The organism is Curtobacterium sp. AB7, from assembly GCF_044909335.1.
GTDB lineage: Bacteria > Actinomycetota > Actinomycetes > Actinomycetales > Microbacteriaceae > Curtobacterium.
Window position 1 is genome coordinate 230,687 of record NZ_JBIYED010000004.1, and the last position, 57,671, is coordinate 288,357.

The window sequence follows — 57,671 nt, forward strand, 5'->3', positions numbered from 1 at the left end:
GAGCAGGCGCCGCCGCCGCCCCTGCAGCAGCCCGATTCCCACGGCCGTCGCTCCGATCCCGCGGCCGATGCATGGTTGCCCGAGTCGACCCTCGACCCAGCCACCCGTGCGTGGCTGACCGGTGCCGACCGCCGCAGCACCGAGCCACCGGCCGCGGTGCCCGTCCAACGCCCCGACGACCTCGCCCCGCGCGAGGCTCCGTCGCACGTGCACGGTGCGGGCTCCGGCCTCGGGGACTGGCCGAACGCGGCCGCGCAGCCCGGCGCAGCACCAGCCCAGGATGAACCGCCACTGGACCCGGACGCCTACCGCTCCGAGCCCGCAGACGTCCTCGCCGACGACCCCGAGCGGACCCGGTTGGCCCCCGTCGACGACCGTTCCGCGACCCCGCCGCCTGTTGACGAGGCGCCGGCACCCGTGTGGGCGCCACCGGTCGCTCCGGCCCCGCCCGCAGCGCCGGCCGGCCCGTCCTGGTGGGTCGGCCGCGGTGCCACCACCGAGGCTGCGCAGCCCGCGTCCGGAGCCGAGTCCGCTCCCGTCGTCCCGCCGGTCCCGAGTGCACCGGCCGCCGCTGAAGACACGCCCCACGACACGCTCGACGACTCCGAGGCGTCCCTGCGCGCGACGGACGACGCGCCCGTGCACGTCGAGACCGACGGCGCCCACGACACGTCGTCCACCCGCTCCGGCGAGCCCGTCCAGGAGGGTGCGCTCGACCAACCGACCGCCGCCGCGCTCGTCGTGTCGCCGCCGCAGCCGGGGGACACCGCCGTCGTCGAGCCCCTGATCGACCGCCGACCGCCTCGGCCCGCGCCGCTCGTCACGCCGGGCATGCACGCCACGACCATCTGCCACGTCTGCGGCAACCGCCTCGAGCCCGACGACATCTTCTGCGGCGAGTGCGGAGCAGTCCGTCCCGCCGTGACCGCCGCGTTCACCGGACCGGTCGTGCCGCTGCCGATGGCGCGTCCGGACTGGGCGACCGAGCACTCCGACGTGGAGTCGGCCGGAGCCGGCGGGTCGTCGTCGACCGACGTGCCGGACGACGAGATCCCGGTCGAGGCGACCGCGGACGACCAGATCACGAGCGACGAGACCGGTTCCGACCAGACTGGTTCCGACCAGACCGGGTCCGATGAGAGCGGGTCCGTCGAGGCCGTGGCCGACGAGACCGCCGCCGACGACGAGTCGGCCCTGCCGGACAGCGAGGCCTCGCGCCCGGGTGGGCGTCCTCGCGGCGCCCACGCAGCGCCGGTGACCGAGCCGTTCGAGTCGTCCGGGCCCGAGTACGCGGCACCGCACGGAGCACCGCAGGATCCCGAACCGTCCTGGGCTCCGCCGGCGCAAGCCCCACAGGCCCCGCTCGCCGCGCCGCTGCCACCGGTCCCCGGCGCGACGGCACCTGAGCTCCCGCTCCCGCCGTCGGACCGTGCTCGGGCCAGTGCGGACGCCGACGAGCTCGACGAGGACGTCGACGAGACCCGCATCGTCTCGAAGACCCCGACGCGCGCGCCGTTCCTGCTGCACTTCAGCACCGGCGAGCGGTTCGGCGTCCACGGCACCGGACTGCTCGGTCGTCTGCCCCGTCCGCAGCCGGGGGAGCGCTACGACGACCTGCTGACCGTCCACGACCCGGGCAAGTCGGTGTCGAAGACCCACCTCGAGCTCGGCCGCGACGGTGACGACCTGTGGGTGTCCGACCGGTTCTCCGGCAACGGCACCGTCGTCCGGCACATCGACGGTTCGATCCGTCGCTGCGAGCCTGGCCGTCGGTACCGCGTGGAGCGCGGTGCCCGGGTGGACATCGGCGAGCAGTTCTTCCTCGTGCAGTAGCGCTGCCGGACTTCTCCACAGATCGGTCGTCGGCGCCCCGGCGGCGCCGCCGTCCTGTTGCGATGGAGGCATGACCCTGTTCGCAGCTCGGTGCGTCCTGGTCGGGACGGCCGTCGTGCTCGTCCTCGCCGGGGTGTTCGCGCCCCTCGACGGCGCCTCCCGTGCGGTGGTGTTCGCAGCCGCCGGGTGCTGCGCGGTGCTCGACGTCCTGCTGCACCGGTCCGGCGCAGGCGGGCCCCGCGAACCGGAGTCGCTGTCCGGTGACGACGCCGCAGCGCCGATCGAGCCCCTCGGTCCGAGCGCACCCGGACGGCTCCTGCTCGGCCACGGCCCGGACGGTGTCCCGTGGGAGACCGACGTGGCCGGTCACGTCGTGGTCGTCGGCACCGGGGCACTCGCCGCCGCGGTGTTCCGGGCGATCGCCGAACAGCTCCGCGCCACCGCCGACCCGTGGGACGACCTCCGCCCAGCCGGCAGGATCGGAACCCTCGCTGGCGACGGTCCAGCGCTGCCCGACGGCACGGCGGTGCTCGCTCGCCTCGACCGCTCCGGACGTCCGAAGGGCACGGTCGTGCTCGTCCCGGGTCTCGGCACGATGCCACGGCTGTGGGACGCAGCGGTCGAGGTCACCCGCTACGGCTGCACCGTGCGTCGCCCACCCGACCGACGCGGTGTCACGGTCAGACCGGTGCTCCCGGTGCTCCCTGAACTCGTCGGGTGACGGACTCAGCGCAAGCCGGAGCCGACCCGGACCACGCCGACCGGCACGCCACCGCCGAGCACCTGCTCACCCGTCGCCGTCAGGACATCGGCCACGCCGTCGGCACCCACCAGCCCGTTCCGCTGCAGCAGGGTGAGCGCTGCGAGGGTGCCTGCACGCTGCGACCCGTCCAGCACCTTCACCGCGACCGCGGCCCCACCGGGCAGCCCCATCACCATGACGCCCTCGGCACCGAGCTTCGCCAGGACCTGCAGCCGCTCGATCGTGACGGTGTTGGCCCGCCCGACTCCGTCGATCGCCCACGGGTGCGCCAGGACTGCGTCGGTCAGCGCCGCGGCGTCGTCGTCCGCCCGAGCGACGACGCCGGCGAACCCGCGTGCCAGTCCGGACAGCGTGAGCGGGAACACGGGGGCACCGCAGCCGTCGGTGCCGACCAGGTCGACCGTCTCGTTCGTGTACTCCTCGACCACCGAGCGGACGCGCTGCTGCATCGGGTGCTCGATGTCCAGGTACGTCGCTTCGTCCCACCCGTTGACGCGGCAGGCGGCGAGCATGCCGGCGTGCTTGCCCGAGCAGTTCATCGCCAGGCGCCGGGGGCCGTCCATCGTCCGTCCGGTCGCGCGGTCGAAGGGCATGTCCGGCGGGCACCCGAGGTCGGCTTCGACGTGGTCGAACGACTCGAGCATGTGCAGCGCGAGTGCCTGGTGCGCGGCGGTACCGGCGTGGCTCGCGGTGGTGAGGACGAGTTCCTCGTCGGAGAACAGTGCACCGGCTCGGCGGACGGCCAGGGCCTGGAACGGCTTCATCGTCGAGCGCGGGTAGATGCTGGCGGCGACGTCGCCGACCGAGTCGACCACGGCACCCGCGGAGTCGACCACGACCCCGGCGCCGACGTGCCGGCTCTCGTCGAACCCCGACCGGTCGAGGACCGCGAGTTCGACCGACCCGTCGGCGGTGAGAGGATGGCGATCAGTGCGGACTTCGTGGCTCACCGTCATGCCGCCATGCTAGCCAGGGCGGACGACCGCCAGTGACGCCGACGAAGGGGCAGCACCCGTGCAGGACCACACCTACGAGGTCTCCGTCAGCTGGACGGGAGACCGCGGCACCGGTACCTCCGGCTACCGCGACTACGGGCGCGAGCACGTGGTCTCGGCGGTCGGCAAGCCCGACGTGGCCGGCTCGGCCGACCCCACGTTCCGCGGTGACCGCGACCGCTGGAACCCGGAGGAACTCGTCGTCGCCGCGCTGGCCCAGTGCCACATGCTCAGCTACCTGCACGTCGCGGTGACCCAGGGCTTCACCGTCGTCGACTACCGCGACACGGCCACGGCGTCGCTGAACCTGAACCGCGACGGCTCGGGCGAGCTCACCGGGGCGACGCTGCACCCGGTCGTGACGATCCTCGAGGCGGACCGGGTCGCCGACGCCGAGGCCGCCCACGCCACGGCCAACCAGCTCTGCTTCATCGCCCGGTCGGTGTCGTTCCCGGTGCGCCACGAGGCCGAGACCGTCGTCCGTGCTGCGACATTGGCAGGGGACTCTTCAGCGGGTGGGGCAGACTAGGTTCCCGTGAAGCGTCTGCGCCTGCTCCCGATCGCCCTCGTCCCCGCCGTCGTGCTGGGACTCGCCGCATGCTCCGGTTCCGGCTCGGACGGGTCCACGGCCTCGCCGACCCCGACCGCCAGCGCGACCGCCTCGGCGATCACGTCCTGCCCGGACCCCGGCAAGTCCTCCGACACGATCCGCGCGACCGGCTCGTTCGGCGGCACGAAGGCCCCGACGGTCAAGTTCGAGGCCGGTCTGTCGGCGAAGACGCCGCAGGCCACGAAGCTCGTCTCGGGCAAGGGCGCGTCGCTCGACGAGGGCGACTACGCCCAGGTGTCCTACACGGTCTACGAGGCCAAGGACGCCAAGAAGCTCGGCACCGTCGGCTTCGACGAGGGCAACCCGCAGGTGCTGTCCGTCGGCGGCTCGGGCTTCGGAGCCCTGCTCGCCTGCTCGAAGGTCGGCGACCGTGTGGCCGCCGTGGGCCAGTCGTCGGCTCTCGGTTTCAACACCGGCGGCGAGATCGTCGTCGTCGCCGACGTCGTCGCACAGACCCCCACCAAGGCCAACGGCACCCCGAAGGACCAGGACCCGGCGCTCCCGACGGTCACGGACAAGTCGAGCGGCGAGCCGGAGATCACGATCCCCGACGGCGTGAAGGCCCCGACGAAGACGACGGTCGAGGTCCTCAAGCAGGGCAACGGCGCCGCGATCGCCGACGGCGACACCGCCCTCGTGCAGTACAAGGGCGTCGTCTACAGCACCGGCAAGGAGTTCGACTCCTCGTGGTCGAAGGGCGCCCCGACGACCTTCACGGTCTCCGAGAGCGCACTCATCAAGGGCTTCGTCACCGGGCTCGTCGGCCAGAAGGTCGGCTCGCAGGTGCTGATCGTCGCCACGCCGGAGGACGCCTACGGCGCGAACCCGCAGGAGGGCTCGGGCATCCCGAAGAACGCCACGCTCGTCTTCGTGGTCGACATCCTCGCGAAGGGCTGACCGTGGCCCGGCGTCGCATCGTCGTCCTCGGCAGCACCGGCTCGATCGGCACGCAGGCGCTCGACGTCGTCGCCCGCAACCCGGACCGGTTCGAGGTCGTCGGTCTGACCGCCGGCAGCAACCGTGACCTCGTCGCCGAACAGGCCGCCCGGTTCGGCGTGCGCGACACGGCGTTCGGGGCGCAAGACTCCGAGCGGCTCGTCCGCAGCGTCGAGGCCGACGTCGTCCTGAACGGCATCACGGGGTCGGTCGGCCTCGGGCCGACGCTCGCGGTGCTCGAGACCGGCGCCACCCTCGCGCTCGCCAACAAGGAGAGCCTCATCGTGGGCGGCTCCCTGGTGCAGCAGGCTGCGGCGCCGGGCCAGATCGTCCCGGTGGACAGCGAGCACTCGGCGATCGCGCAGGCGCTCCGCTCCGGTGCCGACACCGAGGTGCAGCGGCTCGTCCTGACGGCGAGCGGCGGTCCGTTCCGCGGCCGCACCCGCGAGCAGCTCCGCGACGTCACCCCGGCGCAGGCGCTGGCGCACCCCACGTGGGACATGGGACTCGTCGTCACGACGAACTCCGCCACGCTCGTCAACAAGGGGCTCGAGGTCATCGAGGCGCACCTGCTCTTCGGAGTGCCGTACGACCGCATCGACGTCACGGTGCACGCGCAGTCGATCGTGCACTCGATGGTCGAGTTCGTCGACGGCTCCACCATCGCGCAGGCCTCGCCGCCGGACATGCGCCTGCCGATCGCGCTCGGCCTGGCCTGGCCGGACCGGGTGCCCGGCGTCGGCGTGCCGCTCGACTGGACCACGGCGAGCACCTGGACCTTCGAGCCGCTCGACGCCGACGCGTTCGGTGCCGTCGCGCTCGCGAAGCGCGTCGGCGAACTCGGCGGGACCTACCCGGCCGTCTTCAACGCGGCGAACGAGCAGGCCGTTGCCGCGTTCCACGCGGGCGCCATCGGGTTCCTGGACATCGTCGACACGGTCGAGCGCGTCGTCGACGAGCACGTGGCGGGGGAGCGGTCACTCGACGGCGTGCTGGCGGCGGAGCACTGGGCCCGCGCCGCGGCGGACCGCGCGCTGACCCGCTGACGCGATCCGCGCCTCCCGTCGGTCGCGTGGTCACCACGTGACGGACTGGGCCCACACCGCCGGTTCCGGCGCGACGCGCCAGCGGCGGGACGGCCGTGCCGGTGGGGAGAGGCCCGTCCCACCTCTCAGACGGCGCTCGGCTCCGTCATGGCGAGCGTCCCGTACCCTTTCCCGGTGACCGTCGAATCCGTCCTGCTCTTCGTCCTCGGCGTGGTCGTCTTCATCATCGGCCTGCTGGTCTCGATCGGACTCCACGAGCTGGGGCACCTGTCCTTCGCGAAGCTGTTCAACGTCAAGGTGACGCAGTACTCGCTCGGGTTCGGCAAGGCCATGTGGTCGTTCAAGCGGGGTGAGACCGAGTACGGCATCCGACCGATCCTGCTCGGCGGCTACATCTCGATGGTCGGCATGCTCAAGCCGCGCGTTTCCGGCCGCCCGAGTGCGATCACGAACACCGGCATGTACGGCGCGTTCGTGCAGGACGCCCGCCAGGCCAGCGCCGAGCAGATCGCGGACTCCGGCGGCGACGACTCCCGCGCCTTCTACCGACTGACCCCGTGGAAGCGCATCATCGTGATGGTCGCTGGCCCCGCGATGAACCTGGTGATCGGGATCGTGCTGTTCGGCGTGCTGCTGTGCGGCTTCGGGTCGCCCACCACGACGTTCACGTCGAGCGTCGACTGCGTCCTGCCGACCAGCCAGACGACCGAGTGCACCTCGGGCGATGCGGAGTCGCCGGCGAAGCAGGCCGGCATCGCGTCCGGCGACGTCGTGCTCTCGGTCAACGGTGAGCAGGACCCGACCATCGCCCGTGTCTCCGAGGTCTTCCAGGAGTCGGCCGGCGAGCAGGTGACCGTCGTCGTCGAGCGTGACGGTGCCCGGAAGACGCTCGAGATCACCCCGACGACCGCCACCCGCGACGTCTACGACGCCGAGGGCAAGGTCGTCACGAACGACGACGGCACGACGAAGACCCAGCGGGTCGGTGTGGTCGGCGTCAGCATCGGGCAGTCGCTCGTGCGGCAGTCGCCGGCCGAGGTGCTGCCCGCGACGGGTGCGCAGATCGCCGCGTCGGCGCACCTCATCATCGACCTGCCGCAGCGACTGGTCGCCGTCTGGAACGCGGCGTTCGGCGCGCAGGAGCGGTCGCAGGACAGCCCCGTGTCGGTCGTCGGTGTCGGCCGAGCGATCGGTGAGGTCTCGTCGATGAGCGGCGTGCCGGTGGTCGACAAGGCGTACACGATCCTCGGGCTGCTGGCCTCGTTGAACATCGGCCTGTTCGTGCTGAACATGGTGCCGCTGCTGCCGCTCGACGGCGGGCACATCGCCGGCGCCCTCTGGGAGGCGATCAAGCGACGGTCCTTCACGCTCGTCGGCAAGGCGGACCCGGGCCCCATCGACCTGGCGAAGACGATGCCGCTCACGATGGTCGTCGTGGTGCTGCTGGCGGGGATGAGCGCGCTGCTGATCTACGCCGACATCGTGCGGCCCGTGAACCTGTTCGGGTAGTCGCTGCGGCGCTACGCTCAGCGGATGAGCACAGCGCCCACGAACTCCGGGCCCACCACCGCCGCGCCCGAGGTCCGCACCGTCGAACGGCAGGGCCTCGACGTCATCGCCGAGTCCGACCGCAAGGGCACCCCGCGGGGACTGTTCTGGCCGTGGTTCGCGGCGAACGTCTCCGTCCTCGGCATCGCCTACGGATCGTTCGTCGTCGGGTTCGGGATCTCCTTCTGGCAGGCGACCGTCGTCTCGGTCGTCGGGGTGGTGTTCTCGTTCCTGCTGTGCGGCATCGTCGCGATCGCCGGCAAGCGGGGGTCGGCGCCGACGATGGTGCTGAGCCGCGCGGCCTTCGGGGTCCGCGGCAACCGGGTGCCCTCGTTCCTCAGCTGGATCCTCACCGTCGGGTGGGAGACCGCCCTCGCCGCGCTGGCGGTCCTCGCGACCTCGACGGTCTTCACCGAGCTCGGCTGGGACGGCGGGGTTCTGACGAAGGTCGTCGCCCTCGTCGTGGTCGCCGCGCTCGTGGTCGGTGCCGGCGTCGCGGGCTTCGACGTGATCATGCGCCTGCAGACCTGGATCACGGTGATCACCGCGGTCCTGACGGTCGTCTACGTGGTGCTCGCGGTGCCGTCCATCGACTTCGGCGCGATCGCCGCGCTGCCGACGGGCAGCAGCCAGCAGTTCATCGGTGCACTCGTCCTGGTGATGACCGGGTTCGGCCTCGGCTGGGTGAACGCCGCTGCCGACTACTCGCGCTACCTGCCGCGGTCGTCGTCCACCGGGGGAGTCGTCGGGTGGACGACCTTCGGCGGGGCGCTCGCACCGGCTGTCCTCGTGGTCTTCGGTGTCCTGCTCGCCGGTTCGTCGCCGGACCTGAACGCCGCGATCGGTGCCGACCCGATCGGGGCCCTCACGTCGATCCTGCCGGTGTGGTTCCTCATCCCGTTCGCCCTCGTGGCGATCCTCGGGCTGGTGGGCGGTGCTGTCCTCGACATCTACTCGTCGGGCCTGGCGCTGCTGAGCGTCGGCGTGAAGATCCCGCGGCCGGTCGCCGCCGGGGTCGACGGCGTGTTCATGGTGGCGGGTGCGATCTACATCGCCTTCTTCGCAACGGACTTCGTCGGCCCGTTCCAGGCCTTCCTGATCACCCTCGGCGTGCCGATCGCCGCGTGGGCCGGCATCTTCGTCGCCGACGTCCTGCTCCGGCGCACTGCCTACGCCGAAGGCGAGCTCGACGACCGTCGCGGCCGCTACGGCGACGTCCGGTGGGGCGCGATCGCCCTGGTCGCGGTCGGCACGGCGCTCGGGTGGGGGCTCGTCACGCTGGCGTCGCCGGCGTGGCTGTCGTGGCAGGGCTACCTGCTCGGGCCGTTCGGCCTCGGCGGACGCGACGGCGCCTGGGCCTACGCGAACCTCGGCGTGCTGGTCGCGCTCGTCGTCGGGTTCCTCGGCACCCTGTTGTTCGCCCGGGGCTCCGTCCGGCTCCAGGAAGCACAGCGGTGAGCGGAGCGGTGAGCACGTCGGGGAGCACGAGCGTCCCCGACGACGCCTGGCTCGTCGTCATCGACATGCAGCAGGTCTTCACGGGGGAGTCCCCCTGGGCCGCGCCGCGGTACGACCACGCCGGGGTCGGCATCGAGCGCCTGCTGCCCCGGTTCACCGGACGCACGGTGTTCACCCGGTTCGTCGCGCCCGAGCGCCCGCAGGGCGCCTGGGTGCCGTACTACCGCGAGTGGCCCTTCGCCCTCGTGCCGGACGCCGACCCGCTGTACGCGTTGACCGAGCCCTTCGCGAGTGCGGCAGGGGACCGGAACGACCCCGTCGTGACCGAGCCGACGTTCGGCAAGTGGGGGACGGGCCTCCAGACCGTCGTCGGCGACCACCCGCACCTGGTGCTCACGGGCGTGTCGACCGACTGCTGCGTCTTGTCGACCGCCCTGGCGGCGGCGGACGCCGGAGCGACCGTGACGGTCGTCGCGGACGCCTGCGCCGGGGCGAGCGACGCGGACCACGAGCGCGCGCTCGACGCGATGCGGCTGTACGCGCCGCTCATCACCGTGGTGGACAGCGCCGCGCGGCTCTGAACGTCCGGTGTGACCGGGCCGGACGGTCGGGGCGAGCGCGTAGAGTGCTCACGTGCCCGCTGTGAACCTCGGTATGCCCAAGTCGCCCGAAACCCTCGCCCCCCGACGCAAGTCGCGCCAGATCCGGGTCGGCAAGGTGCTCGTGGGTGGCGACGCTCCGGTGTCCGTCCAGTCGATGACCACGACGCCGACGACGAACATCAACGCGACGCTGCAGCAGATCGCCGAGCTCACGGCCTCGGGCTGCGACATCGTCCGGGTCGCCGTGCCGACGCAGGAAGACGCCGACGCGCTGCCGATCATCGCGAAGAAGTCGCAGATCCCGGTCATCGCCGACATCCACTTCCAGCCCAAGTACGTGTTCCAGGCGATCGACGCCGGCTGTGCCGCGGTCCGCGTGAACCCGGGCAACATCCGCAAGTTCGACGACCAGGTCGGTGCGATCGCCGCCGCGGCGAAGGCTGCAGGCGTGTCGCTCCGCATCGGCGTCAACGCCGGGTCACTCGAACCGAGCCTGCTGCAGAAGTACGGCAAGGCCACGCCCGAGGCGCTCGTCGAGTCCGCCGTGTGGGAAGCCAGCCTGTTCGAGGAGCACGACTTCCACGACTTCAAGATCTCGGTCAAGCACAACGACCCGATCGTCATGGTCAAGGCCTACCGCCAGCTCGCCGCCGCCGGCGACTGGCCGTTGCACCTCGGTGTGACCGAGGCCGGCCCCGAGTTCCAGGGCACCATCAAGAGCGCCACCGCGTTCGGCATCCTGCTGGCCGAGGGCATCGGTGACACCATCCGCGTGTCCCTGTCCGCGCCGCCCGCGCAAGAGGTGAAGGTCGGCTTGCAGATCCTGCAGTCGCTCAACCTGCGCGAGCGCAAGCTCGAGATCGTCTCGTGCCCGAGCTGCGGCCGGGCCCAGGTCGACGTCTACCAGCTGGCGAACGACGTCACCAAGGGGCTCGAGGGCATGTCCGTCCCCCTGCGCGTCGCCGTCATGGGCTGCGTCGTGAACGGCCCGGGCGAGGCACGCGAGGCCGACCTCGGCGTGGCGTCGGGCAACGGCAAGGGCCAGATCTTCGTCAAGGGCAAGGTCGTCAAGACGGTTCCGGAGCACGAGATCGTGCAGACCCTCATCGCCGAGGCGAACCGCATCGCCGACGAGATGGGGCCGGAGGCCGCGCTCGGCAGCCCCGAGGTCATCACCACCCCGTAGCTCGCGCTCCGGCACGGTGCGGATTCCGCCACCATGTGCCGGGTTGACGGCTCGGTGCGGGGTCAGCGGGCCGCACCGATCGGTGAAGCTCGCACGGTGCGCGTCCGGCCGCGACGAGCGTCGCGAGCGGCCCGGACGGGAGGCCCGTGGCGGCCTGGCACCGGGCGTCCCGTTCGCACCGTGCGGACTTCGCGAACCCGTGACGGGACAGCAGTCCGGTGCGCGCTTGTGACACCGCACGATGCGGCTTGCGCCGCACCGTGCGGCGATTCTCGCACGGTGCGCCCTCTCCCGTGCCGCGCCGTCGGCGCACGCCGCTAGGCTGGCCCCGTGGTCACACGGCTTTCGCATCTGTTCCTCCGTACGCTCCGCGACGACCCCTCCGACGCCGAGGTGACGAGCCACAAGCTGCTCGTCCGCGCCGGGTACGTCCGTCGCCAGTCCCCGGGGATCTTCGCCTGGTTGCCGCTCGGTCTCCGGGTGCGCGCCAAGATCGAGGGGATCATCCGCGACGAGATGGTCGCTGCCGGTGCGCAGGAAGTGCTCCTGCCGGCGCTGCTGCCGCGCGAGCCGTACGAAGCGACGAACCGCTGGACCGAGTACGGCGACGGCATGTTCCGCCTGCAGGACCGCAAGGGGTCCGACTACCTGCTCGCCCCCACGCACGAAGAGATGTTCGCGCTGCTGGTGAAGGACCTGTACTCGTCGTACAAGGACCTCCCCGTCACGCTGTTCCAGATCCAGGACAAGTACCGCGACGAAGCACGCCCGCGCGCGGGTCTGCTGCGCGGTCGCGAGTTCACCATGAAGGACGCGTACTCGTTCGACCTCACCGACGAGGGCCTCGAGCGCAGCTACCAGGTCATGCGCGACGCGTACGAGAAGATCTTCGCGCGCCTCGGCCTCGAGTACGTCATCGTCAAGGCGGACGCCGGTGCGATGGGCGGCTCCAAGTCGGAGGAGTTCCTGCACCCGATCGCCGTGGGCGAGGACACCTTCGTCCGCAGCGCCGACGGCTACGCGGCGAACGTCGAGGCCTACGTCACGCCCGTGCCCGCGTCCCTGCCGATCGAGGGCCAGCCCGACGCGGTGCTCCTGCCGTCGTCCGACACCCCGACGATCGACACGCTCGTCGCCCACGCCAACGAGGTCGCGCCGCGGGACGGCGCGCCGTGGACCGCGGCGGACACGCTCAAGAACGTCGTGCTCGCGCTCACCCACCTCGACGGCACCCGCGAGGTCGTGGTCGTCGGGCTCCCCGGTGACCGCGACGTCGACCTGAAGCGCGCCGAGGTGGCGTTCGCGCCGGCCGAGGTCGAAGCCGCAGGCGACGACGACTTCAAGAAGCACAAGGGCCTGGTCAAGGGCTACATCGGCCCGCAGGTCCTCGGCGCCGACAGCGCCACGGGCATCCGGTACTTCGTCGACCCGCGTGTGGTCGACGGCACCGCCTGGGTCACCGGCGCCAACGAGCGCGGCGTGCACGTCTCGGGCCTGGTCGCCGGCCGTGACTTCGTGGCCGACGGTGTCGCCGAGGTGTCCGACGTCCGCGCGGGGGACCCGTCGCCGGACGGCTCCGGTCCGCTCGAGACCGCCCGCGGCATGGAGATCGGGCACGTCTTCCAGCTCGGCCGCAAGTACGCCGAGGCCCTGGGCCTCAAGGTGCAGGACGAGAACGGCAAGCTCGCGACCGTCACGATGGGCTCGTACGGCATCGGCGTGACGCGCATCCTGGCGATCCTGGCCGAGGCACACAACGACGACAAGGGCCTGGCCTGGCCGAAGAACGTCGCGCCGTTCGACGTGCACATCGTCGCCACCGGCCGTGACCAGGTCGCCTACGACCTGGCGACGTCGATCGTGACCGAGCTCGAGGGCGAGCGGTTCGACGTGCTCTACGACGACCGTCCCAAGGTGTCGCCCGGCGTCAAGCTCCGCGACGCCGAGCTGCTCGGCATGCCGATCGTGGTCGTCGCCGGCCGCGGCGCCGCCGACGGCGTCGTCGAGCTGTGGAACCGGGCCAGCGGCGAACGCCGCGACGTGCCGGTCGCCGAGCTGCTCGACGCGGTCCGCGCGATCTAGCGGGTCGCGCCCCCGGACGCGACCACCTGCCGGACGGGAGGCCCGTGGCGACGCCGCCACGGGCCTCCCGTCCGTCTCGGCTCGGGTCCGCGAGCCGCAGTGCGGTACGCTTGTGGCCGACTTCTGCGACGGTTCCATCCGCAGGAGCGACTCATCTGAATACGGAGGCACCTCGGTGAAGATCGATCTCGCAGTCCTGCGACTCATGGAGCGCGAGCGGGAGATCCCGTTCGACGAACTGGTCCAGATCATCGAATCTGCCATCCTGACCGCCTACCAGAAGCACGCCGAAGAGAACGGCGAGCCCGCCCACGCGCAGTCGCGTGTCGAGCTCGACCGCAAGTCCGGCGAGGTCAGTGTCTACGTCCCCGAGCTCGACGACGAGGGCACCGTCATCGGTGAAGCCGTCGACCAGCCGAGCGACTTCGGTCGCATCGCGGCCTTCGCGGCGAAGCAGGTCATCAACCAGCGCCTGCGCGACATCGGTGACGACAAGATCCTCGGCGAGTTCCGCGGCAAGGAGGGCGACATCGTCGCCGGTGTGGTCCAGCAGGGCCCGAACCCGCGCATGGTGATGGTCGACCTCGGCACGGTCGAGGCGATCCTGCCGCCCGAAGAGCAGGTGCCGGGCGAGTCCTACGCCCACGGTTCACGCATCCGTGTGTACGTGACGAGCGTCGCCCGCGGCAACAAGGGCCCGCAGATCACCGTGTCGCGCACGCACCCGGGCCTGGTCCGGAAGCTCTTCGCCCTCGAGGTGCCGGAGATCGCCTCGGGCGTCGTGGAGATCACGTCGCTCGCGCGCGAAGCCGGCCACCGCACGAAGATCGCGGTCAAGGCGAACGAGCCCGGCGTCAACGCGAAGGGTGCCTGCATCGGCGAGCTCGGTGCGCGCGTGCGTGCCGTCACCAACGAGCTGGGCGCCGAGAAGGTCGACATCGTGGACTGGTCCCCGGACCTGTCGGCGTTCGTCGCGAGCGCCCTGTCGCCGGCCAAGGTGACCAGCGCCTTCGTGCTCGACGCGTCGACCAAGGCCGTCCGCGCACTCGTGCCGGACTACCAGCTGTCGCTCGCGATCGGCAAGGAGGGGCAGAACGCCCGCCTGGCCGCCAAGCTCACCGGGGCCCGGATCGACATCCAGCCGGACTCCATCCTGGACGGCGACGACTAGGCGATTTCGCCGCCGGCGTGCCCAGAAGGGCGCGCCGGATCGCGGACGTCCGAGGCAAGGAGTAGAGTGGTTCCCGTCAGAACGTGCATCGGCAGTCGTCGTCGCGCTTCCCGATCCTCACTCCTCCGAGTCGTCGCCCTGGGCGATGGCCGCGTCGTGGCGGATCCGAAGGCAGTCATGCCGGGCCGGGGAGCATGGCTCACACCGACCGTCGATGCCTACGATCTGGCCGTCAAGCGCAGGGCTTTCCGCCGTGCGCTCCGGTTGGATCGCGATCCCGACACGTCCGCGGTGCTCGACCACATCGTCGGCCTCTCACGAGCGTCGACCGAGCGCCCGGACATGACAGAACAGGCTGAACGGCTTATGGACAACTGATGAGCGGCTCGAAATGAGACCCGTCATCCATTGAGTCCTGCCCTTTACGGGGTGGGACCCGTGAAGGAGAACAGTGGCTAAACCACGCGTACACGAGATCGCAAGCGAACTCGGCGTCGACAGCAAGACCGCACTCGAGAAGCTCAAGGAGCTCGGAGAGTTCGTCCGGGGTGCCAGCTCGAGCATCGAGCCCCCCGTTGCCCGGAAGCTCCGTGCCGCCCTGCAGGCGGACGGTGTCCCGGCATCCAAGCCCGCAGCCTCGGCCCCCGCGCCGAGCACGCCGGCGAAGAGCAGCACGCCCGCTTCTGGCGCGCCGAAGCCCGGCGGCCCGCGCCCCGGCCCGGTTCGTCCGGCACCCGCACCGGAGCCCGAGGTCCAGGCAGCTCCTGCTGCCGAGGACGTCCCGACCCCGGCAGCACCGAAGTCCGTCGCCCAGCGACAGGCCGAGGCCGAGGCCGCACAGAAGGCCCGTGCCGAGAAGGCCGCCGCCGAGCAGCAGGCTGCCACGCAGCCGGCCGACTCCGCCGGTGACGAGCCGAAGACCGACGCGGTGAAGCCCGGCTCCAGCGCCAAGCCCGCCGCTGCCGGCCCGAAGCCCGGTGGCCCGAAGCCCGGCGCACGTCCGGGCAACAACCCCTACGCGTCGAACCAGGGCATGGGCTCGCGCCCGCCGCGCCCCGGCAACAACCCCTTCGCGTCGAACCAGGGCATGGGCCAGCGCCCCGCCGCTGGTGCCGGTGGAGCGGGCATCCCGCGTCCGCAGCCCCCGCGTCCCGGTGTCCCGCGTCCGGGTGCACCGCGTCCGGGTGGACCCGGTCAGGCGAACCGTCCCAACGGCTTCGGGCAGCGCCCCGGCCAGGGTGGCGGTCGTGGCGGCCCCGGTGGCGCCCGTCCGGGCGCTGGCGGCGGTGCCGGTGGCGGCTTCCCGCGTCCGGCCTTCAGCGGCCCGCGTCCCGCCGGTGGCGGTGGCCGTGGTCGTGGCCCCGGTGGTGGTACCGCCGGTGCGTTCGGTCGCGGTGGCGGCAAGAGCCGTGCCCGCAAGTCGAAGCGGACGAAGCGCGCCGAGTACGAGATGCGTCAGGCCCCGTCGCTCGGCGGTGTGCAGGTCCCTCGTGGCGACGGCAACACGGTCGTCCGACTCCGTCGCGGTGCGAGCATCTCGGACTTCGCGGACAAGATCGACGCCATGCCCGGCAACCTGGTCACGGTGCTGTTCCACCTCGGTGAGATGGCGACCGCGACCGAGTCGCTGGACGAGGCCACGTTCGAGGTCCTCGGTGACGAGCTGGGCTACAAGATCCAGATCGTCTCGCCCGAGGACGAGGACAAGGAGCTCCTCGAGGGCTTCGACATCGACATCGATGCCGAGTACGCCGACGAGGACGACTCCGTCCTGCAGGTCCGTCCCCCCGTCGTGACCGTCATGGGTCACGTCGACCACGGTAAGACGCGACTGCTCGACGCGATCCGGAACTCGAAGGTCGTCGAGGGTGAAGCCGGTGGCATCACCCAGCACATCGGTGCGTACCAGATCGTCACCGAGCACGAGGGCATCGAGCGTCCGATCACGTTCATCGACACCCCGGGTCACGAGGCCTTCACGGCCATGCGTGCTCGTGGTGCGCAGGTCACCGACATCGCGATCCTCGTGGTCGCGGCGGACGACGGCATCATGCCCCAGACGATCGAGGCGCTGAACCACGCGCAGTCGGCCAACGTGCCGATCGTGGTCGCGGTGAACAAGATCGACAAGGAAGGCGCCAACCCGGCCAAGGTCCGCCAGCAGCTCACCGAGTACAACCTGGTGGCGGAGGAGTACGGCGGAGACGTCATGTTCGTCGACGTCTCGGCTCGGCAGAACATCGGCATCCAGGAGCTCCTGGACGCCGTGCTGCTGACCGCTGACGCCGGGCTCGACCTGCGTGCGAACCCCGACAAGGACGCCCGCGGCGTCGCGATCGAAGCACGGCTCGACAAGGGCCGCGGTGCGGTGGCGACCGTCCTCATCCAGTCCGGAACGCTGCACGTCGGCGACGCCATCGTGGCGGGCACGGCCTACGGCCGCGTCCGTGCGATGACCGACGAGAACGGTGTCGCGGTCAAGGCCGCCACGCCGAGCCGCCCGGTCCAGGTGCAGGGCCTGTCCTCGGTGCCCCGCGCCGGTGACACGTTCCTCGTCACCGAAGAGGACCGCACGGCACGTCAGATCGCCGAGAAGCGTGAAGCCGCCGAGCGCAACGCCCAGCTGGCCAAGGCCCGCAAGCGCATCTCGCTCGAGGACTTCACCCGTGCACTCGAAGAGGGCAAGGTCGACTCGCTCAACCTCATCATCAAGGGTGACGTCTCCGGTGCCGTCGAGGCACTCGAGCAGTCGCTCCTGGACATCGAGGTCGACGACAGCGTCCAGCTCCGCATCCTCCACCGCGGTGTCGGTGCGATCACGGAGTCGGACATCGACCTCGCCACGATCGACAACGCCATCGTGGTCGGCTTCAACGTCCGTCCGGACGTCAAGGCCCGTGAGCGTGCGGCGCGCGAAGGCATCGACGTGCGCTTCTACTCGGTCATCTACAACGCACTCGACGACATCGAGCAGTCCCTCAAGGGCATGCTCAAGCCCGAGTACGAAGAGGTCCAGTCCGGTGTCGCCGAGATCCGCGAGGTCTTCAGCTCCTCGAAGTTCGGCAACATCGCGGGTGTCATCGTCCGCTCCGGCACGATCACGCGCAACGCCAAGGCGCGCGTCATCCGTGACGGTGTGGTCCTGGCCGACGGACTGGCGATCGAGTCGCTCCGCCGCTTCAAGGACGACGTCACCGAGGTCCGCACGGACTTCGAGGCCGGTATCGGCCTGGGCAAGTTCAACGATCTCCAGATCGGTGACGAGATCGAGACGACCGAGCTCGTCGAGAAGCCGCGCGACTGATCGTGTGACTACCCTGGGCCCCGGCCTCCCTTCGCGGGAGGTCGGGGCCCGACCCCTTTCCACGCAGAACCACCGGTGGGAAACGTCCCGCCACTGCCTCAGGAGGCACCCATGGCCGATCCGCAGCGCGCACGCAAGATGGCGGACCGCATCAAGGAAGTCGTCGCACGCCGTCTCGACAAGGGTCTGCGCGACCCGCGTCTCGGGTTCGTGACGATCACCGACGTCCGCGTGACCGGAGACCTGCAGCACGCATCGGTCTTCTACACCGTGTACGGCACCGACGAGGAGCGCGCCGACTCCGCCGCGGCACTCAAGGCCGCGACCGGCATGCTCCGCTCCGAGGTCGGCAAGAACATCACGGCGCGGCTCACCCCGTCGCTCGAGTTCATCGCCGACGCACTGCCGGAGACCTCGGCGCACATGGAGGACCTGCTCGTGCAGGCCCAGGTGCGCGACCAGCAGGTCCGAGCCGCGTCGGTCGGTGCGACGTTCGCCGGCGACGCCGACCCGTACAAGCACGACGAGGACGAGGACGACGAGTCCGACGACGAGCAGGACACCGCGCGGGCGTAGTCACCGCCCGTCCGAACGCCCCGCTGCGCCCCGTGCGCAGCGGGGCGTTCGTGCGTCGTGCCCAGCGGAGCGTCAGGCGTCCGGCAGGCGGTACCCGGTGGTGTCGTCGCCGACCGCCAGCCCGTCGCGCAGCAGCGACGCGAGCGCTCGGTCCCGCTGCTCGGCGTCCGGCCAGACCGGTTCGATCTCCGACCGGGCGACCGGCACGTCGCTCGCGCGCAGCTCGGCCATGATGAGCCCGCGCACCTGCCGGTCGCTGCCGGCGAACTTCGCCTGCTTCGGGGCGCGTGGCCCGTCGTGTTCGGGGTACCCGGCCGCACGCCAGGCGCAGCGGTCCGCGATCGGGCACGCGTCGCACGCGGGGGAGCGGGCGACGCAGACGAGCGCGCCGAGCTCCATCACCGCCGCGTTCGTCGCAGCGGCGGCGTCGCGGTCGGCCGGCAGCACGGACTCCATCAGCGGCAGGTCGTCCTTGGCCTTCGCCGGCCCGGGCTCGCCCTGGCCCAGGAGCGCACGCTTCAGGACCCGCCGCACGTTGACGTCGACGACGGGGTGGCGGTCGCCGTACGCGAACACCGCGACGGCCCGTGCGGTGTAGTCGCCGATCCCCGGCAGTGCGAGCAGTGCCTCGACGTCCCGTGGGACGACGTTGCCGTGCTCGGTCGCGATCACCGTGGCCGCCGCGTGCAGCGCGAGCGCGCGTCTCGGGTAGCCGAGCCGGTCCCAGGCACGCACCGCGTCCGCCGGGGGCGACGCCGCGAGGTCCGCAGGTGTCGGCCACCGGGTGAGCCACGCCTCCAGTCGGGGGATCACGCGCGCGACCTGCGTCTGCTGCAGCATGATCTCGCTGACCAAGGTGCCCCACGCGGGGAAGCCGGGACGACGCCACGGCAGGTCGCGGGCCTCCTGTCGGAACCAGGTGGTCAACGGGGTCGCGATGTCGGGGACGCCCGCGTTCTCCACATCCGGCTGGGAGGCACTGCTCGCGTTCACCACGACAGCCTACGGTGGACGCATGGCACGCTGGGCACCCGAGGAGACCGACACGATGGCCGCGATCGCTGCTGAGGTGATCGCGCAGGTCGGCACGAACCGAACCGTGATCGGCATCGACGGGCAGGACGGCACCGATCTCGAACACGTCGCCGCCGCGCTGGTGGCCGGCTTCGAGCAGCACGGGGTGTCCGCGATGGCCGCGACGGCGCCGTCGACCGACCCCGACACACTGCGCACCGAAGTGGTCACCCCGTTCCGCACCACTGGCGCCGGTGACGGCGTGCTGGTCGTGCACGGGCACGGGCTGCTGGCCCCGGGGGTCCGCGGGCTCTGGCGCTGGTCGCTGTGGGTCGAGCAGGAATCCGGCCGGCTCGAGCGTCGGGCGGACGTCAAGATCGCCGCCTCCGCCGTCCTCGACGTCACCGATCCCGAGCACCCTCGTCGCGAGTGGAACGACGCCTGCTGACCGGCGCTGGTAATCTCCTCTGGTGCTCGAAACCGTGCCGGACGGCATCCTCCTCGTCGACAAACCGCAGGGGATCTCCAGCCACCGCGTCGTGTCGATCGCCCGCCGCCGCCTCGGTCTGAAGAAGGTCGGGCACGCGGGCACCCTCGACCCGATGGCGACCGGGCTGCTGCTCCTGGGGATCGGGCACTCCACCCGGTTGCTCACCCACCTGGTGGGCCTCGGCAAGACCTACACCGCCACGATCCGGCTCGGCGTGTCCACGGACTCCGACGACGCCGACGGCACCCCGACCGCCGCGACCGGCATCGCCGAAGCCGACGTCTCGGACGAGTCCGTCGAACGTGCCGTCGCCCTGCAGCGCGGTCGGATCGACCAGGTCCCGTCCACCGTCAGCGCGATCAAGGTCGACGGGCGCCGCGCGTACGACTTGGCGCGCAAGGGCGAGACCGTCGAGCTGAAGTCCCGCACGGTCACCGTCTCGCGGTTCGACGTCACCGGCCGGAACGACCGCACCGTCACGGTCGACGGTGCCGAGGTGGCGGTCGTCGACCTCGACGTCGTCGTGACCTGCTCGTCGGGCACGTACGTCCGGGCCCTCGCTCGCGACGTCGGCGCCACCCTCGGCACCGGCGCGCACCTCACCGCGCTCCGCCGCACCCAGGTCGGTCCCTTCGACGTGGCCGACGCGATCGACCTCGAGGACGACGCCGTCGACGTCCGCGCGACGCTCGCCCGTCCGGCCGACGTGGCACGCAGGTTGTTCTCGTCGGTGTCGCTCGACGCGGCCGCGGCGAAGGACCTGACCGACGGCAAGCGCGTCGCAGCCGACCACCCGGACTCGGACGACCCGGTGGCCGCGGTCGCCGTCGACGACGACCGTCTCGTCGGCCTGGTCTCGGTCCGGCGCGGACTGCTCCGGGTCATCACGAACTTTCCGGCGCCGGCTGCTCCGGCGTCGCAGAACGGGGCGCACGCGTGATCGAGTGGTTCATGTGGGTCCAGCTCGTCGTCGCGGTCCTGGCCGGGCTGTTCGCCGTCGTGGTCGGGTTCATCGGCTGGAAGCCCAACGACTACACCGTGGGGTCGCTCGCGCTCATCGAGGTCCTGCTCCTGGTGCAGGGCGTCATCTCGATCGTGCTGCCCGCGACGGGCAGCCCGCCGGACGGCAACGCCCTCGAGTTCGGGGTCTACGCCGTGTCGGTGCTCCTGGTGCCGCCGGCGGCCATCGTCTGGGCGCTCGTGGACCGCACGAAGTGGAGCACGGTCGTCCTCGGTGCCGGCGCGTTCACCGTCGCGGTCATGATCTACCGGATGTACCAGATCTGGTTCGCCCTGAACTGACGCCGAGCGTCATGGTGGTCCGCGCACGTCGGTAGAATCGGTGCAATGGCGACCAGATCCTCACTCGCGACCGGCATCGGCCGCGTCCTCATCGCCGTGTACGGCATCCTCGCCCTGGCGGCGACGGGCCGGAGCGTCGTCCAGATCATCGAGAAGTTCTCGTTCGCACCGTTCGCGTACACGGTGAGCGCCATCGCCGCCGTCGTGTACATCGTGGCGATGATCGCCCTGATCGTGCCCGGACGCTTCTGGTACCGCGTCGCGTGCGTCACGATCGTGTTCGAGATGACCGGTGTGCTCGTCATCGGCACGCTCTCGCTGTTCGACCGGCAGCTCTTCCCCGACGACACGATCTGGTCGTACTACGGCATGGGCTACGCCTTCGCGCCGCTGGTGCTGCCGATCGCCGGACTCTGGTGGCTCCGCAAGCACCACCGCACCGCGACGGTCGAACCGGTGCCCGCATCGACCACCGCCCCCGTGGGCGAGTAGGAGCAGCCGTGCAGTTCTACGACGACATCGCCGACGTGGCCGAGGGCTTCGGTCCGAGCGCCGTCACGATCGGCAAGTTCGACGGCGTGCACGTCGGACACCGCGCGGTGATCGCGCACCTGGAGCGCGCCGCCCACGAACAGGGCCTGGTCGCCACCGTGGTGACGTTCGACCGGCACCCCCTCAACGTCATCGACCCGCAGCACGTCCCGCCGGCGCTCACGAGCACGGCGCAGCGGCGCGAGCTCCTCGACGACGCCGGGGTCGACGCCACCCTGCTGCTCCGCTTCGACGAGGAACTACAGTCGAAGTCGCCCGAGGCGTTCGTGTCCGAGATCCTCGTCGACACCCTGCACGCCCGGCTCGTCTTCGTCGGCAGCGACTTCCGCTTCGGGGCGAAGGGTGCCGGTGACGTCGCCCTGCTCCGCACCCTGGGGGAGCAGCACGGCTTCACGGTCGAGCTCATCGACGACGTCGACCTGGTGGACGACGTCCGCCCCGACGGCGAGCGACGCGTCTCGTCGACCTGGATCCGTGAACTCCTCGGCGACGGGCGGGTGGCCGAGGCTGCTCGGTTGCTCGGGCGTGAGCACGCGGTCCGCAGCACGGTCGTGCACGGCAACCAGCGCGGGCGCGCCATGGGGTACCCGACGGCGAACCTCGACCCGGCGTTCGAGGGGTTCGCGCCGGCCGACGGCGTCTACGCCGCTCGGGTGCTGCACGACGGCACGGTGTACCCGGCAGCAGTCTCGGTCGGCAACAACCCGACGTTCGAGGGTGTGCCCGCCAAGCAGATCGAGGCGCACCTGCTCGACGTCGACCTCGACCTGTACGGCGATCGCATCTCGGTGCTGTTCGTGTCCTACGTGCGCGGCATGGTGAAGTTCGACTCGATGGACGAGCTCGCCGCGCAGATGCGGCAGGACGACCTCGACATCCGGTTGCTGCTGGGCCTGCCCACGCCGGTTTGAACGGCGGCGCCACACGACGACGCCCCCGCGACCGATCGGTCGCGGGGGCGTCGTCGTGTGCGGTGACTAGCTGCCGAGGGCGTCGAGCCAGATCTTGCGGGCGTCGAGCGCTTCCTGGGCGTCCTTGATCTTCCGGGCGTCGCCGGAGGCCTGCGCGTCGGCGAGCTCGGACTCGAGCTTGCCGATGGCGTCCTCGAGCTGGCTCGCGAGTCCGGTCTGCCGGGCCTTGCGCTCCGGGTTGGACTCCTTCCAGTGCGCGTCCTCGAGCCCACGCACGTGGTCCTCGATCGCACGCAGGCGGTCCTCGATGCGGCGGACGTCCCCGCGGGGGACCTTGCCGACCTCGTCCCAGCGGCGCTGGATGCCGGTCAGGGTCTTGCGCGCCGCCACCCGGTCGGTCGCCTTGAGCAGCGGCTCGGCCTCGGTGAGCAGGGCCTGCTTCGCCTCGAGGTTGCCGGAGAACTCTTCGTCCTCGGCCGCGCTCTCGGCGTGGCGCTGCTCGAAGAGCACGTCGCCGGCGGCCTTGAACCGCGCCCAGAGGGCGTCGTCGTGGCGCTTGCCGGCACGCCCGGCGTTCTTCCAGTCGTCGAGGAGCTGGCGGTAGTCCGGGATCGCGTCGGACCCGCGTGACGCGAGTGCCTCGGCCTGCGACACGAGTTCCTGCTTGCGGGTGCGGGCGTCGCGGTGCTGCGCGTCCAGCTCGGAGTAGAACGCGCGACGGTGCTGGTCGACGGTGGAGCGCGCTGCGCGGAACCGCTTCCAGAGCTCGTTCGCCTCGTTCTTGGGGATGCGCGGGCCGTCGTGCTGGTGCTGCTGCCACCGGGCGAACACGTCGTCGAGCTGCGCCGTGATCTGCTTCCACTGCGCGCGTGCCGGGTCGACCGCCGCGAGTGCCTCTGCCTCTTCGACCAGGGCCGCACGGTGCGCGAGGGCGTCGTTCAGCGCCTGCTGTGCCTGTTCCGCCTGCTCCTTGGTGAGCGAGCCGAGCTGCTCGGTGAGCGCGCCCACCCGGGTCTCGAGTGACTTGATGTCACCGACCACGCGGGCTTCGGCCACCAGGGTCGTCAGGTGCTCGACCGTCCGGGCGACGTCGTTCGCCGACGCACCACGCTGGACGCGCTGCTCGGCGATCTTCACCTGTCCCTCGAGGTCGGCGTACTTCCGCGCGAAGTAGGCGAGGGCTTCTTCGGGGGTGGCGTCCGGGTACTCACCGACAGCACGTTCGGTCTCTTCGTACCGGACGTACACGGTCCCGTTCTCGTCGACCCGCCCCCAGGTCGTTGCTTCGTCAGATCCCACAGGTCTCGCCTCGATCGTGGTCGTGCATCGCCGACGTCACCGTCGGCACGGTCAGGTCGTCAGCCTATTGCACGGACGGGCTCCGCGGCCCGCCGCGCGCAACGGCTTGTGGACTACTTCTCCTGGGCGATGGTCGCGGAGGTGATCGTCGTCGCCACCTTCGGCTCACCGGTGCCGTCCTGGCCGGGCGACGAGATGCCCTTCGCGGCGATCTTCGACTCGAGTTCGGACAGGCCGCTCGTGACCTTCCCGACGACCGTGTAGCCGCCCGTGGAGCTGTCGAGCGTGGTGTCGCCGTAGACGATGAAGAACTGGGTCGACTGCGAGTACGGCGACGTCGATCGCGCGATCGCGATGGTGCCCTCGTCGTAGACGCCGTCGCTCGGGACGTTCTCGAGCGGGCCGTACTCGAACCCGGCGTCGCCCGTGCCGTCGCCGTTCGCCGAACCGCACTGCAGGAACTTCAGCCCGTCGCTGTCGGCCAGCCGGTGGCAGGTGGTGCCGTTGTAGAACTGCTCCCTGATCAACGAGATCTCGACGCTCGCGGCCTGCGGGGCCTTCGCGCCGTCCAGCTCGATGCCGAGGTCGATCGACTTGTTGAGCGTCAGCGAGCCCGTCCAGGTCGCGCCCTTGGCGATCTCCTTGCTCGGCACGTCGCCCGTGTTCGCCGCCGTGGCGCTGGCCGAGGGCGTCGGTGTGGCGGTGGCGCTCGCGCTGGCGTCTGCCGACCCGTTCCCCTGCGAGCCCGCGAAGGCGAGCTGCGACCCGGTGGCCAGGGCGGCGACCAGCACGAGGGCACCGGCGCCGACCAGGTTGTCGCGCACCCGCCGACGACGCTGCCGGTCGTGGAGTCCCTGGCGGGCCTGGTAGAGACGGAGGCGCTCGCGCGCCTCGCGGTTGTCGCGCGCTGGGTTCTTCGGTGCCACGGTGCTGTTCTGCCCTCTCGTCGCAGTGTGGAACGAGCGTATCCGAGTCGTCACCATCAACGGCCTGGGAGGCGCGGGGCTGTCAGTGGGTCGGCCTACGATTGGTGCATGGCAGCGGACCGTTCGAGCATGCGTGCGCCCACGACGGGCGGTCGCGCCGGTCTCGCGCAGGGCTCCGTCCCGCTCGCGGTGCGGATGCGCCCGACCAGCCTCGACGAGGTCGCCGGCCAACAGCACCTGCTCGGCCGCGGGTCACCGCTCGTGCAGCTCGCCACCGGCACCCGCGACAACCCGGGCGGTGTGTCGGTCATCCTCTGGGGTCCTCCCGGCACCGGCAAGACCACGTTGGCGCAGGCCATCGCGCGGCAGTCCGGGCGCGAGTTCGTCGAGCTCTCCGCGGTGACCGCCGGCGTCAAGGACGTGCGCGAGGTCATGGAGAAGGCCCTCACCCACCGCGACCTGTACGGGTCCACGACGGTGCTGTTCCTCGACGAGATCCACCGGTTCAGCAAGGCGCAGCAGGACGCCCTGCTGCCCGGTGTCGAGAACGGGTGGGTGATCCTCATCGCGGCCACGACCGAGAACCCGTCGTTCTCGGTCATCTCCCCGCTGCTGTCCCGGTCCCTGCTCCTGACGCTCAAGCCGCTCACCGACGCCGACCTCGGCATGCTCGTCGACCGTGCGGTGGAGGACCCCCGCGGCCTCGGCGGCGCGGTCGTCCTCGGTGACGAGGCACGTGGGGCCATCGTCCGGTTGGCCTCGGGTGACGCCCGACGCGCCCTCACGGCGCTCGAGGCTGCTGCTGCCTCGGCTGCCGCGGCCCAGGACGACGACGACGACACCGTGCCGGTGGTCGACGCGGACACCGTCGCCGCGGCCGTCGACCGTGCGCTGCTGCGGTACGACCGGCAGGGCGACGAGCACTACGACGTCATCAGCGCCTTCATCAAGTCGGTGCGGGGGAGCGACGTCGACGCCGCGCTGCACTACCTCGCGCGGATGATCGAGGCGGGCGAGGACTCCCGGTTCATCGCGCGCCGGATCATCATCTCGGCGTCCGAGGACATCGGCATGGCGGACCCGCAGGCACTGCCCATCGCCGTCGCGGCGGCCCAGGCCGTGCAGCTCATCGGCATGCCCGAGGGCCGCATCCCCCTGGCCGAGGCCGTCGTGTACCTGGCGACCGCACCGAAGTCGAACGCCGCCTACAACGGTGTGAACGCGGCGATGGCGGACGTCAAGGCCGGCCGGATGGGCACCGTGCCGATGCACCTGCGCGACGCGCACTACGCCGGGGCGAAGCGACTCGGCCACGGCAAGGGCTACGTCTACTCGCACGACGCCGAGCACGGGGTCGCCGAGCAGCAGTACCTGCCCGATGCGCTCGAGGGCACCGAGTACTACACCCCGACGGCGAACGGCTACGAGCGCGAGGTCGGTCCGCGGCTCGAACGACTCCGGAAGATCACCCGCGGGCAGTAGGACGGCACGTCGAGTTCCTGCTAGCATTGCCGGGCCTACGTCCTGGTCCTCGAGCACGGCTGCGTTGAGGACAGAGTGCCACTCCGGTGGTACGGGGGCAGAGGTTCGGACTGTAGCCGTCCGATCCCACAGGCTCATCCCTCTGGATCCCGTCGTCGGGGCCACGGGCACTCGTGTGCCCGGCCTCCGGTGAGTATTCAGTTCGAACAGAGAAAAGGACCCTGTGTCTACCAAGTCACGTACCCGCAGCAAGACCCGCCTGTCGCGCGCACTCGGCATCCCGCTGACGCCGAAGGCGGCCCGTTACCTCGAGAAGCGCCCCTACGGCCCCGGTGAGCACGGCCGTACGCGCCGTCGTGCGGACAGCGACTACGCCGTCCGCCTCCGTGAGAAGCAGCGTCTGCGCGCCCAGTACGGCATCCGCGAGAAGCAGCTCCGCATCGTCTTCGAAGAGGCCCGCAAGACGAAGGGCCTGACCGGTGAGAACCTGGTCGAGCTCCTCGAGCAGCGCCTCGACGCCCTCGTGGTCCGTGCCGGCTTCGCCCGCACCACCGCGCAGGCCCGTCAGCTGATCGTGCACCGTCACCTGCTGGTCGACGGCAAGCTCGTGGACCGCCCCTCCTTCCGCGTCAAGGAGGGCCAGCTGATCCACGTCAAGCCGAAGTCCGAGTCGATGGAGCCCTTCCAGGTCGCCGCGGCCGGTGGCCACCAGGAAGTCCTGCCGAAGGTCCCGGGTTACCTCGAGGTCGAGATCGACAAGCTCCAGGCCCGCCTCGTGCGTCGCCCGAAGCGCGCCGAGGTCCCCGTGACCTGTGAAGTGCAGCTCGTCGTCGAGTACTACGCAGCTCGCTGATCCACTGATCACACCCGAACGGTGGGTCGTCCTCTCGAGGACGGCCCGCCGTTCGGCGTTCCGGGAAGTGCCCGGCGGCTAAGCTTGTCCGGGCATGCACCGCCAGGGTGCACAGAGGGAGAGGCACCGTGAAGCAGTTGTTCTTCGTCGCGGTCGGCGTCGTCATCGGGTTCGCCGTGGCGCACCAGGTCGCCAGGACCCCCGGAGGCGCACGGCTCTTCGCCGTCGTCGACGCGAGCACGAAGGCCTTCACCGGCGCGGTCGCCGACGGGTACCGGTCCCGAGGGGCCGAGCTCCGCACCGACGTCTGAGTCGTCGAGCTCCACCGCGGCCCGGCCGCACCGTCGTCCCGCCTCCACCTCCCACCCCCGACCTGAACCCAGGAAGCACCATGCAGACCGCAGAGATCCGCCGCCGTTGGCTCCAGTACTTCGGTGACCGCGGCCACACCGTCGTCCCGTCCGCATCCCTCGTCTCCGACGACCCGTCGCTCCTCTTCACGGTCGCCGGCATGGTGCCGTTCATCCCGTACCTGACGGGGCTCGTCCCCGCGCCGTACCCCCGTGCCACGAGCGTGCAGAAGTGCATCCGCACGAACGACATCGAAGAGGTCGGCAAGACCCCTCGCCACGGCACGTTCTTCCAGATGAACGGCAACTTCTCGTTCGGCGACTACTTCAAGGAGCAGGCGATCCAGTTCGCCTGGGAGTTCCTGACGAACCCGGAGTCGGACGGCGGGCTCGGCTTCTCGCCCGACGACCTCTGGGTGACGGTCTACGAGGACGACGACGAGGCGATCGCGTTCTGGAAGCAGCACTCCTCACTGCCCGAGGAGCGCATCCAGCGCCTCGGCAAGGACACGAACTACTGGTCCACCGGCCAGCCCGGACCCGCGGGGCCCTGCTCCGAGATCTTCTTCGACCGCGGGCCCGAGTACGGCATCGACGGCGGCCCGGCCACCGACGACGACCGGTACGTCGAGATCTGGAACCTCGTGTTCATGCAGTACCAGATCGCCGACGTCCGCTCGAAGTACGACTTCGAGATCACCGGCGAGCTGCCGAACAAGAACATCGACACCGGCATGGGGCTCGAGCGCGTCGCCTTCATCAAGCAGGGCGTCGACAACATGTACGAGATCGACCAGGTCCGCCCGGTCCTCGACCGCGCGTCCGAGATCTCCGGCCGCCGCTACGGCGCCGTGCACGAGGACGACGTCCGCATGCGGGTCATCGCGGACCACGTGCGCTCCGCGCTCATGCTCATCGCCGACGGCGTGAGCCCGTCGAACGAGGGCCGCGGGTACATCCTGCGTCGTCTGCTGCGCCGCACGGTCCGTGCGATGCGCCTGCTCGGGGTCGAGACCGCGACGTTCCCGGAGCTGTTCCCGGCGTCCCGCGACGCGATGCGCGACGCCTACCCCGAGGTCGCTTCCGACTACGACCGCATCGCGCGGATCGCCTACGCGGAAGAAGAGACGTTCCTCCGCACGCTCGCGCAGGGCACGACGATCCTCGACGTCGCCGTCGAGCGCGCGAAGCAGGACGGTGCGCCGTCCATCGGCGGGGACACCGCGTTCCTGCTGCACGACACCTTCGGGTTCCCGATCGACCTGACGATGGAGATGGCCGAAGAGGCCGGGGTCCACGTCGACCGGACCGCGTTCGAGACCCTGATGTCCGAGCAGCGCGCCCGGGCGAAGGCCGACGCGAAGAGCAAGAAGACCGCGATCGCCGACCTGAGCGTGTACAGCGCGTTCCGGGCGAAGGGCGAGACGGTCTTCCTCGGCTACGACGCGCTCGAGGCCGAGACGAACGTGCTCGGCATCATCGTCGGCGGCGTCAGCGTCGACCGGGCAGTGGCGGGCGACATCGCCGAGGTCATCCTCGGTGAGACGTCGCTGTACGCCGAGTCGGGTGGCCAGGACGCCGACCAGGGATCGATCGTCGGCAACGGCTTCGACCTCGAGGTCCTCGACGTCCAGCGTCCCGTCGCCGGCCTCTGGAGCCACACCGTCCAGGTCCGCTCCGGCGAGGTCGGCGTGGGCGACGCGGCGAACACCGTGGTCGATGCCGAGTACCGTCGCGGCGCCACGCAGGCGCATTCCGCGACGCACCTGGTGAACGCCGCGCTCCGCGACATCCTCGGCCCCGAGGCGCTGCAGGCGGGTTCGTACAACAAGTCCGGCTACATGCGCCTCGACTTCTCGTGGTCGCAGCCGATCTCGCTCGCGACCCGCTCCGAGATCGAGGAGGTCGTCAACACCGCGATCCGCACCGACCTCGAGGTCTCGACCCGCATCATGCCGATCGACGAGGCCAAGGCGCTCGGTGCGCAGGCGCTCTTCGGTGAGAAGTACGGTGCCGAGGTCCGCATGGTCGACATCGGCGGTCCGTGGTCGCGCGAGCTCTGCGGTGGCACGCACGTCGCGTCCAGTGCCCAGATCGGACTCGTCAACCTGGTGGGGGAGTCGAGCGTCGGGTCGACCAACCGTCGTGTCGAAGCGCTCGTCGGGCTCGAGGGCTTCCGTGACCTCGCGGTCGAGCGGACCATCGTCTCGCAGCTCTCCAGCGCGCTGAAGGCCCCTCGAGCCGACCTGCCCACGCGCGTGCAGTCGCTCATGGAGGACCTCCGCACCGCGCAGAAGCGGATCGCCGAGTACGAGTCGGCGAACCTCCAGCAGCGGGTCCCGTCGATCGCACGGACCGCGACGACCGTCGGGACGACCACCGTCGTGGCCGAGACCGTCGACGGCCTGCAGTCCGGCGACGACCTGCGCTCGCTGGCGACCGGGGTCCGCGCACAGCTCGGTGACGGCGCTGCCGTCGTCGTGCTCGGTGCCGTGGTGAGCGGGAAGCCGATCGTGATCGTCGCCACCAACGACGCGGCGCGCTCCGCGGGCGTCCAGGCGGGTCCGCTCGCCAAGGAGGCCGCCGGTGTGCTCGGTGGTGGCGGCGGCGGCAAGCCGGACCTGGCCCAGGGCGGCGGCACCGACCCGGCGGCGCTCCCGGCTGCGCTCCGTGCCGTGACCGCCCGGATCGCGGGCTGACCGTGGCGATCCGGTCCGGGCGGCGGCTCGGCGTGGACGTCGGCCGCGCCCGGATCGGGATCGCCGTGTGCGACCGCGACGGGTTGCTGGCGACGCCGGTCGAGACCGTGCGTCGAGACGACTCGTCCGACCTGCGTCGGATCCTCGAGATCGCGGACGAGTACGACGTGCTCGAGCTCGTCGTCGGACTGCCCCTGTCGATGTCCGGCGGCGACACCCCGTCGACGGACGACGCCCGGGCGTTCGCGGCCCGGATCGCCGAGCACCGCCCGGTCCGACTGGTCGACGAACGGCTGTCCACGGTGACCGCGCAACGGGGACTGCACCAGGCCGGCAAGAACACGAAGAAGTCGCGCTCCGTGATCGACCAAGCGGCCGCTGTTATCATTCTGCAACACGCGCTCGACCACGAACGCAGTGCCGGTGCCCCTCCGGGCACCACGCTTCCCTGACAGGGCAACCCACCGCGACCCGGCTGCCCTTCCGTCACCCGAGGACGACGGTGCCCAGGCGGAGTTCCCGACCGAGAGACCGAGAACCGTTGGCAGACGATCTGGACTGGAACGCGATCATCGCGCCCGGCAACGAAGCCGAGCGGCGGAAGACGACTTCCGACCGCGCAGCAGGTACCGATGACCGTGACGACTCCGCGCGAGTGACCCCGCAGCCGGACCGTCCGATGTCCCGTCGCGAGGCTCGGGCGCTCGAAGCGGAACGCGCTCGTCGCGACGCCGACGCCGCGACCGACCCCGCCCCAGACCCCGATTCGACCGCTCCGCGTGAGCAGCCGGTACCGGAGCCCGCGCAGCCGCAGGCGGCCCCCGAACTCCACCCCGAGGTCGCCGCGCTGCTGACCGGCGAGGTGCCCTCGGCGCGCGCCGCCGGCGGAGCCGGGTCCGACCGGCCCGACGGTACCGACGACGCCGGGCGCACCGGCGGCGGTGGAGCCGCGGGAGGCGGTGGTCGTGGTGGCCGTGGCGGACGCGGGGGAGCCTCCCGGCCGCCGCGCGAACCGCGCCCGCAGCGCCGTCGCGGGCCGCTCATCGCCGGCATCGTGATCGTCGCCGTGGTCCTCGCCGGCGGGGTGAGCGCGTACGCGTTCGCCGCCCCGAAGATCCAGCAGATCGTCGCCGCGGTCAGCGGCTCGCAGGAGCCGGACGACTACACGGGCAGCGGCAAGGCCAAGGTCACCATCACCATCAAGCAGGGCGACATCGGCGAGAACGTCGCCGCGACGCTGCAGCGCAGCGGCGTCGTGAAGGACTCGAAGGTCTTCTACAAGCTGCTGCTGGCGTCGCCCGACGTGCAGTTCCAGCCGGGTTCGTACTCGCTGAAGAAGCAGATGAGCTCGAAGTCGGCGCTGGCCGCGCTGCAGGACGAGAAGAACCGCGTGCAGGCCTCGATCGTGATCCCCGAGGGCACCGCGCTGGCGGACATCGAGGCCGGGATGGTCTCGAAGGCCGGGCTCACCAAGACCGAGGTCGCCAAGGCCGCGAAGGACCTGTCCGCGTACGGCCTGCCGTCCGGCGTCACCACGCTCGAGGGCTGGCTGTTCCCCGCGACGTACCCGATCAACCCGGGGTGGACGGCGGAGCAGTACTTCAAGTCGATGGTCGACACGATGAAGGAGCACCTGGCCGCCGCTGGCGTCAAGGAGGCCGACCAGGAGCACGTCATCGTCTTCGCGTCGCTCGTGCAGAAGGAAGCCGGCCTCGCCGCCGACTACCCGAAGGTCGCACGGGTGTTCCAGAACCGGCTCGACCAGGGCATGCGCCTGCAGTCCGACGCCACTGTCGCCTACGGAACGGGCAACACCCACACCGTGACGACGACCGACGCCGAACGGGCCGACGAGTCGAACGCGTACAACACCTACGTGCACGAGGGGCTGCCGCCGGCACCGATCTCGAACCCCGGGGACATCGCGATCAAGGCCGTGACGAACGAGGCCCCGGGCAAGTGGCTGTACTTCGTGACGGTGAACCTGGAGACCGGCGAGACGGTGTTCTCGAACACCTACGACGAGCACCTCGTCGCGGTGAAGCAGTTCCAGGCGTGGCTCCGGGCACACCCCGACTACCAGTAGGGCGGCGACGTCGCACGGCGGTGCGCTGTGGGAGGATTGCTCCATGCTTCGTTGGTTGACTGCTGGTGAGTCCCACGGACCCGAACTGATCGCGATGCTCGAGGGCCTGCCCGCGGGTGTCCCGGTGTCGTTCGAGTCCATCCGTACCGATCTCGCGCGCCGCAAGCTCGGCTACGGTCGTGGCTCGCGCATGAAGTTCGAACAGGACGAGCTGCACGTGTCCGGCGGTGTCCGGCACGGGTTCTCGCTCGGCAGCCCGATCGCGATCCGGATCGGCAACACCGAGTGGCCGAAGTGGGTCGAGGTCATGAACCCCGAGCCGGTCGAGTCCACCGAGATGTCGCGTGGCCGCAGCGCCCCGCTGACCCGCCCCCGTCCGGGCCACGCCGACCTGGTCGGCATGCAGAAGTACGGCTTCGACGAGGCCCGCCCGATCCTCGAGCGCGCGAGCGCCCGTGAGACCGCGGCCCGCGTCGCGCTCGGCGCCGTCGCGAAGTCCTTCCTCGCCGAACTCGGCATGCGGTCGGTCGCGCACACCCTGCAGGTCGGCACGGTCCGTGTGCCGGACGGCACCGACCTGCCCCTGCCCGACGACGTCGACCGTCTCGACGGCGACCAGTTGCGCTGCTTCGACGCCGACACCTCGGCGCGCATGGTGACCGAGGTCGAGGCCGCGAAGAAGGACGGCGACACCCTCGGCGGCGTCGTCGAGGTGCTGTTCTACGGCGTCCCGCCGGGGCTCGGTTCGCACGTGCAGTGGGACCGTCGACTCGACGCCCGGCTGGCTGCGGCGATCATGGGCATCCAGGCGATCAAGGGCGTCGAGGTCGGCGACGGCTTCGCGACCGCCGGTCGGCGCGGCTCCGCGGCCCACGACGAGCTCTACCGCGAGGACGGCGAGATCTACCGCACCAGCGACCGCGCCGGCGGCACCGAGGGCGGCATGTCCACGGGCACCGTCCTGCGCGTCCGTGCCGGCATGAAGCCGATCGCGACCGTGCCGCACGCGCTGCACACCGTCGACGTCGTCTCGGGCGAGGACGCCTCGGCGCACCACCAGCGCTCCGACGTCTGCGCGGTCCCGGCCGCCGGCGTCGTGGCCGAGGCGATGGTGGCACTCGTGCTCGCCGACGCCGTGCTCGAGAAGTTCGGCGGCGACAACGTCGTCGAGACCAAGCGCAACCTCGACGCCTACCTCGCGTCGATCCCGGAGACGCTCCGCACCCGTCGGACGGAGCCGGCGGCACCGGCCGACGCGTCGTGAGCACGAACGGCGGCGGCGCCGCGTCCGGGGACGTCCCGTCCGGTGACGTCCCATCCGGCGCCGCGTCCGGGGACGTCCCGTCCGGTGACGTCCCGTCCGGCGCCGCGTCCGGTGACGTCCCGTCCGGCGGCGCTGCGCGGGGTCCGGCTGCGCCCGTCGTCGTGATCGGCCCGATGGGCGCCGGCAAGTCCAGCGTCGGTAAGCGCGTCGCGAAGGCGCTGGGCGTGCCGTTCACCGACACCGACCGGGTCATCGTCCGCGAGCACGGCCCGATCCCCGGCATCTTCTCCGACCGCGGTGAGCCGGCCTTCCGTGCCCTCGAGGCCGACGCCGTCCGGACCGCCCTCGGTACCGGGGGCGTCATCGCCGTCGGCGGCGGAGCGGTGACGCACGCCGCCACCCGCGAGGCACTGTCCGGCGCCCGCATCGTCCTGCTCACCGTCTCGCCCGAGGCCGTCGCCGAGCGGATCGCCGGCTCGGACCGGCCCCTGCTCGCGAACGGCGGCATCGACGCCTGGCAGACGATCATGGACGAGCGTGCGGCGACCTACGCCGAGCTCGCGCACGTCGTCGTCGACACCTCGCGCCGTCCGATGTCCCGGGTGGTCGACGAGGTCGTGACGTGGCTGCGGAACGACGGCAGCGACGGCAGCGCCAACCGCCGCGACGACACCAGCACCACCACCGAAGGAGCACCGTGACCGACCCGATCCTGCCCGCAGGCACCACCGAGATCCGCGTCGGCGGTGACGACGGCTACGTGGTGGCGGTCGGCTCGGGCCTGCTCGGCTCGCTGCCCGCGATCCTCGGCCCCCGTGTTGCCAAGGTCCTCATCGTGCACGCCCCGACCCTCGGTGCGCGGGCGAACGACCTGCGCGACCTGCTCGTCGACGCCGGCCTCGAAGCCCTCATCGCCGAGGTGCCGGATGCCGAGGCCGCCAAGCGCATCGAGGTCGCGTCGTTCTGCTGGCAGATCATGGGCCAGTCCGACTTCACCCGCACCGACGCCGTCATCGGCCTCGGCGGCGGTGCCGTCACCGACCTGGCGGGCTTCGTCGCGGCGACGTGGCTGCGCGGGGTGCCGTACGTGTCGGTGCCGACGAGCGTGCTCGGCATGGTGGACGCCAGCGTGGGCGGGAAGACGGGCATCAACACGAACGAGGGCAAGAACCTCGTCGGTTCCTTCTCCGCCCCCCGCGCGGTGGTCGCCGACCTCGACCTCGTCCGCACCCTGCCGCGCAACGAGATCCTCACCGGCTTCGCCGAGATCGTGAAGGCCGGGTTCATCGCCGTGCCGGAGATCCTGGACATCATCGAGGCCGACGTCGCCCGCGTCACCGACCCGACGTCGCCGGAGTTCCGCCGCGTGGTCGAACTCGCCATCGCCCTGAAGGCCGAGGTCGTGTCCGACGACTTCACCGAGCAGGGACGACGCGAGATCCTGAACTACGGTCACACGCTCGGGCACGCCATCGAGCACGCGGAGCGGTACCAGTGGCGTCACGGTGCTGCGGTGTCGGTCGGCATGGTGTTCGCCGCCGAGCTCGCACGCCTGACGGGGCACCTCGACGACGCGACCGTGGACCGGCACCGGGCGATCCTGGACTCCCTAGACCTGCCGACGACCTACGGCATCGGCCGGTGGCAGGGCCTCCTCGCAGCGATGCGTCGCGACAAGAAGGCCCGTGCCGGCATGCTCCGGTTCATCATCCTCGACGCCGTCGGCAAGCCGGTGATCCTCGAGGGCCCCGAGGACCACCTGCTGTTCACCGCCTACCAAGAGGTCGGCGTCTAGTACTTCTGCACCCCGAGGTGGTCGCGCAGGTGCGGTCCGGTGTACTCGGTCCGGTGCAGTCCGCGGCGCTGCAGCTCCGGCACGACCTTCTGGGTGAAGTCCTCGACCCCGGCCGGGAAGTGCGTCGGCACCGCCAGGAACCCGTCGCACGCCCCGGCCTCCGACCACGCCTGCATGGTGTCGGCGATCGTCGACGGTGACCCGATCATCTTCCGGTAGCTGCCCTCGGCGAAGTACCGGGCGGTCTCGATGACGGACAGTCCCTGTTGCCGTGACACCGCCATGATCGCCGCCCGGTGCGACTTGCCGGCGTTCGACTCGGGCAGCTCCGGCACGGGCGCGTCGAGGTCGAACTGCCGGAAGTCGACGCCACCGGCGAGGGGCTTCAGGTTGCTCAGTGCCAGGTCGTCCGGGATCAACGCCATCATCCGGTCGGCGAGGTCGCGGGCGTCCTGGTCGGTGTCGCCGACGATCGGGGTCATCCCGACGAGCACCTTGACGTGGTCGGGGTCGCGGCCGAACCGTTCGGCGCGCGCCCGGATGTCGTCGCGGAACGCGCGGCTCTCGTCCGGGTCGGACTGCAGGGTGAACACGACGTCGGCGGTGCGCGCCGCGAGTGCACGGCCCGGCTCCGACGCACCCGCCTGGAACACGACGGGCCGTCCCTGCGGACTCCGACCCGTCGTCAGCGGTCCTCGCACCCGGAAGTGCTCGCCGTCGTGCTGCAGGAACCGCATCTTGTCGATGTCGAAGTAGGTGCCGGACTCCTTGTCGCGCACGATCGCGTCCGGGTCCCACGAGTCCCACAGCCCCGTGACGACGTCGACGAACTCGCTCGCGCGCTCGTACCGCGCGGCGTGCTGCACGTGGGCGTCGAGTCCGAAGTTCTGCGCCTCGTCCTCGTTGAAGGACGTCACGAGGTTCCACCCCGCGCGGCCCTTGCTGATGTGGTCGAGGGTCGAGAACCGCCGCGCGAGGTTGTAGGGGTCGTTGAAGGTCGTGGTCGACGTCGCTGCGAGACCCAGGTGCGTGGTCCGCATCGCCAGGGCGGGCAGGAGCATCGTCGGGTCGAAGTGGATCGAGCGGGGGTTCGCGGCACCGTAGGTGTCGCCGGCCAGGATGTCGTTGCTGCGCCGGACGGCGGCCTGGTCCTCGAAGAACAGTGCGTCGAGCTTCGCCGCCTCGGCGAGTTCGGCGGCGCGGACGTAGTGGTCGATGCCGAGGTCGAGTTCGGGGACGGCGTCCGGCAGGCGCCAGGCGCCGAGGTGGTAGCCGGGGAACAGGAACACGGCGAGGTGGATCGTGGTCACGAGGGTCCTCTCGGAGGGGACGGTGCAGCAGGTGGGTGGGTGCGTCCGGTGGGCGGCCGGGAGGCACAGAGCAGGGTGCGCCGATCGGTGCGGCTCGGCGAGACGGCGCACTCCAGGGCACGTGGACCGCCCGGCGGATCGGCGCGCGACGGTCGGACGAACGGGCGGACGGTCGTCAGTGTCCGTGCGCGATGGCGCCGCGGGGCCAGCAGCGGGACGCGGCGGTCGCGTGGTGTGCCGTCATCATCGCCCCCTGTCGTGGATGCCCGCGTGACGTCGATGCGCACGCGTTCCTGCCGGCTCGAGCCGGTGGTGGTCGAGGCTACGGGCGCGGTGTTTCGGCATCGTTTCGATCGGGAAACACCGTCGAAACGATGCGCCGTTAGCGTCGCCGCATGTCTGCAGCAGCCCTCGCCCCGTTCCCGACCGAGCTCCGGGTCGGCGTCCCCGACTGGCTCCGCGATGCGCAGGCCGCTGCTCCGGAACACCTCGGCACCCGTGCGGAGCGGTTCGCGCTCGTGAACGCCCTCGCCGAGCGGAACGTCGAGGAGGGCACCGGCGGCCCGTTCGGAGCGGCCGTCGTCGACGAGGACACGGGCGCGGTCGTCGCCCTCGGGGTGAACCTGGTGCTGCACGCCAACGTGTCGTCGATGCACGCCGAGGTCGTCACCCTCGGACTCGCGCAGGCTCGGACGGGTGCCTGGAACCTCGGCCGTGACGTCGGGCACCGGCGCGTGCTCGTCGTGAACGCCCAACCGTGCGTGATGTGCCTCGGTGCCCTGCTGTGGTCGGGGGTCTCCGCGCTGGAGTTCGCCGCTGACGGGGCCACGGTCGAGCGGATCACGGGCTTCGACGAGGGCCCGGTGCCGGGGGACTGGCGCGAGCAGCTCGTTGCTCGGGGCATCGACGTGCACCAGGAGCACGGCACCGGTGCCGAGACGGCGCTCGAGCGCTACCGCGACCTGGTCGAGTCCGGTGCCACCGCACGCTACAACGGCAGCGGCGCCTGACTGGGCGTCAGCGCAACACCCGCCGCGTCCGTCGCCACCACCACTTGACCCGCATGGACACGGTGAGGACGCCGGTCCGCTGCCATTCCCGGAACTCCGCGACCGTGGCGCCGTTGTCCCACGCGAAGAGAACGTCGTCGTCCGCGTCCACGTCGGGCGCATCCGGCAAGGGTCGCAGGATCGGCATCAGGTGGGCTCCTCTTCCTCATGGTGGACGTGATCGGCGGCGGTTCGTCTCCGGAGTGCGCGAGTGGCGAGCCGTCGGTCCGCCTTCGACCACCACCGTACGGTCTCGAGTTCCCGGAGCACAGTACTCGAAATGTCGTATGCACGGCCGCCCAGAGGGCGGCGATGCACGCCGGACCAGTGCTGTCTCCATGGGGCCAGCCTGCGGCAGTGGGCGGGACCCGACGCGACACATGAGGCGATCTGTGGATGCCGAGCCGCGCCTCCCGGCCTGTGCAGGAAGACGGGCGCACCCGGCGGACCCAGCAGCGGGGAGCAGACTGACGACGTGCCCAACCCACCCCGACTGAGCGACCTGTCCGGCTCGCAGGAGGCCGACACCGGCACCCTCCGGTCCCGCGGCCGCCGGTTCACCGAACTGCTGTCGATCGCGAGACGCCACCGCCTCGTCCCGTTCCGTCGCCTCGACTTCTCGCACGACCCGGCCACCTCCGACCTGCGCCGCAGCCAGGCCGAGCACCTGCGCCGTGCGCTCGAGGAAGCGGGCGGCGGGTTCGTGAAGATGGGCCAGTTGCTCTCCACCCGTGACGACCTGCTGCCGGAGGAGTGGACCGAGGGACTCGCCCACCTGCAGCGCAACGTCACCGCCGCCCCCGCCGACCAGGTGCTCGCCCTGCTCGAACAGGAACTCGGCGCGCCGGTCGACCAGGTCTTCGCGTCCTTCGACCCGGTGCCCGTCGCCGCGGCCTCGATCGCCCAGGTCCACCGCGCCCGCCTGCCCGACGGCACCGCGGTCGCGGTCAAGGTGCAGCGCCCCGGCATCGACGCCGCCGTCCGCCGTGACGTCGACATCGCGCTCCGCGTCGTCCGCTTCATGGCGCGCTGGTCGACCGAGGCCCGGCAGGTCGGCGTGCAGGACGTGGCCGCGCAGTACGCCGACGACCTGGTCCGCCAGGTCGACTTCGTCTCCGAGCTGCGGAACCTCACCGCCCTGCGTGCCGCACAGGCCCGCAGCGCCCGTCCGGACGAGGTCCGGTTCCCGGACCCGTACCCGGACCTGTCCGGGCGCCGCGTGCTCGTGATGGAGTTCCTGGAGGGCGACACGCTCAGCGCGATCCGCGCCGAGCGAGCGGACCGCGACCTCGACGGTCCGATGCGCGCGATCCTGCGCGCGTTCCTGCGACAGGTCGTCTTCGACGGCCTGTACCACGCAGATCTGCACCCCGGGAACGTCCTGGTGCTGCCCGACGGACGGCCCGCGTTGATCGACTTCGGATCGGTCGGGAGGCTCGACCCGACCCTCCGGGACACGGTCCAGGACCTGCTGGTCGCCTACCTGCAGGACGACACCTCGCGGATCGCCGATGCGGTGCTGCGGATGGCACCGGTGCGCGACGCGCACGACGAGCCCGACTTCCGTCGGGACATCGCGCGCTTCGTCGCGGACGAGCTCGGACCGGGCGCGCGCATCGGCGTCGAGACGGTCGACGACGCCGTCGAGGTGTTCGGGCGGTACCGGCTCAAGGCGCCGCCGGACTTTGTCGCCGCCGCGCGGGCGCTGGCGATCTTCGAGGGCACGCTCCGGACGCTCGCGCCGTCGTTCGACCTGCTCGAGGAGTCCCGCGGGCTCGCCCGTGAGCAGATCACCGACCAGCTGCGCCCCGGCAAGCTGCGCGACCTGGCGGCGAAGGAGCTGATCGGCGTCGTCTCCGCGGCCCGACGACTGCCGCGCCGGGTCGACCGGATCGGCGAAGCGATCGAGACGGGCAAGTTCACCGTCAACATCCGACTCTTCGCGGACAGACGCGACCGCGAGCTCGTGTCCGGCATGGTCCGGCGCATCCTGCTCGTGCTGCTGGGCGCCGGTGCCGGCATCCTGGCGATCGTCTACCTGGCGCTGCCCGCCCGACCGGACGCGGCGATCTCGACCGCGGTGGCCGGGGCACTGCTCGGGGGAGCGGCCGTGGTGCTGCTCGGCTGGGCGGCGATCGACTCCTGGCGCGCCCGGCGACGGCGCTGATGGCGACGGGCGGGCGTCCGCTACACTCGTCCGGGGCCCAGCGCGGCCCGAAGACCTTTCACAACACGACCGAACGGGACACCGAAGACTCATGGCCAGTACCACTGACATCAAGAACGGCGCCGTTCTCATCATCGACGGCCAGCTGTGGTCGGTCGTGGAGTTCCAGCACGTCAAGCCCGGCAAGGGTGGCGCGTTCGTCCGCACCAAGCTGAAGAACGTCGTCTCGGGCAAGGTCGTCGACCGCACCTTCAACGCCGGTGCGAAGATCGACACCGCCGTGGTCGACCGCCGCGACTACCAGTTCCTCTACGAGGACGGTGACTCGTACGTGTTCATGGACACCGACACCTACGACCAGATCCCGGTCTCGGCGACGGTCGTGGGCGACGCGAAGAACTACCTGCTCGAGTCCGCGATGGTCACGATCGCGATGAACGAGGGCAACCCGCTCTACGTCGAGCTCCCGACGTCGATCGTGACCGAGGTCGAGACCGAGCCGGGTCTGCAGGGCGACCGCTCCTCCGGTGGCACCAAGGACGCGACCATCATCGCGACCGGCCACCGCATCCAGGTCCCGCTGTACCTCGAGAGCGGCACCACGGTGAAGATCGACACGCGCGACGGCAGCTTCCTCGGCCGCGTCAACTCCTAGGCGACGTCCGTATGAGTGCTCGTTCGAAGGCCCGCAAGCGCGCCCTCGACATGCTGTACGTGGCCGAGGTGCGTGAGCTCCCGATCACAGACGTCCTGGCGACCGAGACCGTCCGTCACCTGGACCAGCCCGAGCGTGCCTCGAGCTGGGACTACGCACGGCAGATCGTGACGGGCGTCGACGACGCCCGTCACGAGATCGACTCCGTCATCGTCGACCACGCCCAGGGGTGGTCGATCGCCCGGATGCCGGTCCTCGACCGCTGCATCCTGCGGATGGCCGTCTGGGAGCTCCGGTTCAACCCGGAGGTGCCCGACGCCGTCGCGATCGCCGAGGCCGTCGAGCTCGCCCAGTCGCTCTCGACCGAGGACTCCGCGGGCTTCGTGAACGGTGTCCTCGGAGCCGTCGCCGGCGGTCGTGCACCGTCCGGTCGGACGGTCGCTGGGGACCAGGAGTCCCGCTAGGCTTGTGCACGTCAGCATCCTTTAATGCCGTCCAGTGAGGCGGGGAAGGGGGTCGACGTGGGTACCAGAACGGTCCTGCAGCAACCCGACATCACGCGCGCTCTGACGCGCATCGCACACGAGATCCTCGAGGCCAACCACGGCGGCTCGGACCTCGTCCTCCTGGGCATCCCGACCCGGGGCGCCGTGCTCGCCGAACGGCTGGGCCGCGTCCTGGCGGACATCGAGCCCGAGTGGCAGTCCGCGCGGGCGGGCATCGGATCCGAACGGGTCGGCACGCTCGACGTGACCATGCACCGGGACGACCTCGGGCACGGCATCGGTCGTGCCCCGCACCGCACGGTCATCCCCGCCGGTGGCATCGACGGCAAGGTCGTCGTGCTCGTCGACGACGTCCTGTACTCGGGCCGCACGGTCCGGGCAGCGCTCGACGCCCTGCAGGGGATCGGCCGGCCGCGCGCCGTCCGGCTCGCCGTGCTCGTCGACCGCGGCCACCGCGAGTTGCCGATCCGGGCGGACCACGTCGGCAAGAACCTGCCGACCGCCTCGGACGAGCGGGTCACCCTGCACCTGTCCGAGACCGACGGCGACGACACCGTGTTCATCGAGCAGGGGGTGGCGTGATGCGACACCTGCTCTCCACCGCCGACCTGTCGCGCGATCAGGCCGTGCACATCCTCGACGTCGCCGAGGAGATGGCCGAGGTCAACACGCGCGAGGTCCGGAAGCTCCCGGCCCTGCGCGGCAAGACGGTCGTGAACCTGTTCTTCGAGGACTCGACGCGCACGCGCATCTCGTTCGAGGCCGCGGCGAAGCGCCTGTCGGCCGACGTCATCAACTTCGCGGCCAAGGGCTCGAGCGTCTCCAAGGGCGAGTCCCTCAAGGACACCGTGCAGACCCTCGGCGCGATGGGCATCGACGGCATCGTCATGCGGCACGGTTCCTCCGGTGCGCCACGCGTGCTGGCCGACGCCGACTGGATCGACGTCCCCGTGGTGAACGCCGGAGACGGCACGCACGAGCACCCGACGCAGGCGCTGCTCGACGCCTTCACCATGCGTCGTCGTCTGCACGGTGCCGGGTCGCGTGGACAGGGCCTCGACGGCGTCCGGGTCCTCATCGTCGGCGACGTGCTGCACAGCCGTGTCGCCCGCTCGAACGCGTGGCTGCTCCGGACCCTCGGTGCGAGCGTCACCTTCGCCGCACCGCCGACGCTGTTGCCCGCCACCACGACCCCGTTCGGCGCAGCGGTGCACCACGACCTCGACGCCGCCCTGGCCGAGGACCCGGACGTCGTCATGACGCTCCGGATCCAGCAGGAGCGGATGGACGACGCGTTCTTCCCGAACCCGCGCGAGTACACGCGGCACTGGGGCCTGACGGCAGCGCGGTTCGCGCGGCTGTCCGAGCGCACGCTGATCATGCACCCCGGTCCGATGAACCGCGGTCTGGAGATCGCCGGCGTCGCAGCCGACGACCCCCGATCCACCGTGGTCGAGCAGGTCGAGAACGGTGTCTCGGTCCGCATGGCGGTCCTCTACCTGGCCCTGACCGGCACCGAACCGAAGGAGTCCGCAGCATGACCGCTCACCTGATCCGCGGCGCGCAGCTGGTCGACGGCTCGCGCGCCGACATCCGACTGCAGGACGGCCGCATCACGGCGATCGGGTCCGGTGTGGACGCGGGCGGCGCCACGGTCGTCGACGCCGACGGGCTCATCGCCCTGCCGGGCCTCGTTGACCTGCACACCCACCTGCGCGAGCCCGGGCACGAGGAATCCGAGACGGTCCTCACCGGCTCCAGCGCCGCGGCGGCCGGAGGCTTCACCGCCGTCAACGCGATGGCGAACTCGAGCCCGGTCGCCGACACCGCCGGGGTCGTCGAGCAGGTGCAGGCACTCGGAGACGACGCCGGCTACGTCACCGTCCGCCCGATCGGCGCGGTTTCGCAGGGGCTGCAGGGCACGCACCTGTCCGAGATCGGCGCCATGGCGACGAGCAGGGCGAAGGTCCGGGTCTTCTCGGACGACGGCTCCTGCGTCGCCGACCCGCTGCTCATGCGCCGTGCGCTCGAGTACATCAAGGGCTTCGGCGGCGTGCTCGCGCAGCACGCGCAGGAACCCCGACTGACCATCGGCGCGCAGATGAACGAGGGCCGCCTGTCGTCGGAGCTCGGACTGGCCGGCTGGCCGGCCGTGGCGGAGGAGGCGATCATCGCCCGCGACGTCCTGCTCGCCGACCACGTGGGCGCGCGGCTGCACGTCTGCCACGTGTCGACCGCCGGCAGCGTCGAGGTGATCCGCTGGGCCAAGTCCCGCGGCATCGACGTCACCGCCGAGGTCACCCCGCACCACCTCGTGCTCACCGAGGACCTCATCGCCGGGCACGGCGGCGCCCCCGGGTACGACGCCCGCTACAAGGTGAACCCGCCGCTCCGTGCCCAGGAGGACGTCGACGCCCTGCGCGCCGCCCTGGCCGACGGAACGATCGACATCGTCGCGACCGACCACGCGCCGCACACGGCCGAGGCGAAGTGCTGCGAGTGGCCGGCGGCGGCGAACGGCATGGTCGGCCTCGAGTCGGCGCTCAGCGTCGTGCAGTCCGCCGTCGTCGCGTCGGGGCAGCTCGACTGGGCCGACGTCGCCCGGGTCCTGTCCGAGGCGCCGGCACGTATCGGCCAGGTCGAGGGCCACGGCCAGCGCATCGCCGAGGGCGCACCCGCCGAGATCACGCTCTACGACCCGACGGCCAGCCGCGAGTTCGCGGCCGCCGACCTCGCCGGCCAGTCGCAGAACTCGCCGTACCTCGGCATGACCCTGCCCGGCCGGGTCGTCGCCACGTTCCACCTGGGCGCGCCGACGGTGCTCGACGGCCGTCTCGTGGACGCCGACACCGTCGCCGCGCACGCCGCGGCCCTCCGGACGGGGGCGCGCGCATGAGCGGCGACGCCGCGCGCTGGCTGCTCGGCGGGGTGATCCTGCTCGCGGTGGCCGCGCTCTTCGTCGCCATGGCGCGCACCTGGCGGACGCGGAGCAGGAAGCAGGCGGAATCCGTGCCTCCCGTCCCCGTCCCGACCACGGTCGGACCGGCGGCCGGGTCCTGGGACGGTTTCTCCGTCGCGACGACCCGTGCGGACCAGCCGCTGGAACGCATCACCGCCGGCGGACTCGGGTTCCGGGGTCGCGGCGGCGTGGACGTCCACGCGACCGGTGTGGTCCTGCGACTCGCCGGCGCGGACGACCGCTGGATCGAACGTGCCGCGGTCCGCGGGGCCGACCGCTCGACGTGGGCGATCGACCGGGTGGTCGAGCCCGGGGGACTGGTCCGTCTGCGATGGACGGCGACCGGCGCCGCAGGTGCGACGGACCTCGACACGTACTTCCGGTTCCCGGAGGGCGACGCAGCCGCGCTGCTCGCCCTGCAGGGACTGACCGAGACCGGGCCGCAGGCGACTGCGGCCAATGCCCCGCGAACCGCGGGCGAAGGGAAGAAAGCATGACACGCGAACGGGCCGTCCTGGTCCTCGAAGACGGCACCCGGTACGACGGCTGGGCCTACGGCGCTCGCGGGCGCACGCTCGGCGAGGTGGTCTTCGCGACCGGCATGACCGGCTACCAGGAGACGCTGACCGATCCGTCCTACGCCGGCCAGATCGTGGTGCAGACCGCGCCGCACATCGGCAACACCGGTGTCAACGACGAGGACCCCGAGTCCCGTCGCATCTGGGTCGCCGGGTACGTGGTGCGCGACCCCAGCCGCGTGGTCTCGAACCACCGCGCGAACGCGTCGCTCGACGACCACCTGGTGCGCGACGGCATCGTCGGCATCTCCGGCATCGACACCCGTGCGCTCACGAGCCGCATCCGCGACGCCGGTGCCATGAAGGGCGGCGTGTTCAGCGGTGTCGACTCGACGCTGTCGGAGTCGGAGCAGCTGGACGCCGTCCGGTCGCAGGCCACCATGGCCGGCGCGAGCTTCTCGGCGATCGTGTCCACCCCGGAGACCTACGTGGTGTCGGCCGAAGGTGAGCAGATCGGCCGGCTCGCCGTGCTCGACCTGGGCGTGAAGGCCTCGACCACCCGCTACCTCGCCCAGCGCGGGTTCGAGGTGCACGTCGTGCCGCAGGACATCTCCGCTGCGGCGCTCGAGGAGCTCGCACCGGACGCCCTGTTCTACTCGAACGGCCCCGGGGACCCCGCTGCGTCGGACGCCCAGGTCGAACTGCTGCAGGGCAGCCTGCGGACCGGACGTCCGTTCTTCGGCATCTGCTTCGGCAACCAGCTGCTCGGCCGCGCGCTCGGCTTCGGCACCTACAAGCTGCCCTTCGGCCACCGCGGCATCAACCAGCCGGTGCTCGACACCACCACGGGCAAGGTCGAGATCACGAGCCAGAACCACGGTTTCGCGGTCGACGCTCCCCTGGGGCAGGTCCTCGAGTCGCCGGCCGGGTTCGGACGCGTCGAGGTCTCGCACTACTCGCTGAACGACGACGTGGTCGAGGGCCTGCGGGCGCTCGACGTGCCCGCGTTCAGCGTGCAGTACCACCCCGAGGCCGCCGCTGGTCCGCACGACAGCATGTACCTCTTCGACCGGTTCGCGGACCTGGTGCGCGCGCGACGTGACGGGGAGCCGCTCGACGCGGCCACCGCCGACGCGACCACTCCCGCAGCAGACATCACCAAGGAAGCGAACTGATGCCCAAGCGCGCAGACATCAACTCCGTCCTCGTCATCGGTTCCGGCCCGATCGTCATCGGTCAGGCCGCCGAGTTCGACTACTCCGGCACCCAGGCGTGCCGCGTCCTCCGGGCCGAGGGCGTTCGGGTCATCCTCGTCAACCCGAACCCCGCGACGATCATGACCGACCCCGACTTCGCCGACGCGACCTACATCGAGCCGATCACGAACGCGTGCCTCGAGGAGATCATCCGCATCGAGAAGCCGGACGCCGTCCTGCCGACGCTGGGCGGCCAGACCGCGCTGAACGCGGCGATCGCGCTCGACGAGGCCGGCATCCTCGCCAAGCACGGTGTCGAGCTCATCGGCGCCAAGGTGGACGCCATCCAGCGCGGAGAGGACCGCCAGCTCTTCAAGGAGCTCGTGCTCGAGTCCGGCGCCGACGTGGCCCGGAGCCACATCGCCCACACGCTGGAAGAGGCGAAGGAGTTCGCGAAGGACCTCGGCTACCCGCTCGTCGTCCGCCCGTCCTTCACCATGGGTGGTCTCGGTTCGGGCTTCGCGTACGACGAAGCCGAACTCGTCCGCTTCGTCGGCGACGGGCTGCAGTCCAGCCCGACGACCGAGGTCCTGCTCGAGGAGTCCATCCTCGGCTGGAAGGAGTACGAGCTCGAGCTGATGCGCGACAACTACGACAACACCGTCGTCATCTGCTCCATCGAGAACGTCGACCCGGTCGGCGTGCACACCGGCGACTCGATCACCGTCGCCCCGGCGCTCACGCTCACCGACCGCGAGTACCAGAACATGCGCAACATCGGCATCGACATCATCCGCCGCGTCGGTGTCGACACCGGTGGTTGCAACATCCAGTTCGCCGTCGACCCGTCGAACGGCCGTCTGATCGTCATCGAGATGAACCCGCGCGTCTCCCGCTCGTCGGCCCTGGCCTCGAAGGCCACCGGCTTCCCGATCGCGAAGATCGCCGCGAAGCTCGCCATCGGGTACCGCCTGGACGAGATCCAGAACGACATCACGAAGGTCACCCCGGCCAGCTTCGAGCCGACGCTCGACTACGTGGTCGTGAAGACCCCGCGGTTCGCGTTCGAGAAGTTCCCCGCTGCGGACGCCACGCTCACCACGACGATGAAGAGCGTCGGCGAGGCGATGGCGATCGGCCGCAACTACGCGACGGCGCTGCAGAAGTCACTGCGCTCGCTCGAGAAGCGCGGCTCGAGCTTCCACTGGGACACCCCGGCGGCGGCGCTCGACAAGGACGCCCTGCTCGCGAAGTCGTCCATCCCCACCGACGGCCGGATCGTCACGGTGCAGCAGGCCCTGGTCGCCGGCGCCACCGCCGACGAGGTCTTCGAGGCGACGAAGATCGACCCGTGGTTCATCGACCAGATCGTGCTCATCAACGAGGTCGCCGCCGAGGTCGCGGCCGCCGACGAGCTCGACGCGGACACCATCCGGTGGGCCAAGGAGCACGGCTTCAGCGACACCCAGATCGCGGCGCTGCGCAGCACCCCGGAGCACCCGGTCAGCGAGCAGCAGGTCCGCGACGACCGGCACGCCCTCGGCATCCGCCCCGTCTTCAAGACCGTCGACACCTGCGCCGGCGAGTTCCCGGCCCTGACGCCGTACCACTACTCGTCGTACGACGTCGAGACCGAGGTGGTCGCGAGCAACCGCAAGAAGGTCGTCATCCTGGGCTCCGGCCCGAACCGCATCGGCCAGGGCGTCGAGTTCGACTACTCCTGCGTGCACGCGTCCTTCGCGCTGAGCGACGCCGGGTTCGAGACGATCATGATCAACTGCAACCCCGAGACGGTCTCCACCGACTACGACACCTCGGACCGCCTGTACTTCGAGCCGCTCACGGCCGAGGACGTCCTCGAGGTCATCGAGGCCGAGGCGGCATCGGGCGAACTGGTCGGCGTCGTCGTGCAGCTCGGGGGGCAGACCGCCCTGGGCCTGGCGAAGCCGCTCGAGGCGGCGGGGATCCCGATCCTCGGCACGAGCCCGACGGCGATCGACTCCGCCGAGGAGCGCGGCCAGTTCTCCGCCATCCTCGACGCCGCGGGGCTGCTCGCGCCGCGCAACGGCACCGCCCACGACCTGGCGAGCGCGACCGCCGTGGCCGAGGAGATCGGCTACCCGGTGCTCGTCCGCCCGTCCTTCGTGCTCGGCGGCCGCGGCATGGAGATCCTGTACGACTCCCCGTCGCTCGCCGACTACTTCGATCGGATGGCCGACCAGGCGATCATCGGCCCGGAGCTCCCGCTGCTCGTCGACCGGTTCCTGGACGACGCGGTGGAGATCGACGTCGACGCGCTCTTCGACGGTGAGCGGCTCTACATCGGCGGCATCATGGAGCACCTGGAAGAGGCCGGCATCCACTCCGGCGACTCCGCCTGCACCCTGCCCCCGGTCGGCCTCGGCCGTGCCGAGATCCAGGGCGTCGTCGACGCGACCGAGAAGATCGCCCGCGGCATCGGTGTGCAGGGGCTGCTCAACGTCCAGTTCGCCATCGGCGCCGGTGTGCTCTACGTCCTCGAGGCGAACCCACGAGCCAGCCGCACGGTCCCGTTCGTCTCGAAGGCGCTCGGCATCCCACTGGCCAAGGCCGCGTCCCGCATCATGACCGGCACCAGCGTCGACGAGCTCGTCGCCGAGGGCATGCTGCCGGCCCGCGACGGGGCATTCGTCCCGATGGAAGCCCCGGTCGCCGTCAAGGAGGCCGTCCTGCCCTTCCGCCGCTTCCGCACCCGCGAGGGTCAGGTCGTCGACTCGGTCCTCAGCCCCGAGATGCGCTCCACCGGCGAGGTCATGGGCATCGACCGCGACTTCCCGCGGGCGTTCCTCAAGTCGCAGGACGCCGCGTACGGCGGCCTGCCGACCAGCGGCACGGTCTTCGTGAGCGTCGCGGACACCGACAAGCGCGCCATCGTGCTGCCGGTGCACCGCCTGCAGCAGCTCGGCTTCACGATCATCGCGACCGAGGGCACGGCGGAGATCCTCCGCCGCAACGGCATCGAGGTCGGCATCGTCGGCAAGTACAGCCAGGGCGGCGAGAGCGTCGTCGACCTGCTGACGCGCAACGAGGTCGACATCGTCATCAACACGCCGTCGGGTGCCGCCGGTCGGGCGGACGGGTACGAGATCCGTGCGGCCACGGTCGCAGCGGACAAGCCGCTGTTCACGACGATCGCGCAGATCGGTGCGGCGGTCGCGGCGATCGAGACGATCGGCACGCCGCTCAACGTCCGGAGCCTGCAGGACTACGCGCGGGAGCGCGCCACCTGGTGAGCGACGGACGATCGGGAGGCCCGGCCTCCTTCGGCGATCGGCTCGCGTCCGCGATGCGCGAGCGTTCACCGCTCTGCGTCGGCATCGACCCCCACGCCACCACCCTGGCGGCGTGGGGGCTCAGCCGCGACGAGCAGGGCCTGACCGCCTTCGGTGCGGCCCTGGTCGACGCGGCCGCCGGCCGCGCGGCGATCGTGAAGCCGCAGATCGCCTTCTTCGAGGCGGCGGGGGTGGCGGGCTACCGCGCGCTCGACGCGACGATCCGTCGGGCACGTGATGCGGGCCTCCTGGTCGTCGCCGACGTGAAGCGGGGCGACATCGGGTCGACCGGTGACGACTACGCACTCGCGTGGCTCGACCGTGACGGGCCGTTCGCGGCCGACGCGATGACGGTGTCGCCGTACCTGGGCTACGGCTCGCTCAGCGGGACGGTCGACGTCGCCCGGAGGAACGGTGCCGGGGTCTTCGTGCTCGCCGCGACGAGCAACCCGGAGGCGCGGGTGCTGCAGACCGCGGTCCTGGCGGAGGGTCCGCGTGCCGGGCGGTCCGTGGCTGCCGGTATCGTCTTGGACGTGGCAGACGACAACCGGGCCGCGGGCGACCAGGCCCTCGGCGACGTCGGGCTCGTGCTCGGCGCGACCCTTCACCTCGACGACTTCGGCATCGACGCGGACGCCATCGGCACCGCGCCGGTCCTGGCCCCGGGCTTCGGTGCCCAGGGTGCCCGGATCGAGGACCTCCGTGCGCTGTACGGTGCACGCGCCGAGCAGGTGCTCGTGAGCGAATCGCGCGGTCTGCTGACCGACGGTCCGGACGGGGTCGCGGCACTCGTGTCCGACCGCGCCGACCGGATCCGCGCCGCCCTCGGGGCCGCAGCGTGACCGCCGACGGCGACCGCACCGACGGCGACCGCACCGACCGCACCGACGGCACCGACCTGCCGGCCCACCGCACACCACCAGAGGTCGACCGCGTCGCGGCGGCCCAGGCCGCGGTCGCCGCGCGACGCGCCCGGGCCGCGGTCAAGGCCGCGATCGCGTCGGGGGAGCGCTCGGCACTCGAGGTCGCTCGCTCGGCATGGGACGACGCCCTCGTCGACACGACCTCGGCGGAGCGCTCGCTCCGGGTGCGCGACCTGCTCGTCAGCCTGTCCGGCATCGGTCCGGCGCGTGCCGAGTCGATCATGGGCACGCTGCGCATCGCGCCGTCGAAGCGCCTCGGGGGCCTCGGCACCCGGCAGCGCACGGCACTGGCCGACTGGCTCGCCGCCCGCGGTCGCAAGCGCGGTGCCTCGAAGCTCGTCGTCCTCGCCGGGCCGACGGCGGTCGGCAAGGGCACGGTGAGCGCGTACATCCGCGAGCAGTACCCGGACGTGAACCTCAGCGTCTCCGCCACCACGCGCAAGCCCCGCCCCGGCGAGGTCGACGGCGTGCACTACTACTTCGTCGACGACGCCGAGTTCGACCGGATGATCCGCGAGCGCGAACTGCTGGAGTGGGCCACGGTGCACAACTCGTACCGGTACGGCACCCCGCGGCCGCCGATCGATCGAGCGCTCGACGCCGGCGAGCGGGTCATGCTCGAGATCGACCTGCAGGGTGCTCGCCAGGTCCGTGACGCCATGCCCGAGGCCGTGCTCGTGTTCCTGCTGCCCCCGACGTGGGAAGAGCTGGTGCGTCGACTCATCGGCCGCGGCACCGAGTCGCCCGAGGAACAGGCACGTCGACTCGACACGGCGAAGGTCGAACTGGCCGCCCAGGACGAGTTCGACGTGCGGATCGTGAACTCCGATGTCGGCACCGCGGCACGACAGGTCGTAGACTTGTTCTCTGCGCCCTGACGGGTGCACCGACGACGAGGAGACTCCATGGCCAACCCCCAGGGCATCATCGACCCGCCCATCGACGACCTGCTCAGCAAGGTCGAGTCGAAGTACGCGCTCGTCATCTTCGCTTCCAAGCGCGCGCGTCAGATCAACGACTACTACGCCGACCTGCACGAGGGCTCGCTCTTCGACAACGTCGGTCCGCTCGTCGACTCGACGATCGACGACAAGCCGCTGTCCGTGGCTCTCCACGAGATCAACGAGGACAAGCTCACCGTCACCAAGCAGCAGCAGCCCTCCGACTGATCCCGGTGACTGCAGCTGCTCTGCGCCTCTTCACGTCCGAGTCGGTGACCGAGGGGCACCCCGACAAGATCTGCGACCAGATCTCGGACAGCATCCTCGACGCACTGCTCACGGTGGACCCGCACGCTCGGGTCGCCGTCGAGACGATGGTCACGACGGGCCTCGTGCACGTCGCCGGCGAGGTCACGACCTCGGGCTACGTCGAGATCCCCAAGCTCGTCCGTGACGTCATCACGGGCATCGGCTACAACTCGTCGGACGTCTCCTTCGACGGCGCCACGTGCGGCGTCGAGGTGTCGATCGGTGCGCAGTCGCCGGACATCGCGCAGGGCGTCGACGAGTCGCTCGACTCCCGCACCGGCGCGGTCGACCCGCTCGACCGCCAGGGTGCCGGCGACCAGGGCATCATGTTCGGCTTCGCGACGAACGAGACCCCCGAGTACATGCCGGTCGCGATCTGGCTGGCGCACCGCCTGGCCGAGCGTCTGGCCGCCGTGCGCAAGTCCGGCGAGCTGGCGTTCCTGCGCCCGGACGGCAAGACGCAGGTCACCGTCGGCTACGACGGCGTCGTGCCGAAGACCGTCGAGACCGTCGTCCTGTCGACGCAGCACTCGCCGAGCGTCACGCTGGAGCAGCTCACCGCCGAGATCACCGAGCACGTGATCCGTCCGGTGCTCGACCTCGTCGACCTCGACTCCTCGCACGTCGACGTCATCGTCAACCCGACGGGTCGCTTCGAGATCGGTGGCCCCCAGGGCGACGCCGGACTCACCGGCCGCAAGGTCATCGTCGACACCTACGGCGGGGCCTCCCGTCACGGCGGTGGCGCGTTCAGCGGCAAGGACCCGTCGAAGGTCGACCGCTCGGCGGCGTACGCGCTGCGCTGGGTCGCGAAGAACGCGGTCGCCGCGGGCCTCGCCGACCGGCTCGAGGTGCAGGTCGCCTACGCGATCGGCCGCGCGAAGCCCGTCGGGCTCTACGTCGAGACCTTCGGCACCGGACACGTCGACGACGCCACGATCGAAGCCGCGATCCGCCAGGTCTTCGACCTGCGTCCGGCCGCGATCATCCGCGACCTCGACCTGCTCCGTCCGGTCTACGCGCAGACCGCGACGTACGGACACTTCGGCCGCGAGCTCCCCGGGTTCACCTGGGAGCAGCTCGACCGTGTCGAGGAACTCCGCGCCGCCGCAGGGCTCGTCACCGCCGCCGTCTGAGGCACCGCGTGACCACCGTCGCGCGCGTCGTCCTCGACTCGCCGCTCCCGCAGTTGGACCGTCTGTTCGACTACCGGGTGCCGGCCGAGCTCGAGGACGACTGCGTGCCGGGGGTCCGCGTGAAGGTCCCGCTCCGCACCGGGGCCCGGATGTCCGACGGCTACGTCGTCGAGATCGTCGACGAGGGCGACTACCCGGGTGAACTCAGCGCGATCGAGACCCTGGTGTCACCCGTCCCGGTCCTGGCGCCGGAGATCTGGAAGCTCGCCCGCGCCGTGGCCGACCGCGCCGCCGGTGTGGCGTCCGACGTCCTGCGCCTGGCCGTGCCGACCCGCCAGGTCCGCGCCGAGAAGGCCTGGCTCGCGCGGGACACCTCGTGGTCCCCGCCCCCGGTGTCCGCGCCGCCGGTGACCGGCTACACCCCGGGCATGCTCGAAGGCGTGATTGCCGAGCACGATCGTGCTGCGGTCGCCGCGGTACCCCACCCCGTGGCGCTGGCCGGGCGGTCCGGTGCCGACGGCGACGCGGACGACGACCGCGACGCCGACCCCGTCTGGGTCCCCGGATGGGCGGCGACGCTCGCCCAGGCGGCGGCGCACACCCTCGCGGCCGAGCAGTCCGCCGTCATCGCCGTCCCCGACTTCCGCGACGTGATCGACCTCGAGCGCGCGCTGCTCGCGGTGCTGCCGCCGGAACGGGTCGTGCGCTTCGACGCCAAGCAGACGAACGGGCAGCGCGCCAAGGCACTGCTGCAGGCGCGGACGCACCCCGTCGTCGCGATCGGCAACCGCACGGCGGTGTACGCACCGGCGACCGACCTCGGGCTCATCGCGATGTGGGACGACGGCGACGCCTCGTTCATCGAGCAGCGCGCGCCGTACGTGCACACGCGTGACGTCGCCCTCGTGCGGGCTGCGCAGTCGGGCGCCGCACTGCTGTTCCTCTCGCACGCCCGCAGCACCGACGTGCAACGGCTCGTCGAACTGCACTGGCTGCAGGACGTCACGCCGTTCCGGGTGAAGAACCCGAAGGTCATCCCGACCGTGCAGCAGACCTCGGCCGAGGGGTACGCCGCGCAGGCGCGCATCCCGAGCTCCGCCTGGCGTGCCGCGCGCGAGGCCAGCCAGCACGGCCCGGTGCTCGTGCAGGTCGCGAGCCCCGGGTTCGGCACCGGACTCGTCTGCGCGGAGTGCGGTGAGCGGGCGCACTGCCGGATCTGCGGCGGTCCGCTCGGCAGTCCGCACCGTGGGGCCACGCCACAGTGCCGTTTCTGCGGTGCCCTCGCCGTGGGGTTCCGTTGCCCGACGTGCGGCAACGCCACCGTGAAGCCCGTGGGACAGGGTGCCCAACGCACCGCCGACGAACTCGGGCGGGCGTTCCCCGGCACCCGGATCGTGGTGGCGGACGGCTCACGCCCGCTCGACGAGGTCCCTGCGAGGCCCTCCGTCGTCGTCGCGACCCGTGGCGCCGAGCCGAGCGTGCCCGGCGGGTACGCGTGCGTCCTGCTGCTCGACGGCGAGAAGATGCTCGCGCGCGAAGGGCTGCGCGTGCAGGAGGACGTGCTCCGGTTCTGGACGAACGCCGCCGCCAAGGGTGCTCCCGGGGCGGAGGCGTACCTGGTCGGCATCGGCGGCAAGCTGGCGACGGCGATGGCGCTCTGGCGGCTCGACGGTCCCGCGCACGACGAACTCACCGACCGGCGCGAGCTGCACTTCCCGCCGGCGGTCCGCGTGGCGACGATGACCGGCACCGACGAGGCCGTCACCGCTGCGGTCGAGGCCCTCGAGGGGGCGACCGCCGGCCCGGTGCTCGGCCCGGTGCCCGTCGAGGACGACGCCCTGCCCGGCACGGTCCGGGCGATCGTGCGGTTCCCGTACGCCCACGGTGCCGAGGTCGCGGCGACCCTGAAGGCCGAGGTCATCCGGCGGTCGTCGACCCGGCGAGTGCTCAAGGGCGGCAACCGGCGTCGTGCGGCACCGACGCTGCGGGTCCGGCTCGACGACGCCGAGCCCTTCAGCGAGGTCTGAGCCGCACGGCCGCCGGACGAGACCTCCGCGGCGGAGCTGCGCCGGGCCTCCCGGGCCGCATGCGTTCGCATCTTGCGACGTTCCACGCGTCGATCACCTCGTGTTCTGTCGGCCGATGCGCACGCACCCGATGCGTGTGCACCTTCCGACGAACCACGCGTCGATCAACGAGTGGTTCGTCGGAAAACCCGCCTGCGCCAGGGCCCGCCCCTCAGGCGCGCGCGGGCCGCCCACCGACGCGCGGGAACACCACGCCGAGTGCGACCATCCCGACCGCGAGCACGAGGTGCAGCCAGTTGTCGGCCCAGTTCAGCGGCACGAAGTTCGCGCCGAACGAGTGCCCGGCGGTGAACAGCCCGTAGACCCAGAGCACGAAGTAGACGACCCCGCCGAGCACCAGGTACATCCGCGACCCGGTGGCGTACCCCGCCGCGAGCACCCCGACGACCCCGAACAGCAGGTGCACGACGTTGTGCAGCACCGACACCTGGAAGACCCCGAGCAGCATCGCCATCGACCCGTGGCCGGCACCCGCGAGCGAGCCGGACGTCAGCCCGGGCACGAACCCGGCGATCCCGACCAGCAGGAACACGACGCCGACGAGCAGCGCGACCTTCTGGATGCTGGACCCTGCGAAGCGGTCGGTGGACGTGGTGACGTCGGACATGGGAGCCCCTCTCGTTCCGTGCCGCAGAACGTACCCATCCACAGAACGCCCGGTTCGGGTCAGTCCGGCGAGCGCGCTCGTGGGAGGATCGAACCCATGCGTCTCGTCGTCGCCGGCAGCCCCGCTGCGGCCGTCCCCACCCTCCGCCGCCTGGCGGCGTCCGACCACGAGATCGCTGCGGTCCTCACCCGTCCGCCGACACCGCAGGGCCGGAAGCGCATCCTGACGCCGACGCCGGTCGCGCAGGTCGCCGCGGAGCTCGGACTGCCCGTCATCGAGGCGAGCCGCGTGGACGACGACGTCACCGCGCGCATCGCCGCGCTGGACGTCGACCTCGGTGTCATCGTCGCCTACGGCGCGTTGCTCCGCCGCCCCGCGCTCGACGCTCCGCGCCTCGGTTGGGTGAACCTGCACTTCTCCGACCTGCCGGAGTACCGCGGTGCCGCGCCGGTCCAGCGGGCCGTGATGGCGGGGGACACCCGCACCGCCGCGTCGGTCTTCCAGCTCGTCGAGGCGCTCGACGCCGGCCCGGTGTTCGCGGCGGACCCGTTCACGATCGAACCGGAGGCCACCGCCGGCGAGGTCCTCGCCGCCATGGCCGAGTCCGGCGCCGAGACCGTCGCCCGTGTGGTCGACGACATCGCCGCCGGCACCGCCGTCGCGACCGAGCAGACCGGCGAGCCGACGCTCGCCCCGAAGACCACCATCGACGACGGGCGCATCGACTTCGGTGCTCCGGCGACGGTCGTGCACGCCCGTCTGCGCGGGGTCACCCCCGAGCCCGGCGCGTACGCCCACCTCGGCGAGACCCGCGTGAAGCTGCTCCGCAGCAACCGCCTGACAGGAGGCCCCGCAGACCCCGCCCCGCAGCTCGCGCCCGGTGCGCTGGCACTCCACGGCGGTCGGCTGCTGGTCGGGACCGGTGACACGCCGCTGGCGCTGCTCGAGGTGCAGCCGGCCGGCAAGAAGGCGATGGACGCCGCAGCCTGGGCCCGTGGCCTGGGTGAACTGGACGGGAAGGTCCTCGCATGAGCCAGCCGACGAACACCCGGGGTGCCCGTCGCGGACCCCGCTCCGCGAACGCGCGTCGTGTCGCCTTCGACGTGCTCCGGGCCGTGCAGGTCGACGACGCGTACGCGAACCTGCTGCTGCCGACACGCATCCGTCGCGCCGGTCTCACGGCCCGCGACGCCGCGTTCGCCACCGAGCTCACCTACGGCTCGATCCGGATGCTCGGCCGCTACGACGTCATCATCGCGCTGGCCTCCGGTCGTCGGCCCGAGAACATCGAGGCCGACGTCCTCGACGTGATGCGGCTCGGTGCCCACCAGCTGCTCGCGATGCGCACCCCGACGCACGCCGCGGTCGACGCGACGGTCGAGCTCGCGCGCGAGGTCGGAGCCCGCCGTGCCACCGGCTTCGTGAACGCCGTGATGCGCAAGATCGCCGCGCGTACCGACGACGAGTGGGACGCCCAGATCACCGAGGGCCGTGGCGGCGACGCCCTGCTCGCCACGCGGTGGTCGCACCCGGTCTGGGTCGTCTCGGCCCTGCGCGACGCCCTCGCCGCCGAACGCTCCCGCGAAGAGCTCGCCGCCCTGCTCGCCGCCGACAACGCCGCGCCCCGGGTGCAGCTCGCGGCGCTGCCCGGGCTCGCCACCGACGAGGACATCGCCACCGCGACGGCGCGCACGGTGCCGGACGCAGACGAAGACGCAGACGACGACGCCGCGTTCGCCGACGCGACCGGCGCGGCGGACGTGCCGGCGGCCCTGGTGCCCGCCGACGACGAACCGGCGGCCGACGGCGCGACCGGCACCGTGCCTCCCGTCCGGACCGCCGACCCCGTGCCGGCCGCCGACGCCCTGCCGGTCTCGCCCGTCGGGATCCGCGGCATCTCCGGTGACCCCGCGCGCGTGCCGGGCGTCGCTGCCGGGCGCCTGCGCGTGCAGGACGAGGGCTCGCAGCTCGCCGCCCTCGCGCTGAGCCGGTCGTCCGCGGTCCGCGCGGGCGAGCGCTGGCTCGACATGTGCGCCGGCCCCGGTGGCAAGGCCGCGCTGCTCGCCGCCGAGGCGCAGCAGGGCGGCGCGACCCTCGTCGCGAACGAGCTCGTGCCGGCACGTGCCGGACTCGTGCGGAACGCCCTCGGGGTGTTCGGCGACCACGTCCGCGTCGTCGAGGGCGATGCCCGGCGCTACGGCCGCGACGGCACCGGGATGACCTTCGACCGCATCCTGCTCGACGCGCCGTGCACCGGCCTCGGCGCCCTGCGTCGGCGTCCGGAAGCGCGATGGCGCAAGACCCCCGAGGACGTCCAGGAGCTCGCGGCCCTGCAGGCCGAGCTGCTCGACGCCGCGGTCCGGGTGCTCGCACCGGGCGGGACGCTCGCGTACGTGACGTGCTCACCGCACCTGGCAGAGACGCGCGGGCAGGTGGACGGGCTGATGGGGCGGCACGGGGGAGTCCTCGAGCAGCTCGACACCGCGACGATCGTGCGCGGCGTCGCCGCTCGTGACCCGGAGATCGCGGACGGGAACACGGCGCAGCTCTGGCCCCACCGGGTCGGCACCGACGCGATGTTCATCGCGTTGTTCCGTCGCGTCGGCTGAGCGGGTCGCCCGGCGTTCAAGCTGCGCGACGGTAGGCGCTGCCGTCGCACGTGTGCACGGCCGTGTCGTCGAACAGCGCCCGCAGGTTGTACGCGGCGCAGTCCCGGAACGTGCCGATGCTGATCCACCGCGCCGACCGGCGGAGCTCGCCCTTCGTGGGGCCGTCCGAGCCGATGCCGGCCCGGTGGACGGTCCAGGCGATGTCCTGCGCGTCGGCGTCGAGGTAGCGCATGACCGCCTCGTTGTCCGCGTGCT

General features: G+C 71.5%; 53 protein-coding genes (1 of these 53 cut by a window edge). 45 read left to right on the forward strand and 8 right to left on the reverse strand.

Annotated features, from left to right (window positions below; genetic code table 11):
• The first annotated feature begins 75 nt into the window (after positions 1 to 75).
• Together ABH929_RS11310 and ABH929_RS11315 are read left to right on the forward strand one after the other, a co-directional pair.
• The gene (locus ABH929_RS11310; RefSeq protein WP_404561306.1) at positions 76 to 1,833 is read left to right on the forward strand and encodes an FHA domain-containing protein; all 1,758 of its coding nucleotides are present in this window, start codon (positions 76 to 78) and stop codon (positions 1,831 to 1,833) included.
• 70 nt (positions 1,834 to 1,903) lie between these two features.
• On the forward strand, positions 1,904 to 2,554 hold the full coding sequence (locus ABH929_RS11315; RefSeq protein ID WP_404561307.1) for a hypothetical protein: 651 nt from the start codon (positions 1,904 to 1,906) through the stop codon (positions 2,552 to 2,554).
• Between the two features lie 5 nt (positions 2,555 to 2,559).
• Here ABH929_RS11315 and ABH929_RS11320 read toward each other — a convergent pair whose 3' ends face one another.
• Positions 2,560 to 3,552 carry an asparaginase gene (locus ABH929_RS11320; RefSeq protein ID WP_404561308.1) on the reverse strand — a complete coding sequence of 331 codons (993 nt, stop codon included), beginning with the start codon at positions 3,550 to 3,552 and terminating at the stop codon, positions 2,560 to 2,562.
• A 58-nt stretch (positions 3,553 to 3,610) separates the two neighbouring features.
• Between ABH929_RS11320 and ABH929_RS11325 the strand changes: the two genes are divergently transcribed.
• The 12 genes from ABH929_RS11325 (at position 3,611) to rbfA (ending at position 18,110) form a co-directional block, all read left to right on the forward strand.
• Positions 3,611 to 4,120 carry an OsmC family protein gene (locus ABH929_RS11325; RefSeq protein ID WP_263090589.1) on the forward strand — a complete coding sequence of 170 codons (510 nt, stop codon included), beginning with the start codon at positions 3,611 to 3,613 and terminating at the stop codon, positions 4,118 to 4,120.
• A gap of 6 nt (positions 4,121 to 4,126) precedes the next feature.
• A complete protein-coding gene (locus ABH929_RS11330) occupies positions 4,127 to 5,098 on the forward strand; it encodes an FKBP-type peptidyl-prolyl cis-trans isomerase (RefSeq protein WP_263090590.1) in 972 nt (323 codons plus the stop codon).
• Between the two features lie 2 nt (positions 5,099 to 5,100).
• Positions 5,101 to 6,183: a 1-deoxy-D-xylulose-5-phosphate reductoisomerase gene (gene dxr, locus ABH929_RS11335; protein WP_263090591.1), complete on the forward strand. Its 1,083-nt coding sequence runs from the start codon at positions 5,101 to 5,103 to the stop codon at positions 6,181 to 6,183.
• Positions 6,184 to 6,357: 174 nt separating this feature from the next.
• Positions 6,358 to 7,692, forward strand: a complete 1,335-nt coding sequence (locus ABH929_RS11340; RefSeq protein WP_404561309.1) for a M50 family metallopeptidase — start codon at positions 6,358 to 6,360, stop codon at positions 7,690 to 7,692.
• Between the two features lie 24 nt (positions 7,693 to 7,716).
• Complete coding sequence (locus tag ABH929_RS11345; protein ID WP_404561310.1) at positions 7,717 to 9,189, forward strand: purine-cytosine permease family protein; 1,473 nt, start codon at positions 7,717 to 7,719, stop codon at positions 9,187 to 9,189.
• Entirely contained in the window at positions 9,186 to 9,770 is a 585-nt protein-coding gene (locus tag ABH929_RS11350) for a cysteine hydrolase family protein (RefSeq protein ID WP_404561311.1), read from the forward strand. Before ABH929_RS11345 ends, ABH929_RS11350 begins: the two co-directional genes overlap by 4 nt.
• A 73-nt stretch (positions 9,771 to 9,843) precedes the next feature.
• A complete protein-coding gene (gene ispG / locus ABH929_RS11355) occupies positions 9,844 to 10,977 on the forward strand; it encodes a flavodoxin-dependent (E)-4-hydroxy-3-methylbut-2-enyl-diphosphate synthase (RefSeq protein WP_111083888.1) in 1,134 nt (377 codons plus the stop codon).
• A gap of 330 nt (positions 10,978 to 11,307) precedes the next feature.
• On the forward strand, positions 11,308 to 13,059 hold the full coding sequence (locus ABH929_RS11360) for a proline--tRNA ligase (protein ID WP_404561312.1): 1,752 nt from the start codon (positions 11,308 to 11,310) through the stop codon (positions 13,057 to 13,059).
• A gap of 175 nt (positions 13,060 to 13,234) precedes the next feature.
• Positions 13,235 to 14,230, forward strand: a complete 996-nt coding sequence (gene nusA, locus ABH929_RS11365; protein WP_111083890.1) for a transcription termination factor NusA — start codon at positions 13,235 to 13,237, stop codon at positions 14,228 to 14,230.
• A 66-nt stretch (positions 14,231 to 14,296) separates the two neighbouring features.
• Positions 14,297 to 14,608 carry a YlxR family protein gene (locus ABH929_RS11370; RefSeq protein ID WP_205462514.1) on the forward strand — a complete coding sequence of 104 codons (312 nt, stop codon included), beginning with the start codon at positions 14,297 to 14,299 and terminating at the stop codon, positions 14,606 to 14,608.
• Between the two features lie 73 nt (positions 14,609 to 14,681).
• Positions 14,682 to 17,534, forward strand: a complete 2,853-nt coding sequence (gene infB / locus ABH929_RS11375; protein ID WP_404561314.1) for a translation initiation factor IF-2 — start codon at positions 14,682 to 14,684, stop codon at positions 17,532 to 17,534.
• 111 nt (positions 17,535 to 17,645) lie between these two features.
• Complete coding sequence (gene rbfA / locus ABH929_RS11380; protein ID WP_205462513.1) at positions 17,646 to 18,110, forward strand: 30S ribosome-binding factor RbfA; 465 nt, start codon at positions 17,646 to 17,648, stop codon at positions 18,108 to 18,110.
• A 72-nt stretch (positions 18,111 to 18,182) separates the two neighbouring features.
• Here rbfA and ABH929_RS11385 read toward each other — a convergent pair whose 3' ends face one another.
• Positions 18,183 to 19,103 carry an A/G-specific adenine glycosylase gene (locus tag ABH929_RS11385; protein ID WP_404561315.1) on the reverse strand — a complete coding sequence of 307 codons (921 nt, stop codon included), beginning with the start codon at positions 19,101 to 19,103 and terminating at the stop codon, positions 18,183 to 18,185.
• 22 nt (positions 19,104 to 19,125) lie between these two features.
• Between ABH929_RS11385 and ABH929_RS11390 the strand changes: the two genes are divergently transcribed.
• From ABH929_RS11390 to ABH929_RS11410, 5 genes are read left to right on the forward strand one after another with little or no spacing between them, the layout of a single operon-like run.
• On the forward strand, positions 19,126 to 19,572 hold the full coding sequence (locus tag ABH929_RS11390) for a hypothetical protein (protein WP_404561317.1): 447 nt from the start codon (positions 19,126 to 19,128) through the stop codon (positions 19,570 to 19,572).
• Positions 19,573 to 19,594: 22 nt separating this feature from the next.
• Complete coding sequence (truB, locus tag ABH929_RS11395) at positions 19,595 to 20,554, forward strand: tRNA pseudouridine(55) synthase TruB (protein WP_404561318.1); 960 nt, start codon at positions 19,595 to 19,597, stop codon at positions 20,552 to 20,554.
• Positions 20,551 to 20,916: a hypothetical protein gene (locus ABH929_RS11400; RefSeq protein WP_111083896.1), complete on the forward strand. Its 366-nt coding sequence runs from the start codon at positions 20,551 to 20,553 to the stop codon at positions 20,914 to 20,916. The genes truB and ABH929_RS11400 overlap by 4 nt, the downstream gene beginning before the upstream one ends.
• A gap of 45 nt (positions 20,917 to 20,961) precedes the next feature.
• Entirely contained in the window at positions 20,962 to 21,408 is a 447-nt protein-coding gene (locus ABH929_RS11405; protein ID WP_123339724.1) for a hypothetical protein, read from the forward strand.
• Between the two features lie 8 nt (positions 21,409 to 21,416).
• Positions 21,417 to 22,379, forward strand: coding sequence for a bifunctional riboflavin kinase/FAD synthetase (locus tag ABH929_RS11410; protein ID WP_263090600.1), 963 nt, complete (start codon positions 21,417 to 21,419; stop codon positions 22,377 to 22,379).
• Between the two features lie 66 nt (positions 22,380 to 22,445).
• Here the strand turns inward: ABH929_RS11410 and ABH929_RS11415 are convergent, their stop codons facing one another.
• On the reverse strand, positions 22,446 to 23,678 hold the full coding sequence (locus ABH929_RS11415; RefSeq protein ID WP_194647852.1) for a DUF349 domain-containing protein: 1,233 nt from the start codon (positions 23,676 to 23,678) through the stop codon (positions 22,446 to 22,448).
• A 113-nt stretch (positions 23,679 to 23,791) separates the two neighbouring features.
• Complete coding sequence (locus ABH929_RS11420) at positions 23,792 to 24,604, reverse strand: peptidylprolyl isomerase (RefSeq protein ID WP_263090601.1); 813 nt, start codon at positions 24,602 to 24,604, stop codon at positions 23,792 to 23,794.
• A gap of 129 nt (positions 24,605 to 24,733) precedes the next feature.
• Here ABH929_RS11420 and ABH929_RS11425 point away from each other — a divergent pair, with 129 nt between their 5' ends.
• The 9 genes from ABH929_RS11425 to aroB all read left to right on the forward strand — a co-directional run bounded on the left by ABH929_RS11425 (position 24,734) and on the right by aroB (position 35,133).
• Entirely contained in the window at positions 24,734 to 26,086 is a 1,353-nt protein-coding gene (locus ABH929_RS11425; protein ID WP_194648014.1) for a replication-associated recombination protein A, read from the forward strand.
• Positions 26,087 to 26,309: 223 nt separating this feature from the next.
• Positions 26,310 to 26,939, forward strand: a complete 630-nt coding sequence (rpsD, locus tag ABH929_RS11430) for a 30S ribosomal protein S4 (protein WP_111083900.1) — start codon at positions 26,310 to 26,312, stop codon at positions 26,937 to 26,939.
• Positions 26,940 to 27,067: 128 nt separating this feature from the next.
• Entirely contained in the window at positions 27,068 to 27,250 is a 183-nt protein-coding gene (locus ABH929_RS11435; RefSeq protein WP_111083901.1) for a hypothetical protein, read from the forward strand.
• An 80-nt stretch (positions 27,251 to 27,330) separates the two neighbouring features.
• Positions 27,331 to 29,988, forward strand: coding sequence for an alanine--tRNA ligase (alaS, locus tag ABH929_RS11440; protein WP_263090602.1), 2,658 nt, complete (start codon positions 27,331 to 27,333; stop codon positions 29,986 to 29,988).
• Between the two features lie 8 nt (positions 29,989 to 29,996).
• Positions 29,997 to 30,440 carry a Holliday junction resolvase RuvX gene (gene ruvX, locus ABH929_RS11445; RefSeq protein ID WP_205464464.1) on the forward strand — a complete coding sequence of 148 codons (444 nt, stop codon included), beginning with the start codon at positions 29,997 to 29,999 and terminating at the stop codon, positions 30,438 to 30,440.
• A gap of 89 nt (positions 30,441 to 30,529) precedes the next feature.
• Positions 30,530 to 32,074 carry an endolytic transglycosylase MltG gene (mltG, locus tag ABH929_RS11450; protein WP_404561319.1) on the forward strand — a complete coding sequence of 515 codons (1,545 nt, stop codon included), beginning with the start codon at positions 30,530 to 30,532 and terminating at the stop codon, positions 32,072 to 32,074.
• A gap of 43 nt (positions 32,075 to 32,117) precedes the next feature.
• On the forward strand, positions 32,118 to 33,338 hold the full coding sequence (gene aroC, locus ABH929_RS11455) for a chorismate synthase (RefSeq protein ID WP_404561320.1): 1,221 nt from the start codon (positions 32,118 to 32,120) through the stop codon (positions 33,336 to 33,338).
• Entirely contained in the window at positions 33,335 to 34,039 is a 705-nt protein-coding gene (locus ABH929_RS11460) for a shikimate kinase (RefSeq protein ID WP_404561321.1), read from the forward strand. The genes aroC and ABH929_RS11460 overlap by 4 nt, the downstream gene beginning before the upstream one ends.
• Positions 34,036 to 35,133: a 3-dehydroquinate synthase gene (gene aroB / locus ABH929_RS11465; protein WP_404561322.1), complete on the forward strand. Its 1,098-nt coding sequence runs from the start codon at positions 34,036 to 34,038 to the stop codon at positions 35,131 to 35,133. Before ABH929_RS11460 ends, aroB begins: the two co-directional genes overlap by 4 nt.
• Here aroB and ABH929_RS11470 read toward each other — a convergent pair.
• Positions 35,130 to 36,443: an LLM class flavin-dependent oxidoreductase gene (locus ABH929_RS11470; RefSeq protein ID WP_404561324.1), complete on the reverse strand. Its 1,314-nt coding sequence runs from the start codon at positions 36,441 to 36,443 to the stop codon at positions 35,130 to 35,132. The two genes, aroB and ABH929_RS11470, sit on opposite strands and share 4 nt — an antisense overlap.
• Positions 36,444 to 36,838: 395 nt before the next feature.
• On the opposite strand from ABH929_RS11470, the gene ABH929_RS11475 reads away from it, so the two are divergent.
• Positions 36,839 to 37,453, forward strand: a complete 615-nt coding sequence (locus ABH929_RS11475) for a deaminase (protein WP_404561325.1) — start codon at positions 36,839 to 36,841, stop codon at positions 37,451 to 37,453.
• Positions 37,454 to 37,460: 7 nt separating this feature from the next.
• On the opposite strand, the gene ABH929_RS11480 is transcribed toward ABH929_RS11475, so the two are convergent.
• Positions 37,461 to 37,640, reverse strand: coding sequence for a hypothetical protein (locus ABH929_RS11480; RefSeq protein WP_263090609.1), 180 nt, complete (start codon positions 37,638 to 37,640; stop codon positions 37,461 to 37,463).
• Between the two features lie 327 nt (positions 37,641 to 37,967).
• Between ABH929_RS11480 and ABH929_RS11485 the strand changes: the two genes are divergently transcribed.
• The 14 genes from ABH929_RS11485 to ABH929_RS11550 all read left to right on the forward strand — a co-directional run bounded on the left by ABH929_RS11485 (position 37,968) and on the right by ABH929_RS11550 (position 54,140).
• Positions 37,968 to 39,659, forward strand: a complete 1,692-nt coding sequence (locus tag ABH929_RS11485; RefSeq protein WP_111083908.1) for an AarF/ABC1/UbiB kinase family protein — start codon at positions 37,968 to 37,970, stop codon at positions 39,657 to 39,659.
• Positions 39,660 to 39,750: 91 nt separating this feature from the next.
• Positions 39,751 to 40,314 carry an elongation factor P gene (gene efp, locus ABH929_RS11490; RefSeq protein WP_111083909.1) on the forward strand — a complete coding sequence of 188 codons (564 nt, stop codon included), beginning with the start codon at positions 39,751 to 39,753 and terminating at the stop codon, positions 40,312 to 40,314.
• Between the two features lie 11 nt (positions 40,315 to 40,325).
• On the forward strand, positions 40,326 to 40,778 hold the full coding sequence (gene nusB / locus ABH929_RS11495; RefSeq protein WP_111083910.1) for a transcription antitermination factor NusB: 453 nt from the start codon (positions 40,326 to 40,328) through the stop codon (positions 40,776 to 40,778).
• A gap of 24 nt (positions 40,779 to 40,802) precedes the next feature.
• Positions 40,803 to 41,402: a bifunctional pyr operon transcriptional regulator/uracil phosphoribosyltransferase PyrR gene (pyrR, locus tag ABH929_RS11500; protein WP_111083911.1), complete on the forward strand. Its 600-nt coding sequence runs from the start codon at positions 40,803 to 40,805 to the stop codon at positions 41,400 to 41,402.
• The gene (locus ABH929_RS11505; RefSeq protein WP_123294316.1) at positions 41,402 to 42,361 is read left to right on the forward strand and encodes an aspartate carbamoyltransferase catalytic subunit; all 960 of its coding nucleotides are present in this window, start codon (positions 41,402 to 41,404) and stop codon (positions 42,359 to 42,361) included. Before pyrR ends, ABH929_RS11505 begins: the two co-directional genes overlap by 1 nt.
• Positions 42,358 to 43,716, forward strand: a complete 1,359-nt coding sequence (locus tag ABH929_RS11510; protein ID WP_404561329.1) for a dihydroorotase — start codon at positions 42,358 to 42,360, stop codon at positions 43,714 to 43,716. The genes ABH929_RS11505 and ABH929_RS11510 overlap by 4 nt, the downstream gene beginning before the upstream one ends.
• On the forward strand, positions 43,713 to 44,276 hold the full coding sequence (locus ABH929_RS11515; protein ID WP_404561331.1) for a hypothetical protein: 564 nt from the start codon (positions 43,713 to 43,715) through the stop codon (positions 44,274 to 44,276). The genes ABH929_RS11510 and ABH929_RS11515 overlap by 4 nt, the downstream gene beginning before the upstream one ends.
• Complete coding sequence (gene carA, locus ABH929_RS11520) at positions 44,273 to 45,472, forward strand: glutamine-hydrolyzing carbamoyl-phosphate synthase small subunit (protein ID WP_404561333.1); 1,200 nt, start codon at positions 44,273 to 44,275, stop codon at positions 45,470 to 45,472. The genes ABH929_RS11515 and carA overlap by 4 nt, the downstream gene beginning before the upstream one ends.
• Positions 45,472 to 48,765, forward strand: a complete 3,294-nt coding sequence (gene carB, locus ABH929_RS11525; RefSeq protein ID WP_404561335.1) for a carbamoyl-phosphate synthase large subunit — start codon at positions 45,472 to 45,474, stop codon at positions 48,763 to 48,765. The genes carA and carB overlap by 1 nt, the downstream gene beginning before the upstream one ends.
• Positions 48,762 to 49,646 carry an orotidine-5'-phosphate decarboxylase gene (gene pyrF / locus ABH929_RS11530; RefSeq protein WP_404561337.1) on the forward strand — a complete coding sequence of 295 codons (885 nt, stop codon included), beginning with the start codon at positions 48,762 to 48,764 and terminating at the stop codon, positions 49,644 to 49,646. Before carB ends, pyrF begins: the two co-directional genes overlap by 4 nt.
• 56 nt (positions 49,647 to 49,702) lie before the next feature.
• Complete coding sequence (gene gmk / locus ABH929_RS11535) at positions 49,703 to 50,605, forward strand: guanylate kinase (RefSeq protein ID WP_404561359.1); 903 nt, start codon at positions 49,703 to 49,705, stop codon at positions 50,603 to 50,605.
• Between the two features lie 27 nt (positions 50,606 to 50,632).
• Complete coding sequence (rpoZ, locus tag ABH929_RS11540; protein WP_114849971.1) at positions 50,633 to 50,896, forward strand: DNA-directed RNA polymerase subunit omega; 264 nt, start codon at positions 50,633 to 50,635, stop codon at positions 50,894 to 50,896.
• Between the two features lie 5 nt (positions 50,897 to 50,901).
• Complete coding sequence (metK, locus tag ABH929_RS11545; protein WP_263090636.1) at positions 50,902 to 52,113, forward strand: methionine adenosyltransferase; 1,212 nt, start codon at positions 50,902 to 50,904, stop codon at positions 52,111 to 52,113.
• An 8-nt stretch (positions 52,114 to 52,121) separates the two neighbouring features.
• Entirely contained in the window at positions 52,122 to 54,140 is a 2,019-nt protein-coding gene (locus tag ABH929_RS11550) for a primosomal protein N' (protein ID WP_404561338.1), read from the forward strand.
• Between the two features lie 211 nt (positions 54,141 to 54,351).
• Here the strand turns inward: ABH929_RS11550 and ABH929_RS11555 are convergent, their stop codons facing one another.
• On the reverse strand, positions 54,352 to 54,807 hold the full coding sequence (locus ABH929_RS11555) for a DUF4383 domain-containing protein (protein WP_263090638.1): 456 nt from the start codon (positions 54,805 to 54,807) through the stop codon (positions 54,352 to 54,354).
• Positions 54,808 to 54,903: 96 nt separating this feature from the next.
• Here ABH929_RS11555 and ABH929_RS11560 point away from each other — a divergent pair, with 96 nt between their 5' ends.
• Entirely contained in the window at positions 54,904 to 55,839 is a 936-nt protein-coding gene (locus ABH929_RS11560; RefSeq protein ID WP_263090641.1) for a methionyl-tRNA formyltransferase, read from the forward strand.
• Positions 55,836 to 57,416 carry an RsmB/NOP family class I SAM-dependent RNA methyltransferase gene (locus ABH929_RS11565; RefSeq protein ID WP_404561339.1) on the forward strand — a complete coding sequence of 527 codons (1,581 nt, stop codon included), beginning with the start codon at positions 55,836 to 55,838 and terminating at the stop codon, positions 57,414 to 57,416. Before ABH929_RS11560 ends, ABH929_RS11565 begins: the two co-directional genes overlap by 4 nt.
• Before the next feature lie 16 nt (positions 57,417 to 57,432).
• On the opposite strand, the gene ABH929_RS11570 is transcribed toward ABH929_RS11565, so the two are convergent.
• On the reverse strand, positions 57,433 to 57,671 hold the end of the coding sequence (locus ABH929_RS11570; protein WP_205462494.1) for an NAD(P)-dependent oxidoreductase. 415 nt of this gene lie beyond the right edge of the window; the window shows 239 of its 654 coding nt (coding positions 416-654); the start codon falls outside the window, past its right edge; its stop codon occupies positions 57,433 to 57,435.

Coding starts and splice junctions, on each gene's coding strand:
- aroC (WP_404561320.1), top strand. CDS start 32,118: ATGCTTCGTTGGTTGACTGCTGGTGAGTCCCACGGACCCGAACTGATC.
- ABH929_RS11480 (WP_263090609.1), bottom strand. CDS start 37,640: ATGCCGATCCTGCGACCCTTGCCGGATGCGCCCGACGTGGACGCGGAC.
- alaS (WP_263090602.1), top strand. CDS start 27,331: ATGCAGACCGCAGAGATCCGCCGCCGTTGGCTCCAGTACTTCGGTGAC.
- nusB (WP_111083910.1), top strand. CDS start 40,326: ATGAGTGCTCGTTCGAAGGCCCGCAAGCGCGCCCTCGACATGCTGTAC.
- ABH929_RS11315 (WP_404561307.1), top strand. CDS start 1,904: ATGACCCTGTTCGCAGCTCGGTGCGTCCTGGTCGGGACGGCCGTCGTG.
- ABH929_RS11320 (WP_404561308.1), bottom strand. CDS start 3,552: ATGACGGTGAGCCACGAAGTCCGCACTGATCGCCATCCTCTCACCGCC.
- efp (WP_111083909.1), top strand. CDS start 39,751: ATGGCCAGTACCACTGACATCAAGAACGGCGCCGTTCTCATCATCGAC.
- ABH929_RS11510 (WP_404561329.1), top strand. CDS start 42,358: ATGACCGCTCACCTGATCCGCGGCGCGCAGCTGGTCGACGGCTCGCGC.
- ABH929_RS11505 (WP_123294316.1), top strand. CDS start 41,402: ATGCGACACCTGCTCTCCACCGCCGACCTGTCGCGCGATCAGGCCGTG.
- rpoZ (WP_114849971.1), top strand. CDS start 50,633: ATGGCCAACCCCCAGGGCATCATCGACCCGCCCATCGACGACCTGCTC.
- carA (WP_404561333.1), top strand. CDS start 44,273: ATGACACGCGAACGGGCCGTCCTGGTCCTCGAAGACGGCACCCGGTAC.
- carB (WP_404561335.1), top strand. CDS start 45,472: ATGCCCAAGCGCGCAGACATCAACTCCGTCCTCGTCATCGGTTCCGGC.
- ispG (WP_111083888.1), top strand. CDS start 9,844: ATGCCCAAGTCGCCCGAAACCCTCGCCCCCCGACGCAAGTCGCGCCAG.
- ABH929_RS11565 (WP_404561339.1), top strand. CDS start 55,836: ATGAGCCAGCCGACGAACACCCGGGGTGCCCGTCGCGGACCCCGCTCC.
- ABH929_RS11425 (WP_194648014.1), top strand. CDS start 24,734: ATGCGTGCGCCCACGACGGGCGGTCGCGCCGGTCTCGCGCAGGGCTCC.
- ABH929_RS11390 (WP_404561317.1), top strand. CDS start 19,126: ATGGCACGCTGGGCACCCGAGGAGACCGACACGATGGCCGCGATCGCT.
- ABH929_RS11560 (WP_263090641.1), top strand. CDS start 54,904: ATGCGTCTCGTCGTCGCCGGCAGCCCCGCTGCGGCCGTCCCCACCCTC.
- rbfA (WP_205462513.1), top strand. CDS start 17,646: ATGGCCGATCCGCAGCGCGCACGCAAGATGGCGGACCGCATCAAGGAA.
- ABH929_RS11345 (WP_404561310.1), top strand. CDS start 7,717: ATGAGCACAGCGCCCACGAACTCCGGGCCCACCACCGCCGCGCCCGAG.
- ABH929_RS11515 (WP_404561331.1), top strand. CDS start 43,713: ATGAGCGGCGACGCCGCGCGCTGGCTGCTCGGCGGGGTGATCCTGCTC.
- ABH929_RS11555 (WP_263090638.1), bottom strand. CDS start 54,807: ATGTCCGACGTCACCACGTCCACCGACCGCTTCGCAGGGTCCAGCATC.
- pyrR (WP_111083911.1), top strand. CDS start 40,803: ATGCCGTCCAGTGAGGCGGGGAAGGGGGTCGACGTGGGTACCAGAACG.
- ABH929_RS11405 (WP_123339724.1), top strand. CDS start 20,962: ATGGCGACCAGATCCTCACTCGCGACCGGCATCGGCCGCGTCCTCATC.
- ABH929_RS11475 (WP_404561325.1), top strand. CDS start 36,839: ATGTCTGCAGCAGCCCTCGCCCCGTTCCCGACCGAGCTCCGGGTCGGC.